Here is a 57,671-nt window from a genome sequence, read left to right on the forward strand (position 1 = left end):
GCCTCGGCCTTTGAGTATGACGTCTCAGACCCCGCACAGGTTAACCAGATGGTCGATGCGGTGCTTTCGGCCTTTGGACGGATCGATGCCGTCGTAAACAATGCCGGTGTTGCCGACTTCCTGCCGGTCGAGGAAACCAGCTTCGCCACCTGGCGCCGCATCATGGAAACCAATCTTGATGGTGTCTTCCTTGTCTCGCAGGCGACCATACCAGCACTCAAGGAAACCAAGGGTGCGATTGTGAATATCGGCTCGATCTCGGGCCTTCGTGCATCAACACTCCGGGTTGCCTATGGCACATCAAAGGCGGCTGTTATTCACATGACCAAACAGCAGGCTGCCGAACTTGGCGAATTTGGCATCCGCTCCAATTGCGTTTGCCCCGGCCCAGTCAAAACCAAACTCGCCATGGCCGTGCATTCGCCAGAAATCATCTCTGCCTATCTCGACGCCATGCCGCTGGGCCGCTATGGCACAGAAAACGAAATCGCCGAAGTGATACACTTCCTGTGCTCCGACAAGGCAAGCTTCGTCACCGGACAAATCGTCGCGGCCGATGGCGGGTTTGAGACCACAGGTGTCGGCCTCCCGGCCCTTCGAGCAGAAAAGTAAGGCATCGAAGCCATGCGCCCCCTTCGCGTGATCATGACGTTTGTCGCCGTACTGTCGCTGTCATCCTGCCTGACATTTAACTGGCAGCGCAGCGTGCAACAGGCACTGTCAAACGCGTGTAACGCGTCGGGGGATTGTGGTTCGAATGGGCCTGACAACCGATAGAGGCCAATTACTCACTACAGTATGCACGTGCAAAGAGTTGCATGATGTCGTCGATGTATTCTTTTTTCGGATGCCGATTATCATCTACAAATGGATCAGGATACACTTCCTTGATCAGTTCGTAGGACGGGAAGTAATATACCTTGTCGTGTTTCTGGCTCATCAGATCATCCAGCGCAATGCGCAAGATCGACTTTGACACCGTGTTGGCCGAAATGCAGTTAATGTCACGGAAAGTTGCCATCAGTGGAATGGGCGACAGTGTGAAAATGATTTTGCAATCCGGCATATAGGCATCGCGAAGCTTGACGATCTTTTCAAGGTTGTCGCGATTTTCTTCGACGGTTGTCAGACGGAACCCATGCCGTTCGCTATCAAAATTGTCAGCCGGGATGGACCGCCAGAATGCCCGCCCGGAAACCTTGTCAAACCAGACTTCTGAGAGACCAACCGTGATGATCAGCGTTTCGGTCTTCATCAGAAGCTTCTTGGTTTCCAAGCGGACTTCTTCATCGGGAAGAACGATTTCCTTGTTTTCTCCGAACCAAAGACCTTCCTGAAGACTTTTGTTTTCAAATGCCCATTCAAGTTGTTCGAGGATGGCATAGGTATTCACCAGTCCCTCGCCAAATCGGATGATATGGGAATTCAGGCTTAGCTTCTTTCCCAGAACATTGTAGTCGTTCTTGATCAGCCACTTGGAAATATTTTGTGCAAAGCAGCTTCCAAAGGCGGTGACGACAGTTGATTTATCGATGAATGCAGCGGGCGGTTCATAACCCTTGATGATAAAGCGCCGGAATGCGCTGTCTGCACGCAGCATCTTTTTTGAAGGAATGAAATTTGTCGACTCACCACGGTACCAGCTACCATTGAAGGTCTGGACGTCATCTTCAGACTTTATCGAAAAAGCCGGGTCTCGCGTGGTTTGAAAAGAAAAGTCTTCATCGCTCATGTGACTATCCGCCGCCTGTCTCGGGCAAAATACATATGTTCTTCCGAACCGGGCCAAACTGAAAACAGCATGGTCCACCATTTTCAAAATCTACAATGCCATACAATGATGGTATCGACTACTGTTGCTAGACTAAGGCAATACTGATCACGCAATGTTTAAGATCCGGGCTTGACCGTGGCGCTGGCGGAGGAAGCCTTACGTTCACTAATGTTTGTGCGGGCACGATGGGCTACGAGCATGGATGTTTGCGGTCAGTTTGCGGAAAGGCGCTCCAACAGTAGACAGTTGGCATCTTGCAAAAGAGAACGGCGCGTCCGATAGATGAAATGCGCCGTTCAATCAATCATTCTGTTGCCAACCTAGCCATTAGAGTTCATTGGGTGCCATTAAAAGCGGGCTCTCCAAGGTCTCTCTCAATATGTTGAGCAACATCCTGCGACACCCAGATCGAATGGTCAATCTTTCCTGAAAATACGCTATAAAACGGAGCGGATGTTTGTTGCTTTTCAATCACCGACGGTCGTCTATCAGTTTCTTCAGAGTTTGCAAAAACGACACGCACCGTGGCCAAATAGTTCACGAATTCTGCATTTTTTATGCTCGGCAACCATTTCGAAGAAGATTCAACCATTGCCTCAAATACTTTACGCGCCTCAGCTTCACCAACAATATTCTTTGGCTGTGACCATTCATTAGGATAACTCTCACCGACAACCGTTTGAAGAACAGTATGCTCTACATGATAGAGCAAATAGCTCCCAGTCTTGCCAAAGGGAAGCACGGTGAAAAATGGACCATCCATCACCGTAATGCCAATTGGCGGCATTCCCTTTCGCCAGCGTACAACGGGAACAACAGTAAGTTCATATTGAAGGTTCGTTACTGCTAGGCCAAGGTCCTTATTAAAGGAACTGAAGTTTGCGTAAGTACAATTAACGATCGCACGTGCCGTCAGTTGTTTTCCATCACAAAATACCGCAAATCCTGACGAGATCTCCAAGACGCGATCGACATTGTGATTGCATCTTACTTCAACATTATTCTTCAACAGCTCTTCCAGAACCTCAGCGCGAAGGAGTTTTGAGTCATAAACAACTTCGCCTGTTAAGATGCCACCTTCTACATTGAGGACTGGCTCGCAAAAGTCGGCGAGGTTTAACTCACGGAAAGGGAGTGAGGCTCGATCACAGAAGGCAGCATATTCAACGAAATCGACTTTACTATCCAGCGCACTGATAAAGTAAGCGTTGTCAAACCCGTCCAGAATGCAGTTTTTGTAGGATTTATAGAAATCGTCGAACCCACGCTGGCACTGAATGGCGGTCTCAACATCCCGAGGATAATGATATCCTAAATGCAACCTGTTTTGGTTATTGAGCGTAGCAGCCAGCATCAAGTCGGTATTCTTTTCGAGCAACACAACGCTGAAGCCCTTCTTGGCAATTTCGATTGCAGACAAACAACCAAAGACACCACCGCCGATAATGACGACATCTGTACTCACTTGCTCAGACATAACGCCCGCCATTTATATCAATTACCTGCCCATTTAATGAGGCCCAATGCGGCTGCGAAATATCAAAACAAATCTTCACCAAATCTTCCAAAGCTATCAGTTTCCCAACTGGTGTTTGTTGCACATGCTTCTCGATTTCGCCTTCGGCAAAGCCTTCAAACATCGTCGAACCTTCAATAAGCCCCGGCGCTATGCAGTTAAAACGAACCCCATTTTGAGATTTTTTTGCCAACGATTTCGTCAGTCCGACAAGGGCAGCCTTAGATGCTGAGTAGGCTTCATCGTAGCTTCCAGCAGAGCCCGCGATAGACCCTATAAAAAGCACAGCTCCGTGTGCATTCAGGTAACTCTGCAAATGTCTTAAGGCCTTAATTACAATGATAACATTTGCATGAAAAACTTCTTGCAAATCTTCATCTGAGTAATGCTGAAGATCTTTTCCCGGAAGCGCACCAATGCAGAATATTAACACGTCTATCGTTTCGACTTTGTCAGCCAGCGCTTTTACGCTTCCCGCATTTTCCAAGTCGACGTACAAATGATTTTCACTGGTTGGATCCGCAAGTCTTCGGGTCGTACCGATCACCTGGTATCCAGCAAGAACGTAGTGTTCAACAAGAGCACGTCCAACAGACGAGTCAGCTCCAATGACAAGACACGTTTTACTCAAAATATTCACCCAAACATAATTGCTTTCGACCGGCTGTCTCTACTGTAAACCAATTCAGTTGACATCTCGAATGTTTACCCCTTTAAGTCGCAAAGAAAACAAGCCAACTTCAAATTTCCGAAAAGAGAAACGTCATAGTTGTGCACTTGAAGAACTGTGAACACACGGAAAATGACCGCACAGACCATCAACTCCTAGGTTATTCTAGGGTGCACTTCGCCATTGTAGAAGGGGTGCTTTGTCGAAAGGGCCGTGTAGATATCTTGATCCGAAGAGAAGTCAACTCCATCGAATGTTTCTCTGAACGCCTGCAGTGAGGCAAGTTCATGCGCGGCAACCGAGCTATCATAGTTATTTGGTACATCAACGCCGAAAACATCGACATCTACCTTCGGCAAATAGAATCTTTCGAATATCTCTCTTGTACGACTGACATGGTATTCACTGGTCACAACAACCAGCCGGTTGAAACCCATTTTGCCAACGATGTTACGTTTGACGAAATAAGCATCACCTACCGTATCTCTTGAATTGACATCAGAGAGAATGGAGTTTGCATCAAGACAATATTTACTGACAAGGTAGTCTCTGATCACTTCAGCAATGATCAAGTCCGAATCTTCTCGATAGTCCCATCCGGTAGTAATGATGTGACTAGCGGCCAATTCATGGAAAAGCGACACAGCGGCTTCCACACGCTTTCCGGTCTCCTCACCAAGCTCTCCGTTGCGCCCCATCAAATGCGCGAGAACTACGACCGCAGTTGAATTTCTTGAATCACCCTTCATTTCTTGGAAGCACAATTTTTTCGAAATTAACACGTTCGCCAACTTCCACATCTTCCTTTAGCCTGGCACCAATTATTTCCGGCAAATATTTGGGTGACAAGCCAAAACCTGGTCGAATTCTGCGAACGTTGGTGGTGGTGATCGTCTCGCCTTTTTTGAGGTCTTGAACAAAATATAGCGACCTTCTGAAAACCATGTTTTCCGTCTCTGATTGCGCCCTCTTAAAATCACCGTTGCCAAGCGCTGCGAATGCCTCGCCAGTAGAATTTACTAATCCTCTCATTTCATCCGGTTCGAGTGAAAAGGCACTATCAACGCCACCTTCTGACCGATCGAGTGTAAAATGCTTCTCGATAACAGATGCGCCAATTGTCGTTGCAACAATACTCGCAACATTACCCAAGGTATGGTCAGACAAGCCAACCTCAACACCAAATTCATTTCTCAGGAAAGGAATTATACTGATGTTGGCTTGCTCAATCGGAGCTGGGTAGCTGCTAATACAGTGAAAAATGGCCAACTGATTACAACCGTTCGAACGTGCTGTTTCAATAGCTTCGCCAATTTCCTCTAGGCTTGCCATTCCAGTTGACATCAGCATCGGCTTCTTTTTCTTAGCAATATATTCGATCAACGGCAGGTCAATAAGCTCGAATGATGCAACCTTATATGCAGGAGTCCCAAGTTCCTCCAAAAGATCGACCGCCGTTTCGTCAAATGGCGATGAGAAGAGCGTGACCCCGATCTTACGCGCGTACGCAAACATTTCTGCATGCCATTCATACGGAGTATAGGCCTCACCATACAAATCATAAAGCGTACGGCCCTTCCACAAACCGTCGTTAATTTGGAAATCCTTTTTGTCGCTCCGGATTGTCATAGTATCCGGCGTGTACGTCTGGATCTTGACCGCGTCGACCCCAGACTCTTTGGCGGCTTTGATCGTTTCCAATGCGCGCTTTAGAGAACCATTATGATTTGCCGAAACTTCGGCGATCACGTATGGCTTTGTTGATCGGGAAATCTCTCGTCCGTTGATGCAAACGTTTGTTGCTGTCATTTTATTCCTCAATAATTTTCCGCAACCTTGCAATTTCTGACTTTATTTGACTGTTCCAGCCAGAGAAATCTGGAGGCAAATCCTTGACATAGTGTTTTGTCCCTTCCCCCAACTGCGGAACGGCTGTCCACTCTCCAGCGAGAAGTTCATCCAGATGGCTTATGAAAAGATTCTCAATCTCCGCAATCAGACGCTTATGTGCATCTGCAAACGTGGCTTCTTCGGCGTCGAAGGATACCTTTCTCTGATAAAGAATAGGCCCAGTATCAAGACCGTCATCAATCAGGTGTATGGTGACTCCAGGAGGCGTACCATCGAAAAAACACCAAAACCCCGGATGAGCACCTTTGTTGTATGGGAGATAGGAAATATGGAGATTAATAATCGGACAATTGATGCGAGCAAGCGTGCTCTTCCTTATAATATGGCGATATCCAAAACTGATAATCAGATCATGGTCGACCATTTGTATCGGGTCACCTGAGTGATCGACTTGGCAACCAGCTTCAGACAATACATCAATAAGTGAAGTTTGCTCCCGACCATATCCCAGAAAGAGAACACGCTTGAACAACAATCGATTAACCTGCTCGGAGCTTCTCATCTGTCCGCATCATACTCAAAACGTTTAGGCATCACAAACAACTACAATCGAAAAAAGAAGGTTCTTATTTATCAGCTTTCTTTTGGTCATGAGAGCAAAAAGTCAAGCAAAAGCCAGGGCCTTATAAGGCTCTGGCTTTTGAAAAGGTCCAGATCAACGAGAACTTATTCCCACTCGATGGTTCCGGGTGGTTTGGACGTGAAGTCGTAGGTCACGCGGTTGATGCCGTTGACTTCGTTGATGATGCGGTTGGCGATTCGGCCAAGCAGTTCCGGGGGGAACGGGAAGAAGTCGGCTGTCATGCCGTCGGTTGAGGTCACCGCACGCAAGGCGCACGCATAATCGTATGTACGACCATCGCCCATGACGCCGACGGTGCGGACTGGCAACAGAACGGCGAATGCCTGCCAGATGGCGTCATAAAGACCGGCATTGCGGATCTCTTCGAGATAGATCGCATCAGCCTTGCGGAGCACATCAAGCTTGTCACGTGTGATCGGCTGGCCCGGGATACGGATGGCAAGGCCCGGCCCCGGGAACGGATGGCGGCCAACGAAGCTGTCAGGCAGGCCGAGTTCACGGCCCAAATCACGGACTTCGTCCTTGAACAGTTCGCGAAGCGGTTCAACCAGCTTCATGTTCATGCGTTCCGGAAGGCCACCAACATTGTGGTGCGACTTGATGGTGACCGACGGGCCGCCCGTGAAGGACACACTTTCAATCACGTCCGGATAGAGCGTGCCCTGTGCAAGGAAGTCCGCACCACCAATTTTCTTGGCTTCTTGTTCAAACACTTCGATGAACAGACGGCCAATGGTTTTGCGTTTTACTTCGGGGTCGGTTTCGCCTTCGATGGCACCGATGAAGGTTTCCGACGCATCCACATGCACCAGCGGAATGTTGTAGTGATCACGGAACAGCGTAACGACCTGGTCAGCCTCGCCAGCGCGCATGAAACCATGATCAACGAACACGCAGGTCAGCTGATCGCCAATCGCTTCGTGGATCAGAACCGCCGTGACGGAACTGTCAACACCGCCCGACAGACCACAGATGACCTTGCCATCACCAACCTGTTTGCGGATCTTGTCAATCGCATCGTCTTTATATGCATTCATGGTCCAGTCGCCAGAACACCCGGCAACACCATGGGTGAAGTTCTTGAGAAGCTGTGCACCATGCGGGGTATGCACCACTTCCGGGTGAAACTGCACGGCATAGAATTTCTTGTCGTCATTCGCGATGGCGGCGAATGGCGCACCATCGGATTTGCCAACCACGCGGAAGCCATCAGGCAGCGCATCAACGCGGTCGCCGTGGCTCATCCAAACCTGTTCGCGGGCACCCTCGGCCCAGACACCTTTGAAAAGATCGCAATCTTCGATCACGTCGACAAAGGCACGACCGAATTCACGATGATCAGAGGTCGAAACCTTTCCGCCCAACTGATTGACCATGGTCTGCTGACCATAGCAGATGCCCAGAACCGGAATGCCAAGCTCAAACACCTTTGCCGGTGCCGAAGGGGCTTTGTCCCAATGGACAGATGCCGGGCCACCCGAAAGAATGACCGCCTTGGGGGCATATTCATCCAGGAACGCGTCCGAGATGTTGTTAAAAGGATGGATCTCGCTATAGACACCGCTTTCGCGCACGCGACGTGCAATCAGCTGGGTGACCTGGGATCCAAAATCAATAATCAGCACGCGATCAGTCATCGGGCCGTATCTCCGTCGAAGATTGGGTTGCGCCGTACATACGCCAAACCATCGTCATGGGCAACCCGGCGCAGGTGGTCGCCCGACGATGCATTCAAAAAACTTTTCCAGGGCTTGCGGATACGGGTGCACAATTGCGGCGGATTTGCGCGCAACCTTCCCAGAAAATCCCACAATTGATCCCTTTTTTCCACGCAATGAACAAGCAGTATCCGAGCTAACGGAACGCGGGAAACATCGCGTCCAATTACGAGCACGTTATGATAAAGCACAGCAAGGGACACCTTATCATGAGCACTTCCAAGGGCAGCAAAATCGCCATGGCCGTTGCCGGTCTTATTCTGGTTGCGGGTGCGGCAACCGCAATCGCCATGACCCAGAAAGACGGTGGCACCTCCCTGCCGGTCATTGGCAGCGAAGACTCCGCATCGAGCGAGAACTCCAAAAGCCTGATCCCCGATAGCGTCGAGGAAATTGTTCCGGGCATGAACAACCTTGAGAACGGTGATGCCTCCAAGGGTGTTAGCGATCCGACAAGTACCGACAGCGTCCTTGACGAGCCGGTTCAGACCACCGAGTAACGCCTGAGCACGTTCACCGTTAAACGAAAACGGCCCTGCGAGCATCACTCGCAGGGCCTTTTGATTTGCAGGCAGAACAAGGGCGGTGCGAGGCTGGGATTGGGTTCCATATGCCATTACCGCCAGTGTCATTACTTTACCTTGCCTTTTGCCGTCCGCTCAAACACCGCAACAAAGAAGCCATCCGTGCCATGAACATTCGGCGACAGACGCAGCCACGGCTTGTCCTTGCCACCCGGTACAGGCACTGATTTTGGCGCATCCGGCCAGATTTCACTAACGGGCACTGGTTTGAAATCCTTGCGATCACGCATGAAGGTCTCGATCAGACGTTCGTTTTCCTCGGGCATGATTGAACAGGTCGCATAAATCAGACGACCGCCCTTGGTTACCTTCGCGGCACCGGCCTTCAAGATCTTGCTTTGTTCAGCCATCAAGCCACGCAGGTCACGCTGCCCAATTCGCCAGCGCAGTGCCGGGTTACGACGCAGCGTCCCAAGGCCCGAGCACGGCACATCCAGCAAAACCCGATCAAAGAAGCCGGACTTGTTACGAAGCCAGCTGTCACGTTCATCGGCAATGATGCGTTGTTGGATGCAATCTCCTGCCCCGGCACGACGTGCACGTTTGCGCGCATTGTCCAAACGACCGCCATGGGTATCACAGGCAAGAATTCGCCCCTTGCCGCGCATGTCCGACGCAAGGCCAAGCGTCTTGCCGCCACCGCCGGCACACATATCCAAAATCGTCATGCCCGGCTTGGCATCGACCAGATGAACACAAATCTGCGATGCCTCGTCCTGGATTTCGATCAGGCCATCTTTGTAGGCGGCAGTGACCAGCATGTTCAGACCAAGCGGCAAACGAAGGCCATTGGGCGCATACGGGGTGCGTTGGATATCCCTGATGCCATCGGCCTTCAGCGACTTGATCGCATCTTCAACAGTACCGCGCAGGCGGTTCACACGCAGATCAAGTTTTGCCGGCTGATTATAAGCCGCCATTTCGGCTGCAAGGTTCTCGTGATGCAGCTTCATCAGTTCGGTATAAAGCCATTTCGGTAATTCAGCCTTTACCGCACCGGGCTGCGCATCATGATCAAGTGTTTTGCCGGAAAGCTTGTTGATCAGATGCTTTTCATTCGGACGCAAAATGTCAGGGCAGAATTGTTCGCCGCAGAAACGGTCTTCGATTTCGCTGGTTGCCAAACCATCGTGCAACACCAGATCGGCGATCATGCGCGCACGACCGTCCTGGAACTGATAATCGCATTCCGCCAGCCACCAGCCCAGACGCGCCTGATGACGGATCAAATTATAGAAACGCTCGCTGATTTCACGACGATCCCCGCCACCGATATATCGGCGTGATCCGAAATAGCCTGACACAACGCGGTCGGCGTCATCTCGGTTATGGGTCCAGCCATCGTAAAGTTCGATAACGGCTGCTATGCGGGCACCGGGTTTCAAAGCGAAAAATCCAACCTGTTTGCGGGTGATAAACTGCTTCGCATATGGGAAGCGCGCCAACACCTTACGATAAAAATGTAGGACCAATGCTCCCCAATCTGGTTGTAATGGTCGTTCAGGTTTGATCCAGATACGCGAAGCTAAACTGCGGGAAGATCAGTATCTTTCAAAGTTTTGCGACAAAGTAGATGGCGCAAACCTGAGCGATCCAGAGGACAGCTGTTATAGATAAGAACTCCCACGTCAAACTCCTCGTCCGGGATGCCGACCCGAACTTCGGAATTTTCCTTGTATTTCTTATCTATAACAGCTGCCATTGCATCCAGATTGGGGAGCATTGGTCCTAATGACGGCAGGAAGACCTGCCGTCATCGAAATTTGAATGCGCCTCATATCATGGCAAGAACCATTCGCCAACAGCGTCAAACGCAGGGCAGGTCCGCCAATCAGTGGGCGCAAAACCCAATCAGCCGCCCGGACGATAGTTCGGGGCTTCACGGGTGATGGTCACATCATGGGCATGGCTTTCACGCAGGCCGGCATTTGTGATGCGCACAAACTCCGCACGCTCGCGGAAGTCCGCAAGGGTTGCCGAACCGGTATAGCCCATGGATGCCTTCAGACCACCAACCAGCTGGTGGATGATCTGACCAGCCGGGCCTTTGTAAGGAACGCGGCCTTCGATGCCTTCGGGAACCAGTTTGAGGTTATCCTGAACGTCCTGCTGGAAATACCGGTCGGCCGAGCCACGTGCCATCGCACCAACCGAGCCCATACCGCGATAGGATTTATAAGAACGGCCCTGATAGAGGATGACTTCGCCGGGTGCCTCGTCGGTACCGGCCAGAAGCGATCCGACCATGCAGGTGTTTGCCCCCGCTGCCATCGCCTTGGCGATATCGCCAGAGAACTTGATACCGCCATCGGCAATGATCGGAATATCAAGCTTCTGCGCCATATCACCGCATTCAAGAACAGCCGTCAGCTGTGGCACACCAACACCGGCAACAATACGCGTGGTGCAGATCGAGCCCGGACCAATACCTACCTTGACGGCATCTGCGCCCGCCTCTGCCAGCGCCTTGACGGCGTCGGCAGTTGCAACGTTGCCGGCAATGATCTGGGTATCGCCAACCTGCGCCTTGATCTGCTCAACGGCTTTGATCACGCCAGCCGAATGACCATGCGCGGTATCAATAACCAGAACGTCCACACCGGCTTCGACAAGGGCGGCGGCACGTTCAAAACCGGATTCACCAACGCCGGTTGCCGCGGCGACACGCAGACGACCGCTTTCGTCCTTACAGGCGTTCGGATGCAGTTTGGCCTTTTCGATGTCCTTGACCGTGATCAGGCCGGTGCAACGATATGCCTCATCGACCACAAGCAGCTTTTCGATGCGATGTTGATGCAGAAGCTTTTTGGCTTCGGCGGTTTCGACATTCTCGGTCACCGTGACCAGACCTTCGTGGGTCATCAGTTCGGAAACCGGCTGCGAACGGTTGGATGCGAAGCGGACATCACGGTTGGTCAAAATGCCAACGAGCTTGTTTGAGCCGCGTTCAACAACCGGGATACCGGAAATGTGATTGGAATCCATCAGATCGAGTGCATCTGCCAGCGTCTGATCGGGATGAATGGTGATCGGGTTGACGACCATACCCGATTCGAATTTTTTCACGCGGCGAACTTCTTCGGCCTGCTGGGCGATATCGAGGTTCTTGTGAATGACCCCCATGCCGCCATGCTGTGCCATGACAATCGCCATTGCACTTTCGGTAACGGTATCCATTGCCGAGGAAAGCAGCGGGATTTTGAGTTCAATATTCTTGGTAATGCGGGTGTTGGTCTGCACCTGAGCAGGCAGCACTTCTGATGCTGCGGGTTTGATCAATACGTCGTCAAACGTCAGGGCTTCGGCAATGCGGGTCATCTGGCCACCTCGTTAATCTGAGTTGGCGCGGAATTTATACACGTTATGCCCCAAATGCCAAGTTTTGCGCGCCCATAACAGCCCTGTGATTTTATTGATGCTTTATTTTGCGCATTCCGTTAGAAACTGGTCGATGGGGCTGCCGTCAGGCGAGCCCCTTTTTTTGTTTGCGCAAATCCCTGCCCCTTAAAGGCTAAAGACAAACTGGTCGTAATCCATCCCGGCATCAGCAAGCAGGCCGGTGACCATCTTTATCCCGCGCGCCATACCGTCCTTGCGGTTTTTTTCCTTCGCTTCTTCGTCGCAAAGCGCCTTATAGAGCGGAATGACTTTTTCGACCGCATCACGACGCGGCACCCGGCGGTTGGAATGATATCCGATGATCTTGCCATCCGGACCAAAGCTTGGTGTCACATTTGCCAAGACCCAGTAATGGTCGCCATTGGCGCTGCGATTGATCACATAGGCGAAAATCTCGCGCCCGGCCTCAATGGTTTGCCACAGCAGGGCAAAAACACATCTGGGCATGTCGGGATGTCGGATAATGCTGTGTGGCTGCCCAAGGATATCGCGTTCCCGATATCCGGCGACACGCAGGAACGTGTCATTGGCATAGGTTATTCTGCCCTTGAGATCCGTCTTCGAGACGATGATCTCATGTTCGTCAAAATGACGCTCCACACCTGTCAGGCTTAGATTGTCCTGTTTCATCAGATAAATCCCACAAGCAATGGCCACCCCACATGGCCCGTTCCACCCAGTGCGCAAGAATTCAACTTGCGATCTGATCATAAACGCCCGAGGCGTGATCAGGGTTTGATGTAACGCAAGAATGCCTGAAGATTTACAACTATTCTAGTCTATCCCCTTGTAGAGGCAGGACTAATTCACGGGAAACTATTCCACCGGAGACCAGCTGTCATCTTCGCCAATTTCGGCGTTTCTGATGTCATCCTCGGCATTGTTCTGCCCCCTGAAACCGGTGGCAATAAGATAGGCTTCGGGACTTTCGGGGCGTGATGCCGGGGGTTTGGCGTGTTTGGTCACCCGGAAATTCTTTTTAACGCGCTCAAGCAGCGCGTTCTCGGTTCCCCCCTTAAACACCTTGGCGATGAAAACGCCACCAGGCGCAAGAACCTCTTCAGCAAACAAAAGCGCATGTTCGACCAGGTCGATGATGCGGATGTGATCGGTCTGACGGTGCCCAGTCGTTTCCGGTGACATATCGGAAATCACGGCATCGACCGGCCCCTGCAACTCGTGCTTAATCATATCCGGTGCCTTGGGATCAAGGAAATCGGCCTGCAAACAGGTCGCACCAGAAATCCCTTCCCATTCCAGAATATCAAGGCCAACGACCTGACCCTTGCCTTGTTTGGAGCCGACCATGTCAACGGCCACCTGCGTCCAGCCGCCCGGTGCAGCACCAAGGTCAACAACGCGCATGCCGGGTTTGAGAAGATCGAACTGGTTATTGATTTCAATCAGCTTGAAGGCCGCACGGGAACGATAGCCAAGTCGCTTGGCTTCCTGAACGTAGGGATCATTGAGCTGCCGATCGAGCCAGCGCGTCGAGGACAGCTTGCGGCCCTTGGCACTTTTAACCCGCGTCCGCAGGCCACGGCGTGCGCCGGTATCAATGGCTGCAATGGCCGAACCCTTGCGGCGGCGCTGCCCGCCCTTTCCGCTGCGATTGTCGCTCATGATCTATCCTGAACTGAATTCTGTTTTGGCCAAACCTGTCGGGACACAAACGTCAACCGATCAGGTGGAAGCCGGAATATGGGACACTGTATGACGTCGCGCGTCGCACGGGTCAATAGCATGACCATCTGCACGCATCAAATCGACCAGAATACCTTCGCGAAGCCCACGATCCGCGACCTTGAGAGTTGCCAGAGGCCAGATATCACGAATCGCGGCAAAGATCGCAGCCCCTGCATCCATCAGCTCGGCGCGCTGATTACCGATACATGGGTGGCCCTTGCGCTTGTCCGAGCCCATTCGAAGCAGCAACTCTGTCACACGTTCGGCATCATCGAACCGCAAATCCGACCCATCAACCTTGTGACGTTCATACCGTTCAAGGCCAAGGGCAATGCCGCAGAATGTGGTAACCGTACCCGATGTGCCGACCATCTGGACCTTGTCATCATCGAGCATATCCGAACAGCAATTGCGTTTTGCAAACTCTTCCAGACGTTCGCGGATTTCCGTTCGCATCGCGTCAAACCGTTCGCGGCGCTCCTCGACCGTGGCGTAACGTTCGGTCAGACACAAAACACCGCACGGCATCGACAATGTTTCGATGCACTGGGTCTTGCCGGTTTTATCAACCTTGATCCAGCAAATCTCTGTACTGCCACCACCGATATCAAACACCACCGCATAAGGGCGCTCATCAAGCAGCGCCGAGCAGGCCTGAAGGGCAAGACGGCTTTCTTCATCCGGGTTGATGATATCAAGCGAAATGCCGGTTTCATCAAAGACCCGCTGCACAAATTCTTCGCGGTTATCAGCAGTGCGGCATGCCTCGGTCGCGACGGCCCGAAGCTTTGCACCCGGATGACGGCGCAGTTTTTTGGCACAGACCTTAAGCGCATCAATCGCGCGATCCATCGCGGCATCGCAAAGATAGCCCTTCTCGCGCACCCCTTCACCCAAGCGCACAACACGTGAAAAGGCATCAATTACCTTGAAACCATCATTGCACGGGCGCGCAACCAAAAGCCGGCAGTTTGAACTGCCAAGATCAATCGCGGCATAAAGCGGGGCGGTGATACAATCGACCATGCGTGCTGATTTTCCGCCATGATCGGGCACATGAACGGCCGTTCCCGGTTGCGGCATGCCCGGTTTATCCGGACCATCCAGCACGGCATTACCGCCCATTGCAGCGCCGCCTGCCGGGCTGCTGGCCCTCTGCGAGTTGCTATGGGGGGAAACGTGCTTCACCGTTCGAAAACCTGCCTTTTGTTACATGCTCAAAACCTTTGATCGCTGATCATCATGATATTTATGTGACGATCGTGCGAATCAACTATATGAGTGTAACGACAATCCCCGGCAAGGCAAATCCCGTATGCGGTAATCGCATGGTTGAACAGATCGAAACAAAAAAGGGGTTGCCAAAACCGGGCGGGTTTTATACATAGCGCCCCACACCGCGCTGCACGTCGCGCACGGTGGACCAAGTTTTGTTGGGGAATAGGTTAACGGTAGACCTACGGACTCTGACTCCGTCAGTCCTGGTTCGAATCCAGGTTCCCCAGCCAACCTTTCCGGACATCGCAGTGCATTTTTCGTCCTGCAATTTGTACGTTCCGGGCTATAAATGACGTACGTAAAGTTCTGTTGGGGAATAGGTTAACGGTAGACCTACGGACTCTGACTCCGTCAGTCCTGGTTCGAATCCAGGTTCCCCAGCCACTTTGCCCCTTCCCAAATCGCTGTGACCTTTCACACAACCACGCAATTGCTGCCTGTTCGGCTTCGCTTTAAAGTGCCGCATTATTTATTGTGATTGGAGCATTGCATGAAACACGCAACCGGCGGCTGCATGTGCGGCAAGATCCGTTTCAGGACAAAGGGCGATCCCTACCGGGTTGGGCTGTGTCATTGTCTTGATTGCCGCAAGCATCACGGCGCACTGTTTCATGCCTCTGCCGTTTTTCCCGATCATGCCGTCGAGGTTGATGGGGAAACGCGCAGCTTTCAGGGGCGGCATTTCTGTGCGGATTGCGGCTCATCCGTCTTTTCGCAGACCGAAGACGAGATCGAAGTCCATTTGGGCGCATTCGATGCCCCGGATCAGTTTGCGCCAACCTATGAACTTTGGACGATCCGGCGGGAGGAATGGCTTCCAACGCTTCCGGTCGAACATCACTATGAACGTGACAGAACATCCGACGGTAGATACGAGGATTAAACGCAGGCTAGTCGCTTAGGTGGCATGGTGGCGAGGATTGATCGATTTTGTCGGCTGCGGATGAAGCCTGACTGTCAACGTACCGGATTCCCTGATCTGTAATCAGCACATCCACGGGAACATCATATTGATGCGGCAAAATGTCGGCGAGCCTTGTGGCTTCAAATCCGATGCCGACGACCAACGGTTTGCGCGATACGGCGGCCAATGTCCGGTCAAAAAATCCACCGCCATATCCCAGCCGATAGCCCGCCCGATCAAACCCGACCAACGGCGCCAACAGCACATGAACGCCAACCTCATCTGTGCCACGCGGCTCTGGGATGCGGGCAAAGCCGGGAACCATTTCGGTTAAGGGCGTCCAGTTATGGAATACCATTGGCTGGTCTTTACCCGGCACGACGGGAAGTGCGGCCGTTCCACCGTTTGCGATGTGACGTTCGATTACCGGGCGCAGATCTATTTCGTTCTGGATCGGCCAGTAAAATCCGACAGTGGCTGCCGGGCGATCTTTAAGGAACTCGGAAAAATACCCACGGATTTGGTCAGACAGATGCTGGTGGGTCGCGGCATCAAGTCCGGACCGCCATCCAAGCAAGGCGCGGCGGACAGCATGGCGCCATTCTGACTGTTTTTCGGTGCTGCCGTTGCGCGGCGCAACCGGGAGTTCAAGACTCATAACCGGGGACAACGTTTTCTGTTATTTGCGTGTGGGCAAGCCTACACCAAATCCCCTTAAACGCATAACGCGCCGGGAGCCCGGCGCGTTAACGGTTGTCAGCAAAAAAGCTGCAAGCCAGATAGAATTTAGAGAATGGCGAGTTCTTCTGCCGACATGCGGCCATTGCGACCTTCAATCAGCTCAAACTGAATTTTCTGCCCTTCATCAAGTCCCTGCAGACCAGCACGCTGAACAGCGGTGATGTGCACGAATGCATCTTTACCGCCCTCGTCCGGGGTGATGAAGCCATAACCCTTGGTCGCATTGAACCACTTAACCGTTCCGGTAGCCATATCCGTAGTCGTCCTTAGTTTAGTATGCGCATTTCCAAACTCAGAAATGCTTGAAAACAGTCCCTGCCTTACACCGCGCAAGGGCACAATTACCATCAACCAGAGAGCAACCACGCACTTGAAAGATGCACTGCATCGTTTCAATAATTACCGAAATTTCGGCTTAGTGCAATGGATTCATGCATTAAGTTCTTTTTTCACTACCACGCGTAATCGACCATGTGACGCAGGTCACCGTGCGGCACCTGCCCGGAATCGTACACACCCATAGATGAATCAAATGCAGAAAGGAATTCCCGCAAAGGTTCTGTATTGCGGCAGATAAGCGAGATGTCGACAGTGATCACCGGCGGCAGATCGACCTGGATGATATCGGTTCGACCAAACATGCGAATATTGGTGCTGTCACCGATGATCCCGGTCAGTCGCCCGGCCGCAAGCAAATCGACAGCCTGCTCAAGACTTCCGAGATCATGCCAGACAATCTCCCCACGAAGCGACAGACTCGGCCTTGGCAGATTGGCAAGGATTCCGATATCCACCTGCGGCAGGGTCTGTATATCGGCACCGATGCGCTGGAACACGCGAAGTTCGAAGCGAACCTTGCTTTCTGATGCGATGGTGTCTTCAAAACGTGCCGGGTCCGACGCAAGAATACAGTCGGTCAGGCCCGCATCAAGCGCATCGCGAAAACGGTTATAGGGAAAAACATCAAACGCAACCGGACGCTGTTGCGCGCCAAGCAGGGTGATGAACCGCCGCTGGCCGGGAAGAGCATGTTGGTTCCATTTGGTATCAAAGACGATATTGCTGGCAACCCGCACCGCATCATTTGCGTTCGCACCGGAAACCCCAAGACCGCTGACAATAAAAAGCCCGAAAAACAGGGCTGCTCGCTTCGCTATTCGGCTGGTATCAAGGATCAATTAAATGCCCTGCCCTCGTGGTTACTGCGGATGCCGTCACGCGCGAGCCATTCCCGGGCAACATCCGACTAATAGCCATATAAGGTCGCCCGATCTGAATACCAGATAGTGATAATAGAAAGACTGCCCCGGACACAGTCGGGAAGGATGAAGTGAGAGTCGTGTGCCGAATTGGGGCAGAAGCCCGGACACCCCTATGACGGATAAAATCAGCACATTTTCATAGTAGCCGGAGTGATCATGCCACGATCCCGCGTCGTATACGCCACTACCGACTATTCAGGCGCAAAGCGCAAGACGCCGTTGTCACCTGACAATATTGAAAGCCATTCATTCGGGATGTCTGAATTTGTCATAGTCTGAGGGGTAGAAGTGCGTGACAAAGCCCCTTGCTTTAGACGATGATAGAGCAAGCCTAATATAAAAAGTATATGTTGCACCTAATTGTGCACGGGCAACCTAGAGCATCGGTTCGTAGCGATGCAGGGTTTAAGTTGGGACACGCTTGACTGAATGGATATGATATTCGGATCGGATAACAGGACGTGACAGCGACAACCAAGATCGCAAACCCACGCGACATCGCACACAGCGTTATGTCGCTTATTAACGAACTGAACCTGCAGCCCACGCCACAGGTTTATCACGTATTTTACAGCTATCTGACAGATGAGGTTCCCGAACTCAGCCAGTTGATCAAGGTCCTGATCCGCAATACGCAGGACCTTGATGAAGAGACAGTGTTTCGGATTTACCACAAGTATCTTGGCACCCATGCCATGCAGCAGCATCTCAAACAGGGGGTCGAGGGGCTGCAATCTGCTGTCGAGCGGGTAGAGATGGCCGTCACATCGGTCATGCGGGAAACGGATTCTTTCTGTGGCGAAATTGATCTGGCGTCACAACAGTTGCTTTCGGAAGACATCACCTTGCAGGAAGCACGGTCGGTCAGCCGCAACTTGTCAGAAAAGTCCAGTCAGGCACGTGACTCTTTTAATTCGTTCAATGGCAGCCTTGAAGAATATCATCAGGAAGTTCTTCGGGTACGCACAGAGCTTGAGCTCGTTCGCCGTGATGCCCTGACCGATACGCTGACAGGAATTGCCAACCGCAAGAATTTTGACAACTCATTGCGCGATGCCGTGACCACAACCATGGAATCTGGCGCGCCACTGTCACTTTTGATGATCGACATTGATCACTTCAAGGAATTCAATGACAATTTCGGTCATCGCACAGGTGACGGTGTCCTCAAGGCTGTCGCACGGGTTTTGGTCAGTTCCACAAAAGGGGCCGATACCGTTGCGCGATATGGCGGTGAAGAATTCGCAGTCATCCTGCCCGAAACATCGCCCGAGAACGCGGCCAAGCTTGCCGACAAGCTGCGACAAAACGTTTCAAACCAACACATTATAAACAAAAAAACCGGCAAGGATTTCGGCAAGTTAACCGTTTCAATTGGCTTGACGGCCTACCAACTTGGAGAGAATATACTGGAGTTTGTTGACCGTGCAGACAACGCTCTTTATATGGCCAAGCAGGGCGGCAGAAACACCTGTATTCGGCAATAGAAGTGCCGTCGCGGCAAACATTGAGACAGGACATGAACGAGTGCATCTCTGAAAGCAGAGAGACCGAAAACAAGAACAAAATCAACGCAAGACACCGAGCTAACACAGTGTCCGAATAAGCCAAAAGAACAGAACCGATGACCTAACAATCGGGCCTGTCATGTACAACATAGTAATGTGGTGCACCGGCTTTGCAGGGCGGAGAAGCAGATGAAGACACCTAATAGCGAACGTAAGATCGAGCTTGAGCACAAGATTTTCAAAACGTTCGAAGAATGCCATTTTCAGAAGTCTGACATCTCAGACGAAGCTCTTTTTGTCCTGAAAATGGCAGAAGGATCAGTCGTGTCTTTGCCGCTGAAAGCGATTTGCCGGGAATTCGATATTGATCCTGAATCAAAAGATGGCGATCTGATCAATCTGATCGACAAGGCGCTCAACTTCATTAACGTACTGCGCCCCGGCGACAACCTGCCGCGCGAAGTGCTGACGGGTGAAGCATCATGGGCAGTTGACGAAGATCACAAAGCGATCGCCTATAACCGTATCACCATGCAGCTGGTAACGTGGATGTCGGGGAGCGAGGAGCTCATTACCGACCCGGACGAGCTGATGCAGATCGCCGAAGATCCGAACACCAAGAAAAAGATCAACCAGGCCTTTGACGAAGTTGCCGAAAAACTTGGCATGGGCAAGGAAAACCGCGAAGAAGTCGTCAACCTGGTCCACCAGGTTGCTGATGAGCTGTCATACATCGAAACCCTGCGTGTGAAGTATCGCAAGATCCTGATGGTGGATCGCAAACTGCAGGAATTGCGGCGCATCTATGCCCATGAAAAAGGTGTTCTGGAAACGGTCACGCAGGCCATCCGGCTGCTTGATGATGCCAAAAAGAAGTTCGAGAACACCTTTGACGAGCTTGATGCCAATACCGGCGAGATCATGTCGGTTCTGCGTAACTTCACGTCCCAGCGCCAGTATATCCGCAGCCAGCGTGATGACCTTTACAAACGTCTGCGCGCTTGGCAGCCGCTGATCGAACAATGGGAAGAACTTGAACTTGAACGTGGCCCGCAGGCCGTCAACCTGGTCAAGCAGACATACCAGTTCCTCGCCCCGCGTTTCATGAAGGTCAAAGAATGGCTTTTGATGACCAAGGTGCAGGATGGTGTCTCTGAACAGCACAGCTTCAAGAATGAAGACGAACGCATGGGCAAGCTGAAAGGCAAAATGATGCAGTGGTAGCCGTCCGCTATCCGCCACGACAGAATTGAAAAGGCGCGCTGATTAGCGCGCCTTTTTCGTGTTTGCTTCGGGTCCGGACATCAAAATCGCCCTAGCGGGTCTGTTCCCCGGTCATCGTGATCTTAAGCGCCACATGATCATCAAGGACGGCAATTGACTTGGCCGCATTGGCCGGAACCGGGACTTTGCGATCAATACAGTATGCAATCATTGCTGCTGCCAGTTCGGCACCTGCGGTCGGCACAATAGACGTTTGCCCTTCATCAGACTTAATGGTCAGACGCGCAATGACTTCCGGTTTACGTTCAATTTCAAAGCTGCTGATCTGGCCAGCCGGAAGCGCCTTCCCGGTCCGTCGACTATGGGCCAGTATTGACTTGATCAGTTCGCCGTCCTCAAAAACGATACAGCGTATTTCACGCATGGTCGAATATCCTCAAACAGTTGTTTGATTACATATTGTTATGTTGATACGGCAAAACAAACATCAAATGTACAATTGTATTAGACAAAATTCTCTGCGCTTGCTGAAAACACACCCATCCGCGTGATCAGCTGCTTGCCAACCAGACACCCACCCCGATCATCAGGGTCCCGGCAACGCGGTTAAGCACCCGCACATTGCCGCTTTTTTCAAGGAATTTACGCAGTGACCGCCCACCCGTCGCATAGAGCGTCATGCAAATCAGCTCTGTGACAAGGATGATCGCGACCAACACCGAAAGCTGTGGCGCGATGGCGTGCTGCAAACTGATAAAGGGCGGCAAAAGGGAAATCATGAACGCCCATCCCTTGGGGTTGGCAATCGCCGTGACAAAGCCCTGGGCCGCCAGCCCGAATGGTGTTGCTGTCTTTGCACCTTCGACTTCGGCCGATATCGCCATCCGGCCACGCGAACGCCACAGCTGGATGCCAAGCCATGCCAGATAAGCACCGCCAATATATTTGAAGACCGCAAATACCGCCGGGTACTGCAACATCACGGCCGCCACACCAAGTGCGGAGGCGACGACAACAATCCCGACACCAACCAGCTCGCCCATCATCATCCAGAGCGTACGCTTCAAACCGATCGTCATGCCAAGTGTCAGGGCAAGCGTCATGCACATACCTGGCGTAATAGAGACAAAAAAGGCCGTGGGGATAAAAGCCCCGATCAACGACAAACTCAGCATAAAGGTTCCTGTGGCTGGGGTGGCGCCCGGTCCTGACTGTCATTTTGGGGCATGACATTGTCAGTCCGGAAATCACTAACCGATAACTGAAATGCCGACCAGCCTCTTTTTGGTATGGCCGCAATCACTTCCGCGCGAACACGGCTGCGCGCGGGAACTACGCCAACGCACTGCCCCCGCGAAACAGCGGCTTAAAACAGTGGTTCTGCCGAGATGCCACTAAATTCCACTCAAAAAACAGACCAAAAGGTACAAAAATTACTTGACCTGAAGGGGCCCCGCGACGAAATTGGGGGCGTCGCCAGCCAAGGCTGGTATTTGAAGCCAATTGATGAAGACCGATGACCGCAGACATTTGCAACATTGATGCATATGCCAACCGTGCCGAAGCCAGCGCTTCGCGCACCCTTGTGCTGTCTGCCCTCAACCTAATTTCCGGTCTCCTTGGTCTAGCAGAGCTAGGCGCTCTACGACTTACTCGCCCCTGAGCGAACCATGCCGGCCCGGATCATACACAAAACATGTCGATCCACTAGCCGCAGCTCAGGGGAAAAAGTCGCGCCAGATGGCCCGCACTCCTTCCAGACAGAATTCATATACCGGGCAAAGTCCCGAATGATCAGGAAACAAGACAATGGCTAGTGCAAACGACAATCGCGTCATCATTTTCGACACCACCTTGCGTGATGGGGAACAGTCCCCGGGTGCATCGATGACGCTCGATGAAAAACTGCGTGTGGCGCAGGCACTGGCGGAACTGAAGGTTGATGTCATCGAAGCAGGCTTTGCCATCGCATCGAATGGCGACTTCCAATCCGTCAACGAAATCGCAAAACAGATATCCGGCCCGACCATCTGTTCTTTGGCCCGTGCCGCCAAAGGTGACATCGAACGCGCGGCAGAGGCGCTGGAACCGGCTGAAAACAAACGCATTCACACCTTTATCTCCACCAGCCCGCTGCACATGAAATACAAATTGCAGATGGAACCGGAACGCGTTCTGGAGAAGGTGATCGAAAGCGTGACCTTGGCACGCAACTTCACCGACGATGTCGAATGGTCCGCAGAAGATGGTTCACGTACCGAGCACGATTTCCTGTGCCGTTGCGTTGAAGCTGCCATTGATGCCGGTGCAACCACGATCAACATCCCGGATACCGTCGGCTACACCACGCCGACCGAATATGCCGAACTGATGAAAATGCTGATCAACCGGGTGCCGAACATCGACAAGGCCATTCTGTCGGTCCATTGCCACAACGATCTGGGCATGGCAGTTGCCAACTCGATCTCGGCGGTGAATGCCGGTGCGCGTCAGATCGAATGCACCATCAACGGTCTGGGCGAACGTGCTGGTAACGCGGCACTCGAAGAAATCGTTATGGCGATCAACACCCGCAACGACGCCTTCCCGTTCACCACGGGGCTGGACACAACCAAGATCATGAGCGCATCACGTCTGGTATCAGCCGTTTCCGGCTTTGTCGTTCAGCCAAACAAAGCCATCGTCGGTGCAAATGCCTTTGCCCATGAAAGCGGCATTCATCAGGACGGTTTCCTCAAGAATGCCGAAACCTACGAGATCATGAAGCCGGAATCGATTGGCCTGAACAAGTCCAGTCTGGTGATGGGCAAGCATTCCGGTCGTCATGCCTTCAAGGAAAAGCTCAAGGAGCTGGGCTTTGCCGAGTTGGGCGCAAACGCCATCGAAGATGCATTTGCGCGCTTCAAGGAATTGGCCGACAAAAAGAAAGAAGTCTATGACGACGATATCGTCGCACTGGTCGATGACGGCTTGCGTGACAACGAACATATCAAGTTTGTTGGCCTGACCGTTACCTGCGGCTCCAAAGGCCCGCAGACGGCAGAACTGGAACTGATGGTCGACGGGGAAACCCGCAGCGCCAAAACGACCGGCGACGGTCCGATTGATGCGACCTTCAATGCCATCAAGGAAATCTATCCGCATGACTGGCGTCTGAAGCTCTATCAGGTGCACGCCGTAACCGAGGGCACCGATGCGCAAGGCACTGTAACGGTCAAGCTCGACGGGGAAGATCGCACAGTGGTTGGCAATGCATCGGACACCGACACGGTTGTTGCGTCGTGCATCGCCTATGTGACTGCCGTCAACAAACTGATCGACAAAAGCAAGAAAACCGCACCGGACGCCATGGCTTCCTAGGCGGCACTCTGATCAATGACATTTCGAAAGGGTGGCGATTTCGCCACCCTTTTTTGTTGCGTCGCGCGGTCCGGGTGGCGGGAAATTCAACAACCGCCCCAGCAATTTTAGCACACTCATTCAGATGGCCTCGCATACTGACCACTGACCGGAACAACCACGCATCCCGATCCCACCATTATCCGCCACACTGATGTTGTGATATGCTGCTTTAACCTCATCAGATAACTTGGCAGAGGGGATGTGCATATGTCTGTGAACATACGCCCTGAACGGCTGGTGGCAGTACTTGCCATATCAGTTGCAGTGGCTGGCCTTTTGCTACCTTTTAAGGTGCCTGCGGCAACGCCAGTCGATACCACTCCCCAGGCGGTTACGATCCCGTCCCTGCCCTATCCGCAAAGCGGCCTGCGCAAGCGTTTGGCTTCAATGGGGAAACCCGTTCCACCCGTTGATGAAAGCCTGCAAGACGATATTCCGGGTCAGTACTTTCCGCCGCAAAACGATGATGCGAAGAACATCGGCCAACACCCGGCTGTTGTGGCCTTGCCCGACTGTGACGGCAGCTTCCCTGATGACTGGGTCCGGATTTTGCAGTCCCACGGTATGGGAGTGCTGTTAATTTCGCCAAACGAAGCCCATCCATCGCAGGCCTATTGCAGCGAAGGGTCCCTTGAGGCACCAAAACACGGGCTGACCTATTGGGCGTTTGATGCAATCAGTGCATTACACTATCTGGTGGGGATGGATGGCATTGATCCTGAACGGGTGGCGATCTTTGGCTATGGCTATGGTGCTGGCGCTGCACAACTTGCGATTTATCGCAAAGGACACGCCAAGCACTTCGACCATCATTTCAGAACACTTGTCGGATTGCGTCCGCAATGCATGTCGGAAATGGACAATTTTGTGCCCAGCCTTTTGATCGGCCTTAAGGATGATCCGTTCAATCCACCCGCATGGTGTCACTGGCGCATGGATCGCGACCTTTTGCCAGGCCGCTCGAATGTCAGCTTCGAGGTCATCGAAAGCGGTGAAATAATTGAAAAACAAGCGACTCGCAGAACGCTTTCTGTTGAAAGCAGCGCTGTCATTGTCACCATGGTCACGGAATTCCTGTCGAAAATGGGTATGGCAGGCGATAGCACCCGAAATTGAATTTACCCGCCAAGACCATATTCCTGATCATGTTTTTTCCGCCTTGATTGAGGAAAATCGTGCGCCTTAATTATTCCTCAATCCCCTGCGCAGATTATTCGTGCATCGGCTTAATCGTTGCGCTATCAAAGCCGGTACGTTCGCATTGAAGATTTTACTATTAACCGGGGCATAGGGCAGGAATGTTTTCCAAGCTTCTTGGGGTTTTATCCTCCGACATGGCGGTGGATTTGGGCACCGCTAACACACTGGTTTACGTCAAGGGCCGTGGCATTGTCCTGAACGAACCATCCGTGGTGGCCATTACCGACGAAAAAGGCAAAAAGCAGGTCCTTGCTGTTGGTGAAGAAGCCAAGCAGATGCTCGGTCGTACCCCGGGGTACATTCAGGCGATCCGCCCGCTGCGTGACGGCGTTATTGCGGAATTCCACATCGCCGAGGAAATGATCAAGCACTTCATCCGCAAGGTCCACAACCGCCGCAACTTCGCAAGCCCGGAAGTCATCATTTGTGTGCCATCTGGTTCGACCGCAGTTGAACGTCGCGCCATTCAGGAAAGTGCTGAAAGTGCTGGCGCGCGCAAGGTTTGGCTTATTGATGAACCGATGGCTGCTGCAATCGGCGCCGGACTTCCGGTGACGGAACCGACCGGCTCCATGGTTGTTGATATCGGCGGCGGCACCACCGAAGTTGCGGTTCTATCGCTGGGCGGTATCGTCTATGCCCGTTCGGTCCGTGTTGGTGGTGACAAAATGGATGAAGCGATCATTGCGTACATCCGTCGCACGCATAACCTTCTGGTTGGTGAAAGCACCGCCGAACGCATCAAAAAAGAAATCGGTTCCGCCTGCGCCCCGGATGATGGCGATGGCGCAACTGTTGAAATTCGTGGTCGCGACCTGATGAATGGCGTCCCGAAAGAACTGCTGATTTCTGAACGCCAGATTGCAGAAAGCCTTGCAGAGCCGGTATCGGCAATCATCGAGGCGGTAAAAGTCGCCCTTGAACAGACCCCGCCGGAACTGGCTGCTGACATCGTGGACAAGGGTATTGTCCTGACCGGTGGCGGCGCGATGCTTGGCAACCTTGATTACGTGCTGCGTCACGCAACCGGCCTTCCGGTTTCGATTGCAGATGATCCACTTTCCTGCGTTGCACTGGGCACCGGTCGCGCACTCGAAGAAAAGAAAATGCTGCGTAACGTTCTGCACACAGCATACTAAACAAGGTCGACTAAATTTTTAATCACCGGGTCGTATCCTTACTGGACGCGACTCGGTGATTTCGTTATGGTTGAATATCCCGCACGGGATGCAGAACAACTTCTTGGGAATTCGCGGGGAATACATTGGCACAGCATGGTGGTCCGCAGCAGCGTATCTTTTCGCCGTTACGCACGGCCCTTCACCGCTTCGCTTTTATATTGCTGATTTTCTCGGCCTTTGGCCTGATGCTTCTGGGCAAGGCCGATACGGTTTTGATCGAACGGATCCGGGCGGCCTCGGCCGACCTTGTCTCCCCGGTTATGAACATCGTTTCCCGCCCTGCGGCCAGTATCAACGAACTCACCGACAAGATATACAACCTTGCACATCTCTATGAAGAGAATGAGCGTCTGCGCCGCGAAAACCAGCAATTGCTGGCCTGGCAGCAAGCCGCACGCAATCTGTCGCACGAAAATGCCCGCCTGCGCGAACTTGCAACCTATACATCACCACCGGCATTGAATCTGGTGACATCGCGGGTCATCGCCGATATGGGCGGTGCCTATGCGCACAGTGTGATGATTTCTGCCGGATCGCGTGACGGGGTTACCAAAGGTCAGGCCGTAATTTCCGATGAAGGCCTTCTTGGCCGCGTTGCCGAGGCAGGCTATCAGGCATCGCGGGTACTTCTGATTACCGATATCAACTCCCGCGTGCCGGTTGTGGTTGAAAACTCTCGTGACCGTGCGTTTTTGTCAGGTGACAACACCAACCGACCACTTTTGACGTTCCTGACTGCGGATGCAGCGGTCGCGCCGGGTGATCGTATTCTGACGTCAGGTCACGGTGGCGCATTCCCGCCGGGTATTCCGATCGGGATCGTGTCATCGGTTTCAGAAAACGCCGTCCGGGTGGCCCCGTTGTTCCGACGCCATCAACTGGAATACCTGCGCGTGGCCGATTATGGTCTTCAAGGAATTCTGAGCGAAGAGCGCATTCGTCAAAGCCACCCGACCAAGGACGAGAACACCACAGAATTGTCACCAGATATTCCTGATGGTGTTGGCATCGTACCGGCCGCGCCTGACACGGCAGGGGAAGCCCAGTGAAACCCGGCGTCTGGCAACGACTGGACATTATTGCGCGCGGCCTTTTTCCTGCCTTTAGTGTCTTTGTTCTTTTGCTGATCAACCTTTTGCCGATCAGTGTGCCGCTCCTATCGACAGCCTCGCCAGCGCTGGCATTGATGGCTGTGTTTTACTGGTCTGTGAACCGCCCCGACCTTTTGACGGGTGTCACAGCTTTTCTGCTTGGCCTAGTGCAAGATCTGTTGATGGGGTTGCCGCTTGGTGTCAGCCCGCTTGTGCTGTTGCTGGTGCAGACCGGATCGGCTAGTCAGGGGCGTTTTTTCCACAACAAGCCATTTAGCGTCATGTGGTGGGGCTTTGCCCTTGTTGCCATTCCGGCTCTTCTGGTTCAGTGGCTGCTCAGTTCCGCACTTATTGGCGCATTGCTGCCGATTAAAGCAACCCTGATCAGCTATGTTCTGACGGCCGTGCTGTTTCCGATTGTTGCCTGGGTTCTGGCGCGTGCGCAAAACAGTCTTCTGCGCTACGTTTGACAGCCTTGCACGAACGCGAAACTGCGCAATATTGATGTTTTGGCAACTGCTATCCACTATGTTTACAGAAGGTGGTTTTATTCCCTGTTCAAGCGCGATAAAACCAGCCCGAAATTGACCACCCGACTTTAAGGTCGCTGACGAAAAACAGGTATCCATCGCCCATGTGGCATCGTGACTCAGACCGTTTCAGATTATTCACCCGACGCGCCCTGATGCTGGGCGCGGGCAAGGGTGTTTTGCTGACGGGTCTGGCCGCACGGATGTACTACCTGCAGGTACTTGAAAGTGATCGCTATCAGACACTGGCAGACGAAAACCGTATTTCGCACCGCCTGCTGCCGCCGCCGCGTGGGTTGGTCACCGATCGGTTTGGTATTCCTCTGGCGGTAAACCGTCAGAACTATCACATCATGATCGTGCGCGAACAAACACCTGATGTTCGCCGCACGCTTGAAGTCCTTGATCAGATTATTGAACTTGGCCCTGATACCATCGAGCGCGTCGAACGTGATGTTGCGCGCCGGCGTTCCTTTGTCCCTGTTACCGTGCGCGATAACCTTACATGGGATGAAGTCGCCCGCGTTGGTGTAAACGCACCGGATCTTCCGGGACTGATCATTGATGCCGGACGATCCCGCGACTATCCAGAAGGCCCGCATCTTGCGCATACTCTGGGGTATGTCGCCGCCGTCTCGGAAAAGGAACTGACCGGCGATCCGCTGCTGGAACTACCCGGCTTTACGATTGGCAAAAGCGGCATTGAAAAGGTTTATGACCTTGCACTGCGCGGCACGGCCGGAACAAGTCAGGTCGAAGTCAACGCCCTTGGTCGTGTCATTCGTGAACTGGAACGCGAGGAAGGTGACAGTGGCAACACCGTTGTCATGACACTGGATCTTGAATTGCAGCGTTATGCCAACCAGCGCCTGTCAGACAAGGAAAGTGCGTCCGCAGTCGTCATGGACATCCACAGCGGCGAAGTACTGGCGCTTTCGTCACATCCGACCTACGACCCGAATGCCTTTACCAATGGTATTTCGCACAAGCTGTGGAACAGCTTGGTCAACAACCAGTATGCACCGCTGTCAAACAAAGCCGTTAACGGCACGTATGCGCCGGGTTCAACATTCAAGATGTGCGTCGCGCTTGCTGGACTTGAAGCAGGCATTATATCGCCCAATCAGAAGTTCTTCTGCAACGGGCATCTTGATCTTGGCAATGCACGGTTCCATTGCTGGAAACGCGGCGGTCATGGCTGGATGAATATGCATGATTCCATCAAGCATTCATGCGACGTCTACTATTATGAAATATCCCAGAAAATCGGGATAGACCGCATTGCGGCAATGGCGCACAAGCTTGGCCTTGGCGAAGATACCGGCATTGATCTTCCTAACGAACGCAACGGCCTGATCCCGACCAAGGACTGGAAAGAAATCCAGTTGGGTAAACGCTGGCAAGGTGGTGAAACACTGATCGCCTCTATTGGGCAGGGCTATGTTCTGGCAACGCCGCTGCAACTGTGCACGATGACCGCACGGCTGGCATCGGGCAAGGCAGTTCGCCCACATTTGACCCGTGACAAGGTGACCCCCGACGGGGTTACCAGCCGTGAAGTAGAAGAGTTCCCGGAACTTCAGGTCAATCGTGCGCACCTTGCACGCGTTCGCGACGCCATGAATGGCGTAACAAACGAGTTGCGGGGCACAGGGTACCGCGCCCGAATAGACATCAAAGGCATGGAAATGGCCGGCAAGAGTGGCACCAGTCAGGTTCGGCGTATCACCATGCGTGAACGTCAGACAACCGGCGTGCTTGATAACGATGTATTGCCGTGGAAATACCGCGACCATGCCCTGTTTGTCGCATTTGCGCCGGTAGACAATCCGCGCTACGCCTGTGCCGTGGTTGTCGAACATGGTGGGGGTGGCTCAAGTGTTGCTGGACCAATTGTCCGTGACCTGCTGCAAAAGGCACAGGAACTTCAATCTGCGCGCCAGGGCATCTCGGCAGCCAACCAAGCCAACAGTGCAAGCCTGCGCCGCAATCCTGCCCAAACAAATCAGGGCGAGGGTTAAGCAATGGCCATGAGCAAATATCGCATTGGCGAAGATCCGGATTATGTTCCCATCGGTCGACGGTTGCTGTTGCTGAACTGGACACTGGTGCTTCTGATCGCTGCGCTGTCAGGGATCGGCTTTGCCATGCTGTATTCTGCGGCCAACGGATCGCTGCAACCATGGGCGGAACGCCAGATGATGCGCTTTGCCGTTGGTGCTGCGCTGATGATCATCATCGCAGTCACTGACATACGAATCTGGCTAAGACTTGCCTATTTCTCCTACTTCGTCGCACTTGTGTTGCTGATCGGGGTAGAGATCAAGGGTGACATCGGCATGGGGGCCCAACGCTGGATCAATCTGGGCTTCTTCCAGCTGCAGCCATCCGAATTGATGAAAATATCCCTGGTACTTGCCCTTGCCCGTTACTTCCACGGCTTGACGCCCGAGGATGTCGGGCGCATACCGCTTTTGATCCCGCCAATTCTGATGGTTGCGGCCCCATCGGCGCTTGTGTTGCGCCAACCCGACCTTGGCACGACATTGCTTTTGATTGCAGGTGGTGGCGTAATTTTCTGGCTGGCCGGTGTGCGGGTATGGAAATTTGCCCTGGTTCTGGGCAGTGCGCTTGCCGCTATTCCAATTGGCTGGCAATTCCTGCGCGAATACCAGAAAAACCGTGTCCTGACTTTCCTTAACCCGGAAAATGACCCGCTGGGTGCCGGCTATCATATTACCCAATCCAAGATCGCTCTTGGCTCTGGTGGGTTGTTTGGCAAGGGTTTCATGCTTGGCTCACAAAGCCATTTGAACTTCCTGCCGGAAAAACAAACCGACTTCATCTTTACCATGCTTGGCGAGGAGTTCGGTCTGGTTGGCGGAATGGCTTTGCTGGGTCTTTATGCGCTGGTGATCACATATGGCTATGTCATTGCATTGCGCTGTCAAAACCAGTTCGGTCGCCTTGTCGCAATCGGTGTGACCTCGACCTTCTTCCTGTATGTATTTATCAACATCGCCATGGTGATGGGGCTTATTCCGGTCGTGGGTGTGCCGCTGCCACTTGTGTCTTATGGTGGCACGGTGATGATGACCATTCTGGTCAGTTTCGGCCTGCTAATGAGCGTTTCAATCCATCGTGACATCCGTATTTCACGGCAAGGAAACGACGACGGCCGCAACTAAGTGCCCCAACAAGGATGTGCGGACCCCCGCCCTGCCACGCAGCGATCAGACGTCAGACGGGAACAGGTCAGTGAGCTCTGAAAGTTTGCTGAAATCTGCGAGTTTGCAACGGTTCCGGCCAGAGGCCTTGGCATCATAAAGCGCCCGGTCCGCAATCGAATACAAGATCCCCGATATATCTGCATCCACTGATGATCGCATGACCTCAAACCGCTGTACGATTTTCGGGTCAAACGCCTCCAACGCGGTTGGCGACGGCAAACCTGACACGCCAAAGCTTGCGGTAAAGGAAAGTTTGCTGCCGCCATACTCGACAATGGTGGCTTCAAGCGCCGAACGCAGGCGTTCGGCAAGGATCATCGCACCTTCAAGTTCCTCTCCGGGCAGCAAGACAGCAAACTCTTCGCCCCCCATACGCGCAGGAAGATCGATTGACCGCAAGGTCCTGCGAAGCACCTTCCCCAATGCAACCAGCACGGCGTCACCGGCCTGATGACCATGGGTGTCATTCAGTGCCTTGAAACGGTCGATATCAAGCAAAATAACAGAGACCGGGGTACCGTGACGACGCCAGGTCGAGATGGTCTCATCCAGTCTTGCCAGATACGCGCGACGGTTGGGCAATTCGGTTAATGGATCTGTCGATGCAATTACCTCAAGCTTTTGCATCGCTGCGTTCAGTTCCTGCGTCCTGAGTTTAACGCGCTCTTCCAGATTGGCTTTTTCGTCCTGCAATTCATCACGTGCCTTGCGTAACTCGCCAAGTTGTCCGCGAATCATGCCAAACAGTCCCACTGTCACAGAGCCCAATAACTGGATCTCGTCATCATGTCGATGATAGGGAGGCATCTTAAGGGGGCGACTGCTATTTGTCGGGTCCGAGTTGACAATATAGTTTCCAAGGCGAATGACGGGCCGGGAAAAAACAAAATAGCTCATGGCAGCGAAACACGCAGCCATGACCACAGCAAGAACCATCGTCGCCAGGAATGACCAGGAAAGACGCGTCATGTAGGCGCTGACATAGACCTGTGGATTGAGGTCGATCACCATTTCACCAATGGTGGTCACAGGGGTTTGGCCAGGGTCGCGCACCGGAACCGTGATCGTTTGCAACCCGCCAAACATACTCTCTGCCCAACGAGATGTCGGAATTTCGCCCGCTCGCCGTTTTCGTTCAAAGAAAATTCCGTCATCGGCATTGGTGAGGGTAACACGCGCGATGGAGCGGTTGTTAAGCATCCCGCGTACCATCACATCTGCGAGTTCGCGGTCACGTTGGGTCAATACCGCAGTCGCAACCGGCACACTTGATGAAATCAGACGCTGATTGCCCTGCTGATAAACACCATTAAGCCAATAGTAGTCCTGATAGCCACGGATTGCGACAATCAGCAGCCCGAGCGCGACAGCCAGGAGCAGCGAGTATTTCAACTGACGGGCCGCAATTGTGCTACCCAGTTTCAGGCCGGCAAGAGCATCTCCTTGCGTTTCATCAGTGTGTCTTGCCAACCGTATCGACCTCGTCTTCCTGATGGGGCTATCCGATGACGACCTTGATCATTCCTCTTGGCCGTCGCCGGGGTGCAATACAAAGTTATACTCTGTTCCGGGCGGGGAATTGGCAATACTAAATTCTTTAAAGTCCAGACTGCCCCAATCCCTGTTACCCAATACGTCCACGAAATAGGATATGTTATCGCGCGTAATGGCTTCCATCCTGAATGAGATTTCGGGATTCTCGTAGAGAGTTTCAACACCGCTAATGTAATCGTGAAGCAAGACCATTACCCATGCCCCGGCAAAAAAATGCCCGCCATGCGTCATGGTCATCTTGCCATCGGAAACTTTGCGCAAGCCATCCGGCGACCAATTCAGGCCGCCAACAAAAACATCTTTGCCGGGCCTGCGCCCCGCCTCCTCAAGCGCGGCAATCGCACCAAGCGCAATATCGTCGTTGGCTGCCCAAACGGCGTCAACACACCCGTCGCGCTTCAACCAGCTTTGGGTCTGGCGAAAGGCTTCGTCATATGACCAGTTGGCAACCAAACGGTTCTGTTCCCTGAGAAGTGGAAAACGGCTAAGGGCATGATCCAGTCCTTGCAATCGCTGCAACGAGGCTGGTGTCTTGCTATCTCCGGCAATCGATAGAAGACATAGCGGTTTGCGGTGCTGGTATTCGTTTTCAAGCCGTGCGCCATCAATCAGGGATTTGGCAATATCATAACCCGCTCGCTCATTGTCCGGCGTCAGGGTCAGTATCCAATTGGCAAAATCCTTGACCGGATAGCCATGTGCATCTTTCTGTTCCTGGGTCAGATCATTGAGCAACATGATCACCGGGATGTCGCGTTCTGCCGCTTCAAGAACAATCCGGGCTCCTTGCTGGTGCTCATTGACGGCAATGATGTAATCAGGGGCCGGATCAAGATCAAAAACCCTCTGTGCGCTTTCGATCATCATCTTGCTATCGCGGTCACAGTCGAACACGATCAATTCATACCCGAACTGATCGGCGGCAGCCTCCATGGTACCGCGCACATCTTTCCAGAAGCCGCGATCTCCATAACCCGGATTAATGAAAGCGACGCGCACCGGCGCATCTGAACGATCTGGTGTCGTCACTTGTGCGTGTGCTGGCATTACCAACAACGCAACCAGTCCCAAGAGAAAAAGCACGGCGTAGGGCTTCAAAACGGCTTCCTGTTTTTATTCTTGTTTCTATTGACCTTCGCCTCCGCTAGCGGATTTGCGTTGGCATAGCTCAATCTCCAGCGGCCTGACGCCTCTGAAAACACTGCAAACCTTACGCGCGACAACACCCGATTGACCGTCGGGTATCGTCCAACTCGATTGGCAGATTTACATATACATATGTATATAAACTCGGGGGAGCAGAATTGGAACCGGTACTTTACAATATCAAGATCGATTATCCAGCTTTTCAGCCGCCACCTGATTGGGTTTGTCGCAGCGCGGCAACCAATTCCTCGTTCGACATGTTGGCCCGGTTCTTGATCCCCTTCTGCGCGGCCAGATGATACAGGTCATCGCGGCGCCACTTGTCATAGGTCGGTGCTCCACGCAGGCGACGTGCAGAAGTTTCCTGATCAATTTCTCCAGAGAGTTTCTTATAGCTCGCCACTCTTGCCTCCTTTTTGGGACGGTCACAAGCAGTCTTGGCACCTGGCTCAACTCGGCTAAACTGAGGTGCATCAATATTTCATGTAGGAGGTGTTGCGGCATTTTCTATTGGCTGATGGTATTTTTCGCGGCCAGTCTGCCTAAACGGCTGAGAGGAAATAAAAAATAACGCACACGAAAACTGGCTTGGAACGCGCGGTTTGGCAGGGAACGCAATTAATTACGTCACAAGGCCGACTATTTGGTCGCCAGCAATTCCTGCATGGCCGCAAGCGTATCGTTCACGGACTGATCAAGCTGCTTAATCCGGTCATACAGTGGATCACCAAAATGACCGTCGAAGCTTTCAAGTGCGAGCGCCATTTCCGCAAGTTGATGTGCTGCCATGTTTCGCGCCATGCCCTTGATTGCATGTGCTGATCGATGAACGCCCTCAATATCCTGATTATCAGCCGCCGAGATCAGGAGTACTTTTTCTTCTTCGTAAGATGCTGGCAACAAATTCACCAGAAGCAGGACCTGATCCTTGCCAAGGGCGTCACACAATTCTTTAAACCGGGCGGTATCAATCAATTCCATTTGCACACCCTCTACGCGCTACAATCGTTATTATTGGCTTTCATACGACATTTCTCAACCCAACCGATCGCAGAGTCACACAAAGTAGTAGGCCGCGCAGATTATCTGGACACGGTTGCCTTGCATGCATTTAGCAACTGTTGCGCCCAAACCAAGGTATCCTGGTCGATTGATTGCATGTGCCTGTACTTTTCAAATTGTGCGGCAATCAAGGTCAGGCGCTGCAAAAAGGGCGGCGGATTGTCCAGTGCCAGCAATTCATCTGCAAGCGGATCAAATGCGGCGTTCTGAAATTCGAGTGACAGGCTGATCCGTGGTTCACTGGTATGGGGGCTGGCACGTCCTCCCCAGTGGTAAAGATCCTGCCGCCACCCCATGACTGCGCCGGGCTGAGCAGGAAGCGCACGAACATCCTGCAAAAGGACTTCATCAGGCGCTGAAACCGGCGCCCTGTAAGTCTTTTCAAAGTTTCGTGGCAAGACATACATACAGCCATTTTCTGGCGTCGCATTGCTAAGCGGCACCCACAGTGAAAGGCTGATCAACAGGTCATCCCCGATAACACTTTCACCCTGATAATCGCGATGCGGCGGCCAACCACTGCCATCTGAACGCGGATCGACATGCCACGCCCAGAAATGTGGTAGCAAAGCAACCTTGTCGCCCAAGAAGTGGCTCAGCAGCGGACGCAACCGGCGAAATACGCCCCACGCTTCGTCATACAGATAAATAAGGGACGGTGACATGCCATTTGCGACCAGTGTTTCAATACCCGCGCGCAGCCGCACAAGGTCGGAAGTCGGCAGAATATCGCGCAGCAGAAAGTAACCTTCATCCCAAAAACGATCCGAAAGCACATCCCGATCAAACCCACCGCAATCTGTGCCCGTTGCGGCAATTTCGGCCTTCACTGAGCCATCAGCAGAAATGGAAAGTTGCGGGTTAAGCTTCTGCCAAACCTGAATGTCGGTGGCATTTTGGGGTGTGATCATGGGAAAATGTCCGGTATTGAGTATGGCCGGACGATACGCAGCACTTCCTTTGATGGCAAGCGTGTTAAACGCCCCCGTCACAAGGCTTTCTGAACGACAACCGGGATCAGGCTTGGCACAAGACATGACAGACGACCAGACACAGTCCAGGCATCACACCCCGATCAATCACGGTGGTGCGATCGACACGGCGGCAAAGCGCTATAATATACCCGCAAAGAACTGGCTGGACCTGTCCACCGGGATCAATCCGGTTTCCTACCCGCCCGGCAACGTTGATCTGGCGCATTGGCAAAGGCTACCGCTCAGCGCGGAGCTTGATGCGTTAAAGCAGGCTGCCAAAGCATACTATCAAACACCGACGACCAAACACATTGTCTGCGCACCGGGCACACAGGCCCTGATCCAGAGCATTCCCTTCTGGCTTAAAGACCAAATGGTATCGACAGTGGAAACACGCGTACATGTCATGGGACCGACATATGGCGAACATGAACGCTGCTGGCTACGCGCGGGGTATCAGATTGATTGCCACCAAACCCGACCACAAGACAGATACGAAACGGCGAAGGCAATCCTTGGCACCGCAAAAGCAGGAACCGTTATCATACTGGTAAACCCGAACAATCCTGACGGCGCAATGTTCGCATCAGCTGATATTGTCGCACTTGGCAGCCTTGCAAATGCGCGTGGTTGCTGGCTGGTTGTTGATGAAGCCTTTATGGATTGCACGCCAGACCAATCGGTCTGCGCTGATATTGACCAGCTCCCAACCACCATTGTCCTGCGATCATTCGGCAAGTTTTTCGGACTGGCCGGCGCACGTCTTGGCTGTGCTGTCATGAACAGCGACCTTGCCAGCGATCTGGAAAGTCGCATCGGCCCATGGGCCATTCCCGGTCCGACAATCGTTGTCGGGACAAACGCGTTTTTGGACACGCATTGGCAAAAAGAAACCCGAACCCGCCTTGCCTCAGACGCCTTGCGACTGGATCAAATGGTGATAGGAAACAGCAAGTTGGTGCTATCTGGCGGAACAGATTTGTTTCGATACTATGATGGCGCAGCCTGTGGTGCCTTGGCCGATCATCTGGCGCAGCGGGGGATTTTGGTCCGGCTGTTTGATCATGATGTGAACAAGGTTCGATTTGGTCTGCCCGGCACACCATCCGACTGGAAACGCCTTGAAGATGCCATGGCCAGTTGGGTTTGATCCACTCGCCACCCGACCCTAGTGGTCGTCTTCTTCCCAGGACTGCTTTTTGCGATAGATCGTCGAAGGACTAACTCCCAACGCATCAGCAGCACGCGGGATCGATCCCCCGCAACGTTCAATTGCTTCTTCTATGGCCTGCTTTTCAACCAGCCAAAGGGGTTTTATCTCGCCAAGGGGGCTCCCGCCTCCGCCAAATGATGGTGGAGATAATTCAGTTCCGTCATCTGCGCCGACGCTCATACCAACGCTTGCGCCAAGCAGTTCATTGTTCCGGTCAGACCGATGGTTTTCAACGACCTTGCGCATCTGGCGCGCCCCGGCCAGAAAGGCAAGGGCTTCAGGGTCCCCTTCCCACAGGCGACCGGGCCTGCCCGGTTCACTGGAAACAACCGGGTGTGGCGGCGGGGCCTCAATCGTGCCCGACCCGAATTGATCACCGTCGGAGCCACTATTGACCGGCCGCGGCACCATCGAAAGCGTCACCTCGGTCCCGTTGTTCAACACAACGATGTTGCGGATAATGTTTTGAAGTTGGCGAATATTGCCCGGCCATGAATAGCGTGCAAAAAGCGCCGAGACTTCGGGACTGAACCGTTCAAAGTCGCGTCCCTCTTCGCGGGTAAAGCGCTGCAGGTAGAAATTGGCGATCTGCAGAATGTCGTTATCGCGATCACGCAGGGGCGGCATATGCAATGGAATGACGTGCAGCCGGTAATACAAATCTTCGCGGAACCGCCCGGACCGGACCTCTTCAAGAGGGTCACGGTTGGTTGCGCAGACAAAGCGTACATCGACTGTTTCAATCGAACTGCCACCAACCTTCTGGAATGACCCTGTTTGAATGAAACGCAGAAGCTTTGTCTGCAGATCAAGATCCATTTCACAGATCTCATCAAGGAACAATGTGCCACCGTCGGCACGGTGTGCAGCACCTTCACGGTCGGTAACAGCCCCGGTAAATGCCCCTTTGACGTGACCGAAAATCTCGCTTTCCATCAGGTCTTTGGGAATGGCACCACAGTTCAGCGGAATGAATGGCTCTTTCGCGCGTTCGGAACGACGATGGATCGCTTCTGCGGCAAGCTCCTTACCGGTGCCCGATTCTCCGGTAACAAAAACCGTGGCACGGCTCGGCGCGGCATTTTCGATGATGCGATAAATATCACGCATATTCTCTGAGCCACCGATGATGTCAAAATACATCTCGTCGGTATCAGTGTCTTGCGTTTGCTCATCTGGCGGCGACTGAAGTGTTGGCGCGCCTTTAACAGCGTTTGCAACAGTTTCGCGCAGCTTGTCAGCTGTAAACGGCTTTAGCAAAAAGTCCCATGCACCGTCACGCATCGCTTCAACCGCGATATTGATCGATCCGTGTGCTGTGATCACAACGATTTTGCATTTTGGTGCAATATTGGCCGCGGCGCGAAGCACTTCGCGGCCATCCATATCGGGTAGAACCAGGTCAAGAACAAGCACATCTGGCGGGTTCTGACGCAGCCGTTCGATCGCGTTGCTCCCATTTACAACGTGATCGACAACATGACCATCAGCACGCAGGTAATCCTGATACACGCGCGCCAACGACAGTGTATCCTCAACAATTACGATGCTTGCCTGCTCTGGCATTTTCTTGTTCGTATCCCGATATAATACTGTGGGTTAGCATACCGACAGTCTTGCTCATCCCACAACTACTAACATTTGTTGCAGTCACTACCCAAACCATACACAATCAGCTTAACGTTAAGAAAAGCATAGATATTACCGGGGTGTTTGCTCTGGTTACACGCGATAAGGGGAGTTCGGACTTGAACTACAAGACAGAATTTGCAGATGGCATCACCACCGTAGAAGTGACCGGTCGCTTTACTTTTGGAGACCATTCGAGTTTTCGCAAACTGATCGAAGAAGTCCGCGGGCATGAATCATCCACCCTTGTCCTGAACATCGCCGGTGTTGATTTCATTGATTCCGCCGGTCTTGGCATGCTGTTGCTTGCCCGTGATGAGGGCGAAAAAACAAACACCACTGTGACCTTGCGCGGTGCACAAGGGCAAGTCCGCCGCATGCTTGAAGTTGCGCGTTTTGACACCCTGTTCCGGCTGGAAGACTGATCCATGCCTGCTGGCGGTGAGTCCCGTGCAAAACATTTGATCGCTGTCGCGCAATCCGTTGCGCAAGAAGACGTTGACCTGCTTTTCGACAGCAAAAATATCTGGCACCGACCAGACGATACTTCCGTCAAGTATGCCTTCGGACCAACACCTGAAGACTTTTCAAGTCAAAGTCGGTTTTCGTTTTGCGTTCTGCCCTCTCAAGTCGGCCGTGACTGGCTTGGCAGTCTGATCCGCCTGAATTGTGAAGCCTTCGTCGAATGCTTTCCCGAACTGGACCTTGGTGACCTTGCGCCGGTTGCAGGCAAGAAGCCATTACCGAAACATGACCTTATGGTTTGTCTGTCCACGCGCAGTGCTTATCACCTGCCCGTGGCCCGCAAGTTTGTGACAAGCCTGCGCCATCGCGGACTGATTGGCGATAGCATTGCATCGTCGGTTGAAATGGCGGTGCAGGAAGCTTTTGCCAATTCTCTGATACACGGCAACCTGGAGCTTGATACAGGCGGCCATTTGTCCATGGACCGCTTCAAGGAGCTTGGCGAGGAAACAGAGCGCCGTCTTGCATCTGCGCATTACGGTGCACGTGCAATGGTTCTGACAGCACGACGACGCAAGAATGGTCATATCGTCATCACCATCAACGACCAGGGTAACGGCTTCATCCCGCCCGATGAAAAGGCGACAGCCAATATTGACCGCAAGGATACGACCTTTGGCCGGGGATTGCCCCTGATCAGGAGCCTTTGCCAGTCCGTCAATTTCCTGCGCGGAGGACGTACAATTGAACTGACTTTTGATGATGGCCAGACGGAAAAAGCCACACAAGATGCCGCATTTCTTACCGATCTTGAACGCCGACTGGCCACATCACCGAAGGCAGAGCTTCGGCTTCCACAGAACGCAACCATCCTGATTGCTGATGACACGATGTTATCGCGTGAAATCATTGCATCCTATTTGCGCGCGGACGGCTTTACCAATCTGGTATTTGCCAAGGATGGTGAAGACGCGATTGCCCAGATCAAGGAACATAATCCCGACCTGATTATCCTTGATATCATCATGCCCAAGCTGGACGGATATGCCGTATGCAAGGCAGTTCGCGCAGATCCGGCCTATGCCAAGACACCGATCATCGCGCAGACAGCACTTGAAGAAAACGAAGGCCGCACGCGAATTTTCGATGACGGTGCCACTGACCTCATTCTCAAGCCCCTAAACAAGGCCGAACTGATTGCACGTACGAAGATCCATCTGGAAAACCGCCTTCTCGTGCAACGGCTTCAGGCCTATCAGGAACGCACGCAGTCGGAACTGGAAATTGCACGCAACATGCAAGAAAACCTGAACCCGGCGCCCGAACATTATCGTGGTGTCGGGATGGATTACGGCATGCGCATCAGTGCGACATTCCAGATGTCCTCGGAACTGGGTGGCGACATGTGGGGCCTGGTCCCGATAGATGACCATCGGTTGGGGGTCTATATTGTCGATTTCGCCGGTCATGGACTGGGGGCCGCGCTTAACACATTTCGCCTTCATTCCCTGATCTGGTCAGAACAGCTCCATGAGCAGGCACCTGATGTCTATTTGCAGGTACTCAACCGCCACCTCAAGGGACTTCTGCCTGTCGGCCAATACGCGACCATGCTGTATGGTATCGTTGATCGGCAAAAGAACGTCTTTTCCTATGCCAGTGCTGCCTGCACGTCGCCGGTACTCGGCAACAGTGTCACGGGCGAGGCGCGCTACCTTGACGGATCCGGCGTGCCCCTTGGTGTTGTCCGCGATGCCCAATACGAAACACGTGAAGTGCCCTTTGACAAGGACAGTTTCCTTTTGCTTTACAGTGACGCACTGATTGAAACCACCCTTGATCATGGCCAGTTCCTGTGTGAGCAAGGCTTGCTTACGATGTTACAGGATACTGTTCTGGAAGGCGGGGCTGACATTGACCTGGCAGCCCAAATCGCGGACCAGTTCATGGACCGGGCACCAGCACAGCTTGATGATGATTTCACGATTGTTTCGTTGCAATCAGCCATGATCCCGGCCGCGACGGCCTCTAATCGCTAGGAAACTGGTTTTCAGGAAACGTAGCGCGCCGAACCGACACAAGAATGTACAAGGTCATCGAACGGCTCGACGTCCCCCCACAAGATTTGCCGACGATCCAAAGCGGGCTCTGCGCGTTTGGTGTCAGCCTTTCCAGAGCCATTCTGCATGCGACTTGATATGGCAGCGCGCACCAAATTGGCCAGCCCTTTGCGCGCGCCAGCATGATCCGGTTCAGAGGCAAGCACGGCACCAAGCTGATCAAGTGCACGCATTTTATCCCGGCACCCAAGAAGGTCTGCGGCAAGAACCCGCAATTCCCGTGCGTCCGGACGCAGACTGATGGCAATTTCAAGATGTTCAAGGCCAAGGTCGCGGCGTCCGGTCTGAATATAAACCCGGGTCAGGCCCAGATGGGTCGCGCCATCAAGATCATCAATCAGTAACGCGCGGCCAAAGGCATTTAACGCAAGTTCAGACAGACCAAGATCAAGCAATACGTGACCTAAAACCCGAAGACGGGCCGGCTGGTCTGGGAGGCTGTCGATAAGGTGACGCAGGCGGGTGCGGATTTCCGGGGCAAGATCAATCTCGCCCGCGACGGTCATTGCGGATGCATGCAAAGTTTCTGTCTGCGATGACATGGTCACGGCCCCGTTACCATCAAAATTCGGAACCGATGATCACGTCACTCTATGTCGATACCGGTTCGTCTTCTGACAGAGTACCGCCATCTGGTTGCGGGATTATTAACCGAGTCGCAGCCCGCACAATTTCATAAAAACCTATCGGTTTAGTCCTTCGATGTGCCCGCCAATCCATCAAGCCTGATGTCACGTTCCGGCTTTGCAAAGAAATAGCCCTGCATCAACCGTCCGCCCATCCCGGTCAGAACATCGCGTTGGCTTTCGCTTTCGATGCCTTCAAGAACACAGTCGATGCCAAGGTTCTGGCACATATCAAGTACTGTCTTCACAATGCGGCGGCTGCGCTCGCTATGCGGTATTGGGGCCACGAAAATGCGGTCGACCTTAAGCACATCAAATTCCAGCTCGTGGACATAGCGCAGACTGGAATAGCCGATACCGAAATCATCAAGGGCGATACGCGCGCCGTGCTCGCGCAGGTACCGGATGCTTGTGCGCGCTGCTTCGAAATCGCGCAAGAACGCGGTTTCGGTAACCTCGAATGTTAATCGACCGGGGTCGATTTTATGGTTTTTGATTTCATCAATCAGCCACTGGACGGTATCGGACAAAACAATATCGCGCGCAGACAGGTTGAAAGAGACCGGCAGTTTTTCAGGCCAGCTCGACATATCTCTGAGCAGTTTTTCAAACAGAACCCGGGTCAGGAAACTGACCTGCCCGGTCTTTTCCGCCACCGGGAAAAATGTCCCCGGCGACACCGGCCCCATCAAGACACTTTCCCAACGTGCCAGTGCCTCAACGGAACTGACCTGCCCGGTTTGAATATCGAAGACCGGCTGATAGTGCAGGCTAAGCTCCTTGGACAAGTCTGCCTTGCGAAGGGCCTGTTCGATCTGGGAGTCATGGCGGATCAATGTTTCATGATGGGCCGCAAAGAGAACGGCCTCACCACGTGCGTTCTTTTTGGCATGATACAGGGCAAAATCGGCCCGCTCGAACAAGCCATTCGGGCTGCGCGCAACTGTCGGATAGGTCGCAAACCCCAGCGAGGCAGAGACCTGAACCGTCACACCATTGAGGATGAATGGACGATTGAGGTCGTCACAAAGCTCCTTGCCGGTCGCCATCAACGCCATCGGGCTGTCATAGCCCTTGAGCAATACGCCGAACTCATCCCCGCCCAGGCGGGCCAGAAGCGTTTCCGGACCAAGAATCTTGCGAAGGCGCATTCCCGCTTGTTGCAACAATTCGTCGCCAGACGGATGCCCGTGGACATCATTGACCGGCTTGAAACCATCCAGATCGATCATCGCCACGGCGAATGTTTCATTGTCCGTGACCGAGTTAACAGTCTCTTCGAGGGTCGCAAAAAAGGCGCGCCGGTTCGATAATCCGGTCAAGGGGTCAATCAGTGCCAGCGCCTCATTCTGGCGTGACAAATCAATCATTGCCCGATGCTGCACCTCAAGATCGTTCTGGGTTTCAATCAGGCCCGCAAAGTTGGCGTAGAAGCTTCGGATAATCTGAACGATCATCACGGAAACCAGCGCCATGTTCACGGCGATAGCGACATAAACCTCATTGTCACTGGTCCCGAAAAAGATCACGAAAGTGCCCAGCACAATCCCCACCACCAGCAAGGCGGCAGGTGGAAAATTCACCAGACAGAAAATACAGCCAACAACCGTGATTGATATGAAATAGGCGACATGACCGCGTTGAAAGGCGTCGCCAAAACCGAACATGTAGATTGCCCATGCGGTAAACAGGACAGAGATGACGACCGCAAGAACCCTGATCCGCTTGAGGTGACGTATGCAGGCATCGACATTATCAACATCTACCCGCGCCCGGCCCCAGGCAATGGCACGCGCGATACAAATGACACCAAGCACAATCACCGAATGGATCGTCATCCAGTCCGGCGCCGTCCCGTAGTGGGTATAGGCAAGCGCCACCGCATTGGCCAGAAGCAACATGTAAAGGACGGGGATCTGACGTGTCAGGGCATTGACCTGGGCGCGCACCAGTTCCGGCTTGTCCGTCCGAATTTTCAACGTGTTTGCAAAACCTTGCCAGAAACTAGGGGCTGCCACTTATCCGAGACCTAATGCATTCTTTATCCTGTATAAAGATTATACAGGATAAACACATGCGAACATCCCCTGATTGTGCTTAGCCCGCAAAGATCGGCTGTTCGCTTGGCCCCTGTTTAAACTCTTATTCAACAGGTTGTTTTCGCGCCCTCTTTTTGGGACGATTTTTCTGGGCATGCGCCCGATGAGCCGCCCCAAGGGCCATATGGGCGAATTCAAGAAGCTTGTCTTCATCATCAAGCCATTCCCCGGGCGCTTCGAAATAGCCAATGGTGTGGGGGCTTTTCTGTGATGGCACAACAAACCTTGCCATGCCCAGCGCGTCATAGGCCTCTTGTGTCTGATCATCCCCTTTGAGGTACAGGACATCATCAAATACAAGTGCGAAAAACATCCCGTCACAATAAAGCCCGAAGCCACCAAACATCCGCCTTGGCCGAATGGCACCCAAAGGGGTCAGCAGTTCGGTAACCATCTGAACAAATTCGTTATCGACCGACGCCATTGAGTATCTCGCCTTCTACACCTTCGGAAATCAGATAATCGCGCAACGAACGCCCCGGAACCGGACGGAAGCGTGATGTCGATATATCCATATGCGCAATCCGGTCCGCACGAAAAACGCGAAAGGCCTCGCGCAATTCGCACCAGCAGGCCAAAAGCCACGTGCTGCCAAAAAACAACATGCCAAGCGGCCAGACACGGCGACGGGTATTGTCCCCTTTTGCATCGGTGTAATCGATATCTATCAAATACCGTTCGCGAATGGCGCGCCTGAGGTCGGGCATGGAAATGGCAATCGGTTCCTGCGCGATCTCGGCAACGGCAATCGGAACGCCGCCGACCAGTCCGCGGATTTTCTCGGGCAGGACGGCTTCGATCTTTGTCAGCGCATCACCCGCAGCACGGGCCATCTGCGGGTCAGTCCAGCTCTGAACCATACGGGCAGCAACGACAAGCGCCTCGATCTCGTCGGCATCAAACATCAATGGCGGCAGGTCATATCCATCGCGCAGGATATATCCCACACCTGCCTCACCTTCGACCGGAACACCCGATGCAGCAAGGTCGCGGATGTCGCGATAAATCGTGCGTTCGGAAACTTCCAGCTCCTCGGCAAGATCACATGCGCGGCACAGTTTCCGGCGGCGCAGGATCTGAACAAGACGAAATAGTCGGTCGGCCCTTCTCATGGTCACTCCTTTGTCATCCTGCCCCAAAAATTATCATACCGCTCCTGACAGGCTCCTGTCAGGAGGGATGTGCAAACATCTTCAAATCGGGACAGGATTTAACCCCAACGTCAGGAGCATGACGATGAAAGTCACCAACGCGTTTCAGATCATTATCACCGACAAGTTCACCCAGAGCCGCGCTTTCTACAAAAAGCTTGGCTTCGAACCTGTCTTTGACGGGGAATGGTATTGCCAGCTTGTCTGGCCATCTGCGCCATCGGTTCAGCTTGGCCTGATGAAACCGGGTCACGAGACCCAACCTGACATCTTCCAGGCGGCCACCGTCGGCGAAGGCACCGTTCTTAGCCTTGAAGTCGACGAAGCCAACGACGCGGCAGCAACCTTGCGCAAAGCCGGGTTTGAATTCGCCCTTGAAGTGCGTGATGAACCATGGGGACAGCGTCACTTCGCCTTGCTTGATCCCAATGGTGTACGCATTGATATCTTTAGCCCAACCGCCGAACTTTCCCCCGAATACGCCCAACAGTTCAAGGAAACTGGAAACGAAACAGTAATGGCGTAACACCCCTCGCGCCCCAATCCCCGCAAACCCCGCACGATACGGCCCGTAGTGATCGCGGGCCGTATCTTTCAGGTCAGTGATTGTGCAAACCCGGATATGGCCGCGGCGGCATCCACGATGTTCTGATTTTGGGTCCGTCCTGAACTTTTGCGTGGCTTGAAATCATGTTCGCCGTCTTCAACCCAGTGAAGCGCAATACGATCCGAAAGCCCGTAACCCGCAATTTCGTCAGGACGGCCAAACGGATCGCGCGTACCATGGCAGATCAGCGCAGGGGTTCTCAGTACCTTGAGGTGTTCAGTGCGCAGATTTTCAGGCTTGCCCGGTGGATGAAACGGGTAGCCAAGGCAGACAAGTCCGCCCACCCCAAGATCATCTGCAACCATGCTGGCAATCCGTCCCCCCATGGACTTGCCACCAATGATAAGCTTTTCAGGTTCACCCAGCTGGCGAACGACATCGCCGTAAAACCCGGTCAGTACCGGTGCCCGATCCGGACCACGCTTTTTGCCATCAATGCGGCGTTTCGCCATATAGGGAAACTCGAACCGCGCAACCCGCAAACCATGCCTTGCCAGTTCGGATGCCATGTCATTCATGAACGGACTGTCCATTGGCGCACCCGCCCCGTGGGCCAGAATAATTGTCTGCCTGGCACTTTCATCGCCATCAAACTGAAAATCGATTGGATCGGTGCTCACAAAAGGGTCCCTTTCACGACTAAGTGTTTGCAACCGTCATACAAAACCCTGCGATACTCTCCAAGCATGGTCTGCCAGTCATCATGTGGACGCACGCAAATACTCGCTTCTTTCCTGTTCTCTGTTTATAATTGGCGTCCCCACCTCGGCGCCTTCCCCAGAAGCGTCAGACCTGCATCATATCGCGCCACCCGCGATCAGTTGCCTGCCATTCGCGACAAGGGCCCCTATCGTGTCATCCGAACAAACCACATCCATCATACACCCACCCAAAGAACGCATTGGCCGACTTTTCAAACCGGTTCAGTGGCTATTGCTGATATCGGTTTCGTTGGTTTTTTCCGTTCTGTTGCATGACTGGAATGTCCCGGCCTCTCTTTTGGTTGGGCCAATGATCATCGGTATTGCGATGGGCACGAACGGCGCGACCATTTCCATGCCAAAACCACTTTATCTTGGTGCGCAATCAGTCCTCGGGGTCATGATCGGTGGATCGATGACGGTCGGAATTCTGACATCCTTCGCCTCTGACTGGCCCATGATCCTTGGCATTGCCGCCATTACCCTTGTTGCCAGCAGCTTTTTGGGCTGGATTTTATGTGTCAAACAGGTCTTGCCCGGTACCGCAGGCATCTGGGGATCGACGCCCGGTGCTGCATCCGCAATGGTAATTATGGCCGACGCATTTGGTGCGGACGCAAGGCTTGTGGCATTCATGCAGTATGTTCGGGTCGTGATCGTGGTCGCTGTGGCATCAAGCGTCGCCAACTTCTGGGTGGATCCGGAAATGCTCGCTGCCATGGGCCCGCATGAATGGTTCCCTGCCTTTGATCTTGGCGGGTTTGCCATCACACTTTGTCTTGTTGTGGCGTGCTGTTTCATCGGTTTCAAATCAGGTCTGCCGTCCGGTCCGCTTTTGGTGTCAATCATTGTCACCATGATCCTGCATGTCGGCGGGTTTGTTGATGTTGTATTGCCGGAATGGTTTCTGGGTCTGACCTACGCCATGATCGGCTGGGTGATCGGGTTGAAATTCACCCCACCGGTCTTGCGCCACGCGGCCCAGGCTCTTCCCAAAATCCTGCTATCGATTTTTGTTCTGATCGGTTTCTGTGCCGGAATATCGGTTCTTCTGGTTGTCTTTATGGGTGTTGATCCACTCACGGCATATCTGGCAACCAGCCCGGGCGGGCTTGATTCCGTGGCGATCATCGCCGCCAGCACGAATGTTGATTTGTCATTCATACTTGTGCTGCAAGCGACGCGTTTCTTCATGGTGCTGCTTTTCGGGCCACCCTTGGCGCGTTTGGTTGCCCGACGCACAGCCCATCATGTTCAAAACCGGATGAATGGATCACCCTAGGTCACTAGGCGATCCGTATCTTGCCAACAAATCCTTCGACGCGGGCGCTTAAATCTGCACCCTGTTTTTCAAGGTCATGGGCAGCGTTCCCGAGCTCGCTTGATACGTGCTCACTGTGTTTGATCGCTGCGGTAATTTCCGAGACACCATCACCAACCAAGCGGGAATCTGCGACCGCCGCATCGACACATGATGCAACCGAAACGCAGGTTTCTGTTTGCTGATCGGCTTGTGTCGCCGTCGCCTCTGCCCGGTTCTGAAGATTATCCATCGCCACGGCAATCTGTTCGATATCGTTACCCGCTTTAGAAATCGCGTCGAGTATTTCACTCATCCAGCGTGCGATATCCTCGGTCGCACTGGCAGACTGGCCTGCAAGCGCCTTGACCTCCTTGGCGACAATCGCAAACCCCTTGCCTGCCTCACCGACGCGCGCCGCCTCAATCGAGGCGTTCAGGCCCAGCATCTTGGTCTGCGCTGCGATGGCAGAAATGGAAGCCAGCATCTTCTCAGCATCGGCAGCACGATCTTGCAGTGCGGCAAATCCGGCGCGCATTTCGCGAGCCTGACTGCCCATATCGTGGGTAATCTTGACGGTTTCGGACGCATCCGTACCAACGACGGCCAACGCATCCTTAAGGCTTTCCATCTGGTCTGCGACGTCTTCAATCCGTGAAATGGCCCGCCCTGTCGCATCATCAATGCCGCTACTGCATTTGCGGGTTTGATCTGTGCTCTCGGCCAATACATCAAGCGCACCGCGCATTTGACTGACAGCAGCCGCCACCATGCCAACGGTTCCCTGAACTTGCGACTCAAAGCTTGATGCCAGGGCCTCACGCGACCGAATGACGCGTTCACGTTCCAGCACACGCGCAACCTGCCCGCCAACAAACCCAAGAAGCTCAAGCATCTCGTCATCAAGCTGTGCGACGCCCGGGCTAAAGAATTCAATGACGGCTTCTGTCTGCCCCTCCAGCTTGACTGGCAGGGCAAAACAGCCGCGCAACCCGTTTCTGGACGCCGCCGCAGCACGCAAAAAGCCGTCTTTCACGGTGACATCGGCGATACACACAGGCGAACCGGTTGCCGCGACATTACCAATAAGCCCCTGCCCGATCGCAAACACAGTCTGTTCGGACTGGGTGCGAAATTCGGCAATGTCACCCGCGGCAATCGAAGAACTGATTGACCAGATACCCGCTGACGTAAGTTTGTCATCCACACGCAGATACGCATGCCCAACCGGCCACTGACAATAATTGCACACTGCCGAAAGGATTTGGGTAACCGCCGTTTCCTTGTCTGCGGCCTCATCGGCGACAGCACTGACCGTCCGCAACAGCCGCAGGATGTCGGTCATGCTGGTTTTGCGATTGGGGCCGTTAAATTCTGGATCGTTTTCAGGGGAAATAGAGCGAATAAAACCAGCAAGCATTTGACTAACTCCGAGGCATAACCGTCCAGCGCCACCAAAAGACGCTGACAAAGTTGCGCAAGCCTCGTTGCCTGCCGATAAATCATTAGGTGAGTGGCGCCGTTGCCATCACGTGCATTACAATAACCTAAAGCTGCACACGCGAAAAGGATATTTCGCATGTGCAGCACACTTAATTGATGTTCATCAGATGGTGAAAATGCCCTGATTGAAAAACAGTCAGTTCACGGGCCTAAATCCGTACGCGACGAAACACACCGGATGCAGTCATCACCCCAAGGATTACAAGAACCACCGCCAAAACCAGCGCAAGGTTGCCCGGTTCACTCAGCAGGATTACGCCGCCAAGTGCGGTCAGGGCCGGCGTCATCGCACCAAAGGCCGATGCACCGGTCGATCCGATATGGCGCACGGCAAGGCCATAGGTAATTACGGCAACACACCCGGCCAGCAAACCCTGCGCTGTGAGCAACATCATGATGTCGCCTGCCGGCGCATCGCCAATCGTGGTGCCGGTAAACAGCGCGATAATCGCCATCACGACAAATGACCAGAACCCGACAAAGGACGCGGCTTCAAGCGCGCCAAGGCCGCTTTGACGCATCGCATGCGTGTAACACGCCCACATAAAGGCCCCGGCCGAAACAAGGCCATAGCCCATCAGCATGTCATCACTGATGACACCGGCCGGTTTAAGGGCCACCAGGGAGGCCACGCCAATCACCACGGCGGCATAGCCAACGATGCGAACCCTGCCCGGACGTTCACCAAACAGAAGCATGGCAATCAGAACCGCCCACACGGCCATCACACCGGGCAAAAGAATGCCAACATGGCTTGCCGGAACGAACTCAAGGGCGCTTGCAACCATCAGGGTGTAAAACGCGCCGGAGCCAACGATCATCAAAAGCCCGTTGGCCAATGAAAGGCCCTTGGGCCAGATGCCTTTCCTAATCCAGATCGGGGCAAGCAGGACAAAAGGCACAACAAAACGCATCAGGCCAATATCAACGGCGGTAAAGCTTGACGTCATGGCGTAGCGGGTGGCAATCAGCCAACCGGCCCAGATGCAAACCGTCGCAAGTGCAGCAGTCACACCAACCAGTCGGCTTTCCGTCGCACCGGTGGCAGAGAGCGCGGAAGTTTCAGACATAACAGGTTATCCAGCAAGGGGTTGATTTTGCCCAAATCAGACCATTTCTTGCGCACCGCAGCAACCCCTTTGACCTGAGGTCAGCTATGCAAAGCAAAAACGGCGCAAGGTTTCCCCTGCGCCGTTTTGACTTTAATGGCCGTGATTTCGGATCAGATGCCGAATTCGGCAAAGAAATCGTTGCCCTTGTCATCAATGACGATGAAGGCCGGGAAGTCTTCGACTTCGATCTTCCAGACGGCTTCCATGCCAAGTTCCGGATATTCGTGAACGTCGACCTTCTTGATGCAGTCCTGCGCAAGACGGGCTGCCGGACCACCGATGGAGCCAAGATAGAACCCGCCATATTTGGCACAGGCATCCTTGACCGCCTTTGACCGGTTACCCTTGGCCAGCATCACGAACGAACCGCCTGCGGCCTGGAACTGTTCGACATAGGCATCCATACGCCCGGCCGTGGTCGGACCAAACGATCCGGACGGCATACCTTCGGGCGTCTTGGCCGGACCGGCATAATAAACCGGATGGTTTTTCAGGTATTCCGGCATTTCTTCACCGGCATCAAGGCGTTCCTTGATTTTGGCATGTGCGATGTCACGCGCCACAATCACGGTCCCGGTCAGCGACAGACGGGTTTTGACCGGGTATTGCGAAAGCTGCTTGCGGATCTCTTCCATCGGACGGTTCAGGTCAACCTTGACCACTTCGTCGTCAAGATGCTCGTCGGTGACCTGCGGCAGGTACTTCGCCGGATCATGTTCGAGATCCTCGATAAAGATACCGTCCTTGGTGATTTTACCCAGGATCTGACGGTCGGCAGAGCATGACACGCCCAAACCAACCGGGCAGCTTGCACCATGGCGCGGCAGGCGGATCACACGCACATCGTGGCAGAAATACTTGCCACCAAACTGCGCGCCGATGCCCATTTCGCGGGTCATCTCAAGGATCTTCTGTTCCCATTCAAGGTCGCGATAGGCCTGACCATGATCGCCACCTTCGGTCGGAAGGTTATCGTAATAACGGGCTGATGCCATTTTCACGGTCTTAAGGCACGCCTCGGCAGATGTACCGCCAATAACGACCGCCAGATGATAAGGCGGGCAGGCAGAGGTCCCCAGCGTACGAATTTTCTCGTCCAGGAACTTGCGCAGGCTTTCGGGGTTCAGAAGTGCCTTGGTCTGCTGGAACAGGAAGGTTTTGTTGGCAGACCCGCCCCCTTTGGCCATGAACATGAATTTGTATTCATCGCCCTTGGTCGCATAGAGATCAATCTGTGCCGGAAGGTTCGAGCCGGTGTTCTTTTCCTCGAACATGTTTTTCGGCGATACCTGCGAGAAGCGCAGATTGTGTTTCTGATAGGCCTGCCAAATGCCCTTTGACAGGGCTTCTTCATCAGAACCATCGGTGATGACTTTGCCACCGCGCTTGCCCATGACAATGGCCGTACCGGTATCCTGACACATCGGCAAAACGCCACCCGATGCGATAGAGGCGTTCTTCAAAAGATCCATCGCCACGAACTTGTCATTGGCGGTGGCTTCCTCGTCATCAAGGATTTTGCGCAGCTGTTCGAGATGCCCCGGACGCAAAAGGTGCGAGCAATCAAAGAAAGCCTGAAGGGTCAGCTTTTCGATCGCTTCAGGTTCTACTTTCAAATAGGTCTCGCCATTGACGTCAACGGTCGAAACGCCCTCATCCCCGATCTTGCGGTAAGGGGTGGTGTCTTTCCCCTGCTCAAACATGGGTTTATAGACAAAATCACTCATCGGAAGGTTCTCGTCTCTCTCAAAAACAAGGTGGGTTTGTTCTTTGTGAGGCTGGTTTTAGCGCCAATTGCACCAAATTGCCACGATACATTAGGGGAACCCCGGACGCGGGAAACATCAACGGGACCAGACAAAGAAAAAGGGCAGATCACGCCTGCCCTTTAAATCTTCTATTTCTTTCGGAACGCATCAAGTGCGATGACCTCGCCGGTTTCATTGGCATCCGGCTTGGGCTTTTTATTGCGGGCCTTGGACGGTTGTTCGGCCACCAGGGTTGGCGCGCCCTCTTCGTCGTCCATCAGATCGGCATCAAGATCATCATCTTCATCATAATCGAAATCTTCGTCGTCCATTTCCTCTTCGACGCTGAATGTCAGCATGAAGTTGGCAGACGGATCGACAAAGGCCAGCATCGCATCATACGGAACGACCACCGTGGTCGGCATGCCATCAAAGCTCATTCCGACCGAGAAGTGATCATCTTCGGATTTCAGATCCCAGAACCGGTGTTGCAGAACAACGGTGATGTTGTCTGGATGCGCCTTGCGCTGGCTTTCAGGCAGGGCCACACCGGGATGATTGGTCTGGAAGGTGATATAATAGTGATGCTCTCCGAAAAGGCCCTCTTCGGCCACGCGCGCAAGGATGTCTTTCACCACACCGCGCAGCGCCTGGTCGACCATAAGATCGTAGCGGAATTCTTCCGGTTCTTGCATCAGTAATCCTGTATCTGGCGAAACCACCGGGTACGTCCGGCGCGTTCCGTCATTGTCATATGGCATCTCTGCGCGCCAATTGCATCTCGGCGCGTTTGATAATGACTCTATTCATAACGAAGCGGGAAAGAAATACAAGAGTGGGGCGTTCTGTTGCTAGGTGCCCCGTCCCCCACCAAATTACCGCTCCCGGCAATCGGAATTTCGCTTTGGTGCTAGTACCGCTTAGGCGGCAACAGCGACCGGAGCATTGTTGTCGTTTGCATTTACAAACATTGGCCCGATGCGGTGGTACCATGCCGAGCGCCCACATTGACTTTTACTGCTCACGTCGATCCTATTTCGGCCCCACGAAGATTGTCTGAGTCGGACAACCGATAAATTTTGGTGGAGCCGCCGGGTACCGCCCCCGGGTCCGTAAAGCCTATTCTGTCACGCAGTTTAGCGCCGTAGTCGGGTTGCCCCGACAGCCCCTATATAGGGCAAATGGTCCCCGTTTCACAAGGGGAATCGGGAAATCTTTTTTTGATTTTCGCGGGAACATTTCGCGACCTTACGGATTTTAATCAGGCTTTCACACGACACCCCGCACTGCTTGCCGAGGCGTTCCGACCTGACTATGCTGCGACAAAAGCGATTCCAAAAATGCAAGGACCAGCATGCAGCAATATCTCGATCTGATGCGTTTGGTGCGCGACACCGGCACGCGCAAGGAAGACCGGACCGGCACCGGGACTGTCTCGATCTTTGGTCACCAGATGCGTTTTGACCTTTCCAAGGGTTTCCCGCTGGTCACCACCAAAAAGCTGCATCTGAAATCGATCATTCACGAATTGCTGTGGTTCCTTGATGGCGATACCAACGTCAAATACCTGCAAGACAATGGCGTGCGCATCTGGAACGAATGGGCTGATGAAAACGGTGACCTTGGCCCGGTTTATGGCGGCCAGTGGCGGTCATGGCGCGGCGCAAACGGCGAAACCATCGACCAGATCACCGGCCTGATTGACCAGATCAAAAACAATCCCGATTCCCGCCGCCTGATCGTGTCGGCCTGGAACGTTGCCGATGTGCCGAATATGGCACTGCCGCCGTGTCACTGCCTGTTCCAGTTCTATGTGGCTGATGGCAAATTGTCCTGCCAACTTTATCAGCGCAGTGCCGATATCTTCCTGGGTGTGCCGTTCAACATCGCATCTTATGCGCTTCTGACCATGATGATTGCGCAGGTCTGCGATCTTGAGGTGGGTGATTTTGTCCACACCCTTGGTGATGCGCATCTTTACACCAACCATCTTGATCAGGTCGAAGAACAGCTTTCGCGTGATACCCGGCCGCTTCCGACCATGAAGATCAATCCGGCCGTAAAATCGATCTTTGATTTCAAGTATGATGATTTCGAACTGACCGGCTATGACCCGCATCCGCACATTGCCGGCAAGGTTGCTGTGTAATGAGCGTTACAAAAATCGAACGGGTGGCCGTGGTTGCGGCTGCGCAGAATGGCGCGATTGGCAAGGATGGCTGGATGCCATGGGAATTGCCCGAAGATCTGAAACGGTTCAAGGCGCTTACCCTTGGAAAGCCGATGATCATGGGGCGTGTGACGTTTGAGACAATTGGCCGACCGCTTCCCAAACGAACGACAATTGTTGTGACCCGCGACACCGACTGGTCGTTTGATCATGAAAATGTGAGGGTTTGTCACACTATTGAAGAAGCCGTTGAACTGGCCGACGAAATCGCCGTGCGCGATGGTGTTAATGAAGTGATCATTGCCGGGGGCGCGCAGATTTATCACCTCGCCCTGCCCTTCACGACACGTTATGAGCTGACCGAAGTCCATGCCGATATCGAGGGCGACACCTTCCTTGATCCCCTGCCCGCCGAACAATGGCACGAAACCGCACGTCAAAAAATCGACAATCCGGACGGGCCGGATTACAGCTTTGTCACGCTGGACCGGATTGTAAAATCCTGATTGGTCTGACTATCACAAGCTCTTTAGTTGATTTTCCACCGCATTCGTCCCATCTTTATCTGAGTTATAGAACATTCGTTCCAAAGTGTGGAACTGATCAAAGGAACTGCTGATGCCACGGCCACGTGCATTTGACGAAGAAAGCGTTCTTGATAACGCCATGAACATCTTCTGGAGCAAGGGGTTTGAAGCGACCTCTATTCAGGATTTGGTCAATGAAACCGGCCTGAACCGCGCGAGCATGTATGCAAGCTTTGGCGACAAGAAGGCGCTGTTCCTGCGCGTCCTTGATCATTACAGCCAGAAAATCAGTGCCGAGCGTTTTGCCGATCTGCGCAACATCGAAGATGGTCGCGCCGCGATTGAAAAGACATTCCGTGATGCCGCCAAAACCGGCACAGCAGAAGGAAGGCACAAAGGCTGCCTGATGGTAAATTCAGGTATGGAGCTTGCCCCGCATGACCCGGAAACCGCTGCCATCGCCCATCAGGCATTCCGTCGGGCCGAGGATACCTTTGCTGCGGCACTGAACCGCGCTGTTGATCAGGGAAAAATTTCCAAAGGCAAGAATGTCCGCGCCCTCGCCCGGTTCCTTGCTGGATCGTTTCAGGGGGTTCAACTGATGTCGCGCCGCGGTGCGGATCAGGAAACCTTGCAAGACTATTGCGAGACCATTCTGGACGCACTCGACTAGATCACAGCCACCTTCCGGTGCCGTTTCGTGTTGCGCATTGCTTGGCACTGCTTGATCGTCCGGCACATCAATCAATGCCCGCAAACCGGGCGCAAAAGCCGGACACATCATGAAACGCAGCGACACGTTCTGGGACTCTGCCGCCGACAAATACGCCCGCAAACCGATCAGCAACGAAGCCGCCTATGCGCAAACCCTTGATCGCACGCGCGCCTATCTTTCCCCCGACCAGAACGTGCTTGAAATCGGCTGTGGCACCGGCACCACAGCCCTGAAACTTGCCCATAGTGTCGGGCACCTGACGGCCACCGATATTTCCGGGCGTATGATCGAAATTGCCCAGGGCAAAGCCAAAGATCAGGCGATTGGCAACGTCACATTCGCCAAACAAACAATCGAAGATATCGCCAACGGCTCAGACCAATATGAGGTCGTGCTTGGCTTTAACATCCTGCATTTGCTTGATCAGCCCGAAGACGCCATTGCCGCGCTACATAAGGTCATCAAGCCGGGTGGCATGTTCATCACCAAAACGCCCTGCCTTGGCGAGAAGCTTGGTTACCTCAAGCCCTTGATCTGGGTCATGCAGAAACTTGGCAAGGCACCGCACGTTCACTTCCTGAATTACGCCCGCCTTGAGGGCATGATCCAGTCTGGCGGCTTTGACATCATCGAAACCGGCTCCTATCCGGCCAACACCGGATCACGCTTCATCGTCGCCAAGCGGGTATAACAGTACTTCCCGAGACAACATCCGCCATCACGGTTCGGTGATGGCGGTTCTTTGTTGTTGATTTATAGAATGATCGTTCCATAATTGACCTCAATTAAACCTGAACCAAGTCATGAGGAACAAAATGTCTGCAATTACCCCGCTGATGCCGCGCCAGAAAGTGCCATCCCTGTCCGTCCCGCTTGTCGGTGGCGGCACATGGTCACTTGCCGACCAAAGCCCGGAAAACTTCACCATGGTCGTATTCTATCGCGGCCTGCATTGCCCGATCTGTGGCAAGTACCTCAAGGACCTTGATACCAAGCTTGCGGACTTTGCCAAACGCGGTGTCAACGTCGTCGTTGTATCATCCGATGGCGAAGATCGCGCGACCGAAGCCAAGGCGAAATGGGAACTTGAGAATGTTGATCTTGGTTATGGCCTTGATCTCGATAACGCGCGCGAATGGGGTCTTTATATCTCGACTTCGAACGGTGTGACCTCAAGCGGTTATGAAGAACCGGCTGTTTTCTCTGAACCCGGTCTGTTTCTGGTGCGTCCGGATGGCACGCTTTATTTCGGCACCGTCCAGACCATGCCGTTTGCCCGCCCGGCGTTCGATCAGATCCTTGGCGCGCTTGATTTCGTCATTGCCAAAAACTATCCGGCACGCGGCGAAGTGATTGATCATACAAATCCCTAAACCCAGCTTTTAAAGCCGATAAAATGCCAAAGGGCCGGTTCCAAAGCGCAGGAACCGGCCCTTTTATTCCTCGTACTATTCCAGCAGCCCGTTTAACCCGCCATTGCAGCGGCAAAATGCGGTGCATCGAGTTGCTGTGCACGCTGATAGGCCGGCCGGGCATCAATCCGGGCGATGTAGGCCTCGAATTCCGGATATTTCGGCAGAATGCCAAACATGCAGCCAAACCGAATGGTCGAACCAAACACAACATCAACAGTGGTGAAGTTCTTCCCCATCAGCCACGGATCGGCCTTACCCACAACATCAACCAGAATGGGCACCAGCGTTTCCCAGTCGCGATAGGAATTCTGGCTGCTGTCTTCTGCCTTGTACTGGCGCACACGGTCGATCATGGCCGGTTCGATGGTGGACGGTGAAAAGAACAACCAGCGCAGATATTCACCACGTTTCGGATCATCCAATGCCGGGGCCAGGCCGGCCT

At 53.3% G+C, this 57,671-nt stretch carries 55 protein-coding genes, 2 tRNA genes and 1 other RNA gene (2 of these 58 only partly in view); 24 read left to right on the plus strand and 34 right to left on the minus strand.

What is annotated here, in order from left to right; translation table 11 throughout:
• Positions 1-612, plus strand: the 3' portion of a protein-coding gene (locus AUQ43_RS19255) for an SDR family NAD(P)-dependent oxidoreductase (protein WP_062958075.1). Its footprint begins 150 nt before the window's first position; the window shows 612 of its 762 coding nt (coding positions 151-762); its start codon lies beyond the left edge, outside the window; its stop codon occupies positions 610-612.
• A gap of 172 nt (positions 613-784) precedes the next feature.
• Here AUQ43_RS19255 and AUQ43_RS19260 read toward each other — a convergent pair whose 3' ends face one another.
• The 7 genes from AUQ43_RS19260 to guaA form a co-directional block, all read right to left on the minus strand.
• Positions 785-1,732 carry a GSCFA domain-containing protein gene (locus tag AUQ43_RS19260; RefSeq protein ID WP_062957941.1) on the minus strand — a complete coding sequence of 316 codons (948 nt, stop codon included), beginning with the start codon at positions 1,730-1,732 and terminating at the stop codon, positions 785-787.
• 376 nt (positions 1,733-2,108) lie between these two features.
• Positions 2,109-3,263, minus strand: a complete 1,155-nt coding sequence (locus AUQ43_RS19265; protein WP_062957942.1) for an FAD-dependent oxidoreductase — start codon at positions 3,261-3,263, stop codon at positions 2,109-2,111.
• The gene (locus tag AUQ43_RS19270; RefSeq protein ID WP_062957943.1) at positions 3,244-3,930 is read right to left on the minus strand and encodes an SDR family NAD(P)-dependent oxidoreductase; all 687 of its coding nucleotides are present in this window, start codon (positions 3,928-3,930) and stop codon (positions 3,244-3,246) included. Before AUQ43_RS19270 ends, AUQ43_RS19265 begins: the two co-directional genes overlap by 20 nt.
• A gap of 185 nt (positions 3,931-4,115) precedes the next feature.
• Complete coding sequence (locus AUQ43_RS19275) at positions 4,116-4,742, minus strand: YdcF family protein (protein ID WP_232310761.1); 627 nt, start codon at positions 4,740-4,742, stop codon at positions 4,116-4,118.
• Positions 4,699-5,769: a pseudaminic acid synthase gene (pseI, locus tag AUQ43_RS19280; RefSeq protein WP_062957945.1), complete on the minus strand. Its 1,071-nt coding sequence runs from the start codon at positions 5,767-5,769 to the stop codon at positions 4,699-4,701. Before pseI ends, AUQ43_RS19275 begins: the two co-directional genes overlap by 44 nt.
• A gap of 1 nt (position 5,770) precedes the next feature.
• A complete protein-coding gene (locus AUQ43_RS19285) occupies positions 5,771-6,373 on the minus strand; it encodes a formyltransferase family protein (protein ID WP_062957946.1) in 603 nt (200 codons plus the stop codon).
• A gap of 164 nt (positions 6,374-6,537) precedes the next feature.
• Positions 6,538-8,091 carry a glutamine-hydrolyzing GMP synthase gene (gene guaA / locus AUQ43_RS19290; RefSeq protein ID WP_062957947.1) on the minus strand — a complete coding sequence of 518 codons (1,554 nt, stop codon included), beginning with the start codon at positions 8,089-8,091 and terminating at the stop codon, positions 6,538-6,540.
• Positions 8,092-8,381: 290 nt separating this feature from the next.
• Here guaA and AUQ43_RS19295 point away from each other — a divergent pair, with 290 nt between their 5' ends.
• Entirely contained in the window at positions 8,382-8,672 is a 291-nt protein-coding gene (locus AUQ43_RS19295; protein WP_114129935.1) for a hypothetical protein, read from the plus strand.
• A 131-nt stretch (positions 8,673-8,803) separates the two neighbouring features.
• Here AUQ43_RS19295 and AUQ43_RS19300 read toward each other — a convergent pair whose 3' ends face one another.
• The 5 genes from AUQ43_RS19300 to AUQ43_RS19325 form a co-directional block, all read right to left on the minus strand.
• The gene (locus AUQ43_RS19300) at positions 8,804-10,141 is read right to left on the minus strand and encodes an RsmB/NOP family class I SAM-dependent RNA methyltransferase (RefSeq protein WP_062958076.1); all 1,338 of its coding nucleotides are present in this window, start codon (positions 10,139-10,141) and stop codon (positions 8,804-8,806) included.
• A 466-nt stretch (positions 10,142-10,607) separates the two neighbouring features.
• Entirely contained in the window at positions 10,608-12,074 is a 1,467-nt protein-coding gene (guaB, locus tag AUQ43_RS19310) for an IMP dehydrogenase (RefSeq protein WP_062957950.1), read from the minus strand.
• A 186-nt stretch (positions 12,075-12,260) separates the two neighbouring features.
• Complete coding sequence (locus tag AUQ43_RS19315) at positions 12,261-12,785, minus strand: PAS domain-containing protein (RefSeq protein ID WP_062958077.1); 525 nt, start codon at positions 12,783-12,785, stop codon at positions 12,261-12,263.
• A gap of 186 nt (positions 12,786-12,971) precedes the next feature.
• Positions 12,972-13,778, minus strand: a complete 807-nt coding sequence (locus tag AUQ43_RS19320) for an RlmE family RNA methyltransferase (RefSeq protein ID WP_062957951.1) — start codon at positions 13,776-13,778, stop codon at positions 12,972-12,974.
• Between the two features lie 60 nt (positions 13,779-13,838).
• Positions 13,839-14,966 (minus strand): Ppx/GppA phosphatase family protein, encoded by a 1,128-nt coding sequence (locus tag AUQ43_RS19325; RefSeq protein WP_062957952.1) that lies wholly within the window; start codon positions 14,964-14,966, stop codon positions 13,839-13,841.
• A gap of 309 nt (positions 14,967-15,275) precedes the next feature.
• On the opposite strand from AUQ43_RS19325, the gene AUQ43_RS19330 reads away from it, so the two are divergent.
• From AUQ43_RS19330 to AUQ43_RS19340, 3 genes are all read left to right on the plus strand, one after another.
• Positions 15,276-15,349, plus strand: a tRNA-Gln gene (locus AUQ43_RS19330).
• A gap of 80 nt (positions 15,350-15,429) precedes the next feature.
• Positions 15,430-15,503 (plus strand) — tRNA-Gln (locus tag AUQ43_RS19335).
• A gap of 106 nt (positions 15,504-15,609) precedes the next feature.
• A complete protein-coding gene (locus tag AUQ43_RS19340) occupies positions 15,610-16,002 on the plus strand; it encodes a GFA family protein (protein WP_062957953.1) in 393 nt (130 codons plus the stop codon).
• A 7-nt stretch (positions 16,003-16,009) separates the two neighbouring features.
• Here the strand turns inward: AUQ43_RS19340 and AUQ43_RS19345 are convergent, their stop codons facing one another.
• The 3 genes from AUQ43_RS19345 to AUQ43_RS19355 form a co-directional block, all read right to left on the minus strand.
• A complete protein-coding gene (locus AUQ43_RS19345; protein ID WP_062957954.1) occupies positions 16,010-16,681 on the minus strand; it encodes a 5-formyltetrahydrofolate cyclo-ligase in 672 nt (223 codons plus the stop codon).
• Between the two features lie 128 nt (positions 16,682-16,809).
• Positions 16,810-17,016: a cold-shock protein gene (locus AUQ43_RS19350; protein WP_008892097.1), complete on the minus strand. Its 207-nt coding sequence runs from the start codon at positions 17,014-17,016 to the stop codon at positions 16,810-16,812.
• Between the two features lie 200 nt (positions 17,017-17,216).
• Positions 17,217-17,942, minus strand: coding sequence for a hypothetical protein (locus AUQ43_RS19355; RefSeq protein ID WP_062957955.1), 726 nt, complete (start codon positions 17,940-17,942; stop codon positions 17,217-17,219).
• A 545-nt stretch (positions 17,943-18,487) separates the two neighbouring features.
• On the opposite strand from AUQ43_RS19355, the gene AUQ43_RS19360 reads away from it, so the two are divergent.
• A complete protein-coding gene (locus tag AUQ43_RS19360) occupies positions 18,488-19,513 on the plus strand; it encodes a GGDEF domain-containing protein (protein WP_062957956.1) in 1,026 nt (341 codons plus the stop codon).
• A gap of 210 nt (positions 19,514-19,723) precedes the next feature.
• Positions 19,724-20,758: a hypothetical protein gene (locus AUQ43_RS19365; protein WP_062957957.1), complete on the plus strand. Its 1,035-nt coding sequence runs from the start codon at positions 19,724-19,726 to the stop codon at positions 20,756-20,758.
• Positions 20,759-20,849: 91 nt separating this feature from the next.
• Here AUQ43_RS19365 and AUQ43_RS19370 read toward each other — a convergent pair whose 3' ends face one another.
• Together AUQ43_RS19370 and AUQ43_RS19375 are read right to left on the minus strand one after the other, a co-directional pair.
• A complete protein-coding gene (locus AUQ43_RS19370; protein WP_062957958.1) occupies positions 20,850-21,182 on the minus strand; it encodes a hypothetical protein in 333 nt (110 codons plus the stop codon).
• Positions 21,183-21,309: 127 nt separating this feature from the next.
• Complete coding sequence (locus AUQ43_RS19375) at positions 21,310-21,933, minus strand: LysE family translocator (RefSeq protein WP_062957959.1); 624 nt, start codon at positions 21,931-21,933, stop codon at positions 21,310-21,312.
• Positions 21,934-22,567: 634 nt separating this feature from the next.
• On the opposite strand from AUQ43_RS19375, the gene AUQ43_RS19380 reads away from it, so the two are divergent.
• The 7 genes from AUQ43_RS19380 to rodA all read left to right on the plus strand — a co-directional run bounded on the left by AUQ43_RS19380 (position 22,568) and on the right by rodA (position 31,350).
• Positions 22,568-24,118 (plus strand): 2-isopropylmalate synthase, encoded by a 1,551-nt coding sequence (locus AUQ43_RS19380; protein WP_062957960.1) that lies wholly within the window; start codon positions 22,568-22,570, stop codon positions 24,116-24,118.
• A gap of 249 nt (positions 24,119-24,367) precedes the next feature.
• Positions 24,368-25,276 carry an alpha/beta hydrolase gene (locus AUQ43_RS19385; protein WP_062957961.1) on the plus strand — a complete coding sequence of 303 codons (909 nt, stop codon included), beginning with the start codon at positions 24,368-24,370 and terminating at the stop codon, positions 25,274-25,276.
• A 182-nt stretch (positions 25,277-25,458) separates the two neighbouring features.
• Complete coding sequence (locus AUQ43_RS19390) at positions 25,459-26,499, plus strand: rod shape-determining protein (protein ID WP_008892088.1); 1,041 nt, start codon at positions 25,459-25,461, stop codon at positions 26,497-26,499.
• 125 nt (positions 26,500-26,624) lie between these two features.
• Positions 26,625-27,590: a rod shape-determining protein MreC gene (mreC, locus tag AUQ43_RS19395; RefSeq protein ID WP_062957962.1), complete on the plus strand. Its 966-nt coding sequence runs from the start codon at positions 26,625-26,627 to the stop codon at positions 27,588-27,590.
• Entirely contained in the window at positions 27,587-28,102 is a 516-nt protein-coding gene (gene mreD, locus AUQ43_RS19400; protein ID WP_062957963.1) for a rod shape-determining protein MreD, read from the plus strand. The genes mreC and mreD overlap by 4 nt, the downstream gene beginning before the upstream one ends.
• 164 nt (positions 28,103-28,266) lie before the next feature.
• Positions 28,267-30,183, plus strand: a complete 1,917-nt coding sequence (gene mrdA, locus AUQ43_RS19405) for a penicillin-binding protein 2 (protein ID WP_062957964.1) — start codon at positions 28,267-28,269, stop codon at positions 30,181-30,183.
• Between the two features lie 3 nt (positions 30,184-30,186).
• Positions 30,187-31,350, plus strand: a complete 1,164-nt coding sequence (gene rodA / locus AUQ43_RS19410) for a rod shape-determining protein RodA (protein ID WP_062957965.1) — start codon at positions 30,187-30,189, stop codon at positions 31,348-31,350.
• Between the two features lie 45 nt (positions 31,351-31,395).
• On the opposite strand, the gene AUQ43_RS19415 is transcribed toward rodA, so the two are convergent.
• The 5 genes from AUQ43_RS19415 to AUQ43_RS19435 form a co-directional block, all read right to left on the minus strand.
• On the minus strand, positions 31,396-32,862 hold the full coding sequence (locus AUQ43_RS19415) for a GGDEF domain-containing protein (protein WP_062957966.1): 1,467 nt from the start codon (positions 32,860-32,862) through the stop codon (positions 31,396-31,398).
• Positions 32,863-32,910: 48 nt separating this feature from the next.
• Positions 32,911-33,975 (minus strand): ABC transporter substrate-binding protein, encoded by a 1,065-nt coding sequence (locus AUQ43_RS19420; RefSeq protein ID WP_232310754.1) that lies wholly within the window; start codon positions 33,973-33,975, stop codon positions 32,911-32,913.
• A gap of 319 nt (positions 33,976-34,294) precedes the next feature.
• Complete coding sequence (locus tag AUQ43_RS19425; protein WP_062957968.1) at positions 34,295-34,495, minus strand: hypothetical protein; 201 nt, start codon at positions 34,493-34,495, stop codon at positions 34,295-34,297.
• 236 nt (positions 34,496-34,731) lie between these two features.
• Positions 34,732-35,073 (minus strand): Hpt domain-containing protein, encoded by a 342-nt coding sequence (locus AUQ43_RS19430; protein ID WP_062957969.1) that lies wholly within the window; start codon positions 35,071-35,073, stop codon positions 34,732-34,734.
• Positions 35,074-35,174: 101 nt separating this feature from the next.
• Complete coding sequence (locus tag AUQ43_RS19435) at positions 35,175-36,065, minus strand: phytanoyl-CoA dioxygenase family protein (protein WP_062958078.1); 891 nt, start codon at positions 36,063-36,065, stop codon at positions 35,175-35,177.
• A 124-nt stretch (positions 36,066-36,189) separates the two neighbouring features.
• On the opposite strand from AUQ43_RS19435, the gene cobD reads away from it, so the two are divergent.
• A complete protein-coding gene (cobD, locus tag AUQ43_RS19440; RefSeq protein WP_062957970.1) occupies positions 36,190-37,278 on the plus strand; it encodes a threonine-phosphate decarboxylase CobD in 1,089 nt (362 codons plus the stop codon).
• An 18-nt stretch (positions 37,279-37,296) separates the two neighbouring features.
• Here cobD and AUQ43_RS19445 read toward each other — a convergent pair whose 3' ends face one another.
• The gene (locus AUQ43_RS19445) at positions 37,297-38,907 is read right to left on the minus strand and encodes a sigma-54 dependent transcriptional regulator (RefSeq protein WP_062957971.1); all 1,611 of its coding nucleotides are present in this window, start codon (positions 38,905-38,907) and stop codon (positions 37,297-37,299) included.
• Positions 38,908-39,089: 182 nt separating this feature from the next.
• Between AUQ43_RS19445 and AUQ43_RS19450 the strand changes: the two genes are divergently transcribed.
• On the plus strand, positions 39,090-39,395 hold the full coding sequence (locus AUQ43_RS19450) for an STAS domain-containing protein (RefSeq protein WP_062957972.1): 306 nt from the start codon (positions 39,090-39,092) through the stop codon (positions 39,393-39,395).
• A gap of 3 nt (positions 39,396-39,398) precedes the next feature.
• A complete protein-coding gene (locus tag AUQ43_RS19455; protein WP_062957973.1) occupies positions 39,399-41,474 on the plus strand; it encodes a SpoIIE family protein phosphatase in 2,076 nt (691 codons plus the stop codon).
• An 11-nt stretch (positions 41,475-41,485) separates the two neighbouring features.
• Here the strand turns inward: AUQ43_RS19455 and AUQ43_RS19460 are convergent, their stop codons facing one another.
• The 4 genes from AUQ43_RS19460 to AUQ43_RS19475 all read right to left on the minus strand — a co-directional run bounded on the left by AUQ43_RS19460 (position 41,486) and on the right by AUQ43_RS19475 (position 45,392).
• Positions 41,486-42,097, minus strand: coding sequence for a hypothetical protein (locus tag AUQ43_RS19460; RefSeq protein ID WP_062957974.1), 612 nt, complete (start codon positions 42,095-42,097; stop codon positions 41,486-41,488).
• Between the two features lie 149 nt (positions 42,098-42,246).
• Complete coding sequence (locus AUQ43_RS19465) at positions 42,247-44,160, minus strand: bifunctional diguanylate cyclase/phosphodiesterase (protein WP_232310755.1); 1,914 nt, start codon at positions 44,158-44,160, stop codon at positions 42,247-42,249.
• 163 nt (positions 44,161-44,323) lie between these two features.
• Positions 44,324-44,704, minus strand: coding sequence for a TfoX/Sxy family protein (locus tag AUQ43_RS19470; protein WP_062957976.1), 381 nt, complete (start codon positions 44,702-44,704; stop codon positions 44,324-44,326).
• Positions 44,688-45,392, minus strand: a complete 705-nt coding sequence (locus AUQ43_RS19475) for a YafY family protein (protein ID WP_062957977.1) — start codon at positions 45,390-45,392, stop codon at positions 44,688-44,690. The genes AUQ43_RS19470 and AUQ43_RS19475 overlap by 17 nt, the downstream gene beginning before the upstream one ends.
• A 124-nt stretch (positions 45,393-45,516) precedes the next feature.
• On the opposite strand from AUQ43_RS19475, the gene AUQ43_RS19480 reads away from it, so the two are divergent.
• Positions 45,517-45,957: a VOC family protein gene (locus AUQ43_RS19480; protein WP_062958079.1), complete on the plus strand. Its 441-nt coding sequence runs from the start codon at positions 45,517-45,519 to the stop codon at positions 45,955-45,957.
• A gap of 68 nt (positions 45,958-46,025) precedes the next feature.
• Here the strand turns inward: AUQ43_RS19480 and AUQ43_RS19485 are convergent, their stop codons facing one another.
• Positions 46,026-46,658, minus strand: a complete 633-nt coding sequence (locus tag AUQ43_RS19485; protein WP_232310756.1) for an alpha/beta family hydrolase — start codon at positions 46,656-46,658, stop codon at positions 46,026-46,028.
• Between the two features lie 232 nt (positions 46,659-46,890).
• Here AUQ43_RS19485 and AUQ43_RS19490 point away from each other — a divergent pair, with 232 nt between their 5' ends.
• Positions 46,891-48,021, plus strand: coding sequence for an AbrB family transcriptional regulator (locus AUQ43_RS19490; protein ID WP_232310757.1), 1,131 nt, complete (start codon positions 46,891-46,893; stop codon positions 48,019-48,021).
• Positions 48,022-48,025: 4 nt separating this feature from the next.
• Here the strand turns inward: AUQ43_RS19490 and AUQ43_RS19495 are convergent, their stop codons facing one another.
• The 5 genes from AUQ43_RS19495 to ssrA form a co-directional block, all read right to left on the minus strand.
• A complete protein-coding gene (locus tag AUQ43_RS19495) occupies positions 48,026-49,459 on the minus strand; it encodes a methyl-accepting chemotaxis protein (protein WP_062957978.1) in 1,434 nt (477 codons plus the stop codon).
• A 232-nt stretch (positions 49,460-49,691) separates the two neighbouring features.
• Positions 49,692-50,612, minus strand: coding sequence for a DMT family transporter (locus AUQ43_RS19500; RefSeq protein WP_062957979.1), 921 nt, complete (start codon positions 50,610-50,612; stop codon positions 49,692-49,694).
• 152 nt (positions 50,613-50,764) lie between these two features.
• Positions 50,765-52,381 carry a fumarate hydratase gene (locus AUQ43_RS19505; RefSeq protein WP_062957980.1) on the minus strand — a complete coding sequence of 539 codons (1,617 nt, stop codon included), beginning with the start codon at positions 52,379-52,381 and terminating at the stop codon, positions 50,765-50,767.
• Between the two features lie 170 nt (positions 52,382-52,551).
• Positions 52,552-53,097, minus strand: coding sequence for an SspB family protein (locus AUQ43_RS19510; RefSeq protein WP_062957981.1), 546 nt, complete (start codon positions 53,095-53,097; stop codon positions 52,552-52,554).
• A gap of 139 nt (positions 53,098-53,236) precedes the next feature.
• Positions 53,237-53,604: a transfer-messenger RNA gene (ssrA, locus tag AUQ43_RS19515) on the minus strand.
• Between the two features lie 152 nt (positions 53,605-53,756).
• Between ssrA and AUQ43_RS19520 the strand changes: the two genes are divergently transcribed.
• The 5 genes from AUQ43_RS19520 to AUQ43_RS19540 all read left to right on the plus strand — a co-directional run bounded on the left by AUQ43_RS19520 (position 53,757) and on the right by AUQ43_RS19540 (position 57,187).
• Complete coding sequence (locus tag AUQ43_RS19520; RefSeq protein WP_062957982.1) at positions 53,757-54,551, plus strand: thymidylate synthase; 795 nt, start codon at positions 53,757-53,759, stop codon at positions 54,549-54,551.
• Positions 54,551-55,078 carry a dihydrofolate reductase gene (locus AUQ43_RS19525; RefSeq protein WP_062957983.1) on the plus strand — a complete coding sequence of 176 codons (528 nt, stop codon included), beginning with the start codon at positions 54,551-54,553 and terminating at the stop codon, positions 55,076-55,078. The genes AUQ43_RS19520 and AUQ43_RS19525 overlap by 1 nt, the downstream gene beginning before the upstream one ends.
• 112 nt (positions 55,079-55,190) lie before the next feature.
• The gene (locus tag AUQ43_RS19530; protein WP_062957984.1) at positions 55,191-55,772 is read left to right on the plus strand and encodes a TetR/AcrR family transcriptional regulator; all 582 of its coding nucleotides are present in this window, start codon (positions 55,191-55,193) and stop codon (positions 55,770-55,772) included.
• Positions 55,773-55,881: 109 nt separating this feature from the next.
• On the plus strand, positions 55,882-56,505 hold the full coding sequence (locus AUQ43_RS19535; RefSeq protein WP_062957985.1) for a bifunctional 2-polyprenyl-6-hydroxyphenol methylase/3-demethylubiquinol 3-O-methyltransferase UbiG: 624 nt from the start codon (positions 55,882-55,884) through the stop codon (positions 56,503-56,505).
• A 124-nt stretch (positions 56,506-56,629) separates the two neighbouring features.
• On the plus strand, positions 56,630-57,187 hold the full coding sequence (locus AUQ43_RS19540; protein WP_062957986.1) for a peroxiredoxin-like family protein: 558 nt from the start codon (positions 56,630-56,632) through the stop codon (positions 57,185-57,187).
• A gap of 92 nt (positions 57,188-57,279) precedes the next feature.
• Here the strand turns inward: AUQ43_RS19540 and AUQ43_RS19545 are convergent, their stop codons facing one another.
• A protein-coding gene (locus AUQ43_RS19545) for a glutathione S-transferase family protein (protein WP_062957987.1) crosses the window boundary here: on the minus strand, positions 57,280-57,671 show its 3' portion. It continues 247 nt past the right edge of the window; the window shows 392 of its 639 coding nt (coding positions 248-639); its start codon lies off the right edge, out of view — the gene reads right to left on this strand; the stop codon is at positions 57,280-57,282.

The sequence above is a fragment of the Thalassospira sp. MCCC 1A01148 genome (genome assembly GCF_001613795.1).
Taxonomy (GTDB): Bacteria; Pseudomonadota; Alphaproteobacteria; order Rhodospirillales; family Thalassospiraceae; genus Thalassospira.

Bases quoted from the DNA above. Each gene is read 5' to 3' on its own strand.
- AUQ43_RS19260 (WP_062957941.1), bottom strand. From the start codon at position 1,732: ATGAGCGATGAAGACTTTTCTTTTCAAACCACGCGAGACCCGGCTTTT.
- AUQ43_RS19265 (WP_062957942.1), bottom strand. From the start codon at position 3,263: ATGGCGGGCGTTATGTCTGAGCAAGTGAGTACAGATGTCGTCATTATC.
- pseI (WP_062957945.1), bottom strand. From the start codon at position 5,769: ATGACAGCAACAAACGTTTGCATCAACGGACGAGAGATTTCCCGATCA.
- AUQ43_RS19285 (WP_062957946.1), bottom strand. From the start codon at position 6,373: ATGAGAAGCTCCGAGCAGGTTAATCGATTGTTGTTCAAGCGTGTTCTC.
- guaA (WP_062957947.1), bottom strand. From the start codon at position 8,091: ATGACTGATCGCGTGCTGATTATTGATTTTGGATCCCAGGTCACCCAG.
- AUQ43_RS19295 (WP_114129935.1), top strand. From the start codon at position 8,382: ATGAGCACTTCCAAGGGCAGCAAAATCGCCATGGCCGTTGCCGGTCTT.
- guaB (WP_062957950.1), bottom strand. From the start codon at position 12,074: ATGACCCGCATTGCCGAAGCCCTGACGTTTGACGACGTATTGATCAAA.
- AUQ43_RS19315 (WP_062958077.1), bottom strand. From the start codon at position 12,785: ATGAAACAGGACAATCTAAGCCTGACAGGTGTGGAGCGTCATTTTGAC.
- AUQ43_RS19320 (WP_062957951.1), bottom strand. From the start codon at position 13,778: ATGAGCGACAATCGCAGCGGAAAGGGCGGGCAGCGCCGCCGCAAGGGT.
- AUQ43_RS19325 (WP_062957952.1), bottom strand. From the start codon at position 14,966: ATGGGCGGTAATGCCGTGCTGGATGGTCCGGATAAACCGGGCATGCCG.
- AUQ43_RS19340 (WP_062957953.1), top strand. From the start codon at position 15,610: ATGAAACACGCAACCGGCGGCTGCATGTGCGGCAAGATCCGTTTCAGG.
- AUQ43_RS19345 (WP_062957954.1), bottom strand. From the start codon at position 16,681: ATGAGTCTTGAACTCCCGGTTGCGCCGCGCAACGGCAGCACCGAAAAA.
- AUQ43_RS19350 (WP_008892097.1), bottom strand. From the start codon at position 17,016: ATGGCTACCGGAACGGTTAAGTGGTTCAATGCGACCAAGGGTTATGGC.
- AUQ43_RS19365 (WP_062957957.1), top strand. From the start codon at position 19,724: ATGAAGACACCTAATAGCGAACGTAAGATCGAGCTTGAGCACAAGATT.
- AUQ43_RS19370 (WP_062957958.1), bottom strand. From the start codon at position 21,182: ATGCGTGAAATACGCTGTATCGTTTTTGAGGACGGCGAACTGATCAAG.
- AUQ43_RS19375 (WP_062957959.1), bottom strand. From the start codon at position 21,933: ATGCTGAGTTTGTCGTTGATCGGGGCTTTTATCCCCACGGCCTTTTTT.
- AUQ43_RS19380 (WP_062957960.1), top strand. From the start codon at position 22,568: ATGGCTAGTGCAAACGACAATCGCGTCATCATTTTCGACACCACCTTG.
- AUQ43_RS19385 (WP_062957961.1), top strand. From the start codon at position 24,368: ATGTCTGTGAACATACGCCCTGAACGGCTGGTGGCAGTACTTGCCATA.
- AUQ43_RS19390 (WP_008892088.1), top strand. From the start codon at position 25,459: ATGTTTTCCAAGCTTCTTGGGGTTTTATCCTCCGACATGGCGGTGGAT.
- mrdA (WP_062957964.1), top strand. From the start codon at position 28,267: ATGTGGCATCGTGACTCAGACCGTTTCAGATTATTCACCCGACGCGCC.
- rodA (WP_062957965.1), top strand. From the start codon at position 30,187: ATGGCCATGAGCAAATATCGCATTGGCGAAGATCCGGATTATGTTCCC.
- AUQ43_RS19430 (WP_062957969.1), bottom strand. From the start codon at position 35,073: ATGGAATTGATTGATACCGCCCGGTTTAAAGAATTGTGTGACGCCCTT.
- AUQ43_RS19435 (WP_062958078.1), bottom strand. From the start codon at position 36,065: ATGATCACACCCCAAAATGCCACCGACATTCAGGTTTGGCAGAAGCTT.
- cobD (WP_062957970.1), top strand. From the start codon at position 36,190: ATGACAGACGACCAGACACAGTCCAGGCATCACACCCCGATCAATCAC.
- AUQ43_RS19445 (WP_062957971.1), bottom strand. From the start codon at position 38,907: ATGCCAGAGCAGGCAAGCATCGTAATTGTTGAGGATACACTGTCGTTG.
- AUQ43_RS19455 (WP_062957973.1), top strand. From the start codon at position 39,399: ATGCCTGCTGGCGGTGAGTCCCGTGCAAAACATTTGATCGCTGTCGCG.
- AUQ43_RS19460 (WP_062957974.1), bottom strand. From the start codon at position 42,097: ATGTCATCGCAGACAGAAACTTTGCATGCATCCGCAATGACCGTCGCG.
- AUQ43_RS19470 (WP_062957976.1), bottom strand. From the start codon at position 44,704: ATGGCGTCGGTCGATAACGAATTTGTTCAGATGGTTACCGAACTGCTG.
- AUQ43_RS19475 (WP_062957977.1), bottom strand. From the start codon at position 45,392: ATGAGAAGGGCCGACCGACTATTTCGTCTTGTTCAGATCCTGCGCCGC.
- AUQ43_RS19480 (WP_062958079.1), top strand. From the start codon at position 45,517: ATGAAAGTCACCAACGCGTTTCAGATCATTATCACCGACAAGTTCACC.
- AUQ43_RS19495 (WP_062957978.1), bottom strand. From the start codon at position 49,459: ATGCTTGCTGGTTTTATTCGCTCTATTTCCCCTGAAAACGATCCAGAA.
- AUQ43_RS19500 (WP_062957979.1), bottom strand. From the start codon at position 50,612: ATGTCTGAAACTTCCGCGCTCTCTGCCACCGGTGCGACGGAAAGCCGA.
- AUQ43_RS19505 (WP_062957980.1), bottom strand. From the start codon at position 52,381: ATGAGTGATTTTGTCTATAAACCCATGTTTGAGCAGGGGAAAGACACC.
- AUQ43_RS19510 (WP_062957981.1), bottom strand. From the start codon at position 53,097: ATGCAAGAACCGGAAGAATTCCGCTACGATCTTATGGTCGACCAGGCG.
- AUQ43_RS19520 (WP_062957982.1), top strand. From the start codon at position 53,757: ATGCAGCAATATCTCGATCTGATGCGTTTGGTGCGCGACACCGGCACG.
- AUQ43_RS19525 (WP_062957983.1), top strand. From the start codon at position 54,551: ATGAGCGTTACAAAAATCGAACGGGTGGCCGTGGTTGCGGCTGCGCAG.
- AUQ43_RS19530 (WP_062957984.1), top strand. From the start codon at position 55,191: ATGCCACGGCCACGTGCATTTGACGAAGAAAGCGTTCTTGATAACGCC.
- AUQ43_RS19535 (WP_062957985.1), top strand. From the start codon at position 55,882: ATGAAACGCAGCGACACGTTCTGGGACTCTGCCGCCGACAAATACGCC.
- AUQ43_RS19540 (WP_062957986.1), top strand. From the start codon at position 56,630: ATGTCTGCAATTACCCCGCTGATGCCGCGCCAGAAAGTGCCATCCCTG.